Origin of the sequence: Streptomyces sp. NPDC005811 (assembly GCF_040630405.1) — a bacterium.
In the GTDB taxonomy this organism is placed as follows: domain Bacteria; phylum Actinomycetota; class Actinomycetes; order Streptomycetales; family Streptomycetaceae; genus Streptomyces.
Window position 1 is genome coordinate 1 of the sequence record NZ_JBEXXK010000021.1, and the last position, 57,671, is coordinate 57,671.

40 protein-coding genes and 3 pseudogenes (1 of these 43 running past the window's edge) are annotated in these 57,671 nt (G+C 70.9%); 20 read left to right on the plus strand and 23 right to left on the minus strand.

The features are described 5' to 3' along the window. The first annotated feature begins 166 nt into the window (after nt 1-166). On the plus strand, nt 167-1,549 hold the full coding sequence (locus ABZ490_RS22935) for an L-serine ammonia-lyase (protein WP_358992819.1): 1,383 nt from the start codon (nt 167-169) through the stop codon (nt 1,547-1,549). After that, complete coding sequence (gene mshA / locus ABZ490_RS22940; protein WP_358992821.1) at nt 1,543-2,970, plus strand: D-inositol-3-phosphate glycosyltransferase; 1,428 nt, start codon at nt 1,543-1,545, stop codon at nt 2,968-2,970. The genes ABZ490_RS22935 and mshA overlap by 7 nt, the downstream gene beginning before the upstream one ends. Here mshA and ABZ490_RS22945 read toward each other — a convergent pair. The 13 genes from ABZ490_RS22945 to ABZ490_RS23005 all read right to left on the minus strand — a co-directional run bounded on the left by ABZ490_RS22945 (nt 2,939) and on the right by ABZ490_RS23005 (nt 19,901). Beyond that, complete coding sequence (locus ABZ490_RS22945; protein ID WP_358992823.1) at nt 2,939-3,520, minus strand: hypothetical protein; 582 nt, start codon at nt 3,518-3,520, stop codon at nt 2,939-2,941. The two genes, mshA and ABZ490_RS22945, sit on opposite strands and share 32 nt — an antisense overlap. Nucleotides 3,521-3,619: 99 nt before the next feature. Next, entirely contained in the window at nt 3,620-3,820 is a 201-nt protein-coding gene (locus ABZ490_RS22950) for a hypothetical protein (RefSeq protein ID WP_358992824.1), read from the minus strand. Further along, complete coding sequence (gene narI, locus ABZ490_RS22955) at nt 3,817-4,557, minus strand: respiratory nitrate reductase subunit gamma (protein WP_358992826.1); 741 nt, start codon at nt 4,555-4,557, stop codon at nt 3,817-3,819. The genes ABZ490_RS22950 and narI overlap by 4 nt, the downstream gene beginning before the upstream one ends. Beyond that, nucleotides 4,554-5,342: a nitrate reductase molybdenum cofactor assembly chaperone gene (narJ, locus tag ABZ490_RS22960; RefSeq protein WP_358992828.1), complete on the minus strand. Its 789-nt coding sequence runs from the start codon at nt 5,340-5,342 to the stop codon at nt 4,554-4,556. The genes narI and narJ overlap by 4 nt, the downstream gene beginning before the upstream one ends. Continuing rightward, nucleotides 5,339-6,865 carry a nitrate reductase subunit beta gene (gene narH, locus ABZ490_RS22965; protein ID WP_358992830.1) on the minus strand — a complete coding sequence of 509 codons (1,527 nt, stop codon included), beginning with the start codon at nt 6,863-6,865 and terminating at the stop codon, nt 5,339-5,341. Before narH ends, narJ begins: the two co-directional genes overlap by 4 nt. Before the next feature lies 1 nt (nt 6,866). Then, the gene (locus ABZ490_RS22970) at nt 6,867-10,562 is read right to left on the minus strand and encodes a nitrate reductase subunit alpha (RefSeq protein WP_358992832.1); all 3,696 of its coding nucleotides are present in this window, start codon (nt 10,560-10,562) and stop codon (nt 6,867-6,869) included. 421 nt (nt 10,563-10,983) lie between these two features. Beyond that, on the minus strand, nt 10,984-11,958 hold the full coding sequence (locus ABZ490_RS22975) for a carbohydrate kinase (RefSeq protein ID WP_358992833.1): 975 nt from the start codon (nt 11,956-11,958) through the stop codon (nt 10,984-10,986). Between the two features lie 88 nt (nt 11,959-12,046). Further along, nucleotides 12,047-12,883, minus strand: a complete 837-nt coding sequence (locus ABZ490_RS22980; protein WP_358992835.1) for a carbohydrate ABC transporter permease — start codon at nt 12,881-12,883, stop codon at nt 12,047-12,049. Between the two features lie 2 nt (nt 12,884-12,885). Then, a complete protein-coding gene (locus ABZ490_RS22985; RefSeq protein ID WP_358993075.1) occupies nt 12,886-13,866 on the minus strand; it encodes a sugar ABC transporter permease in 981 nt (326 codons plus the stop codon). 86 nt (nt 13,867-13,952) lie between these two features. Then, a complete protein-coding gene (locus tag ABZ490_RS22990; RefSeq protein ID WP_358992836.1) occupies nt 13,953-15,296 on the minus strand; it encodes a sugar ABC transporter substrate-binding protein in 1,344 nt (447 codons plus the stop codon). Between the two features lie 77 nt (nt 15,297-15,373). After that, nucleotides 15,374-16,870 (minus strand): glycoside hydrolase family 32 protein, encoded by a 1,497-nt coding sequence (locus ABZ490_RS22995; protein WP_358992838.1) that lies wholly within the window; start codon nt 16,868-16,870, stop codon nt 15,374-15,376. Between the two features lie 386 nt (nt 16,871-17,256). Further along, nucleotides 17,257-18,315 carry a LacI family DNA-binding transcriptional regulator gene (locus ABZ490_RS23000; RefSeq protein WP_358992840.1) on the minus strand — a complete coding sequence of 353 codons (1,059 nt, stop codon included), beginning with the start codon at nt 18,313-18,315 and terminating at the stop codon, nt 17,257-17,259. Nucleotides 18,316-18,812: 497 nt separating this feature from the next. Continuing rightward, nucleotides 18,813-19,901: an ABC transporter substrate-binding protein gene (locus ABZ490_RS23005; protein WP_358992842.1), complete on the minus strand. Its 1,089-nt coding sequence runs from the start codon at nt 19,899-19,901 to the stop codon at nt 18,813-18,815. Between the two features lie 180 nt (nt 19,902-20,081). Here ABZ490_RS23005 and ABZ490_RS23010 point away from each other — a divergent pair, with 180 nt between their 5' ends. Continuing rightward, on the plus strand, nt 20,082-21,059 hold the full coding sequence (locus ABZ490_RS23010; protein WP_358992844.1) for a hypothetical protein: 978 nt from the start codon (nt 20,082-20,084) through the stop codon (nt 21,057-21,059). A 173-nt stretch (nt 21,060-21,232) separates the two neighbouring features. On the opposite strand, the gene ABZ490_RS23015 is transcribed toward ABZ490_RS23010, so the two are convergent. Next, complete coding sequence (locus tag ABZ490_RS23015; protein WP_358992846.1) at nt 21,233-22,198, minus strand: glycoside hydrolase family 6 protein; 966 nt, start codon at nt 22,196-22,198, stop codon at nt 21,233-21,235. A 96-nt stretch (nt 22,199-22,294) separates the two neighbouring features. Then, the gene (locus ABZ490_RS23020; protein WP_358992848.1) at nt 22,295-24,304 is read right to left on the minus strand and encodes a non-reducing end alpha-L-arabinofuranosidase family hydrolase; all 2,010 of its coding nucleotides are present in this window, start codon (nt 24,302-24,304) and stop codon (nt 22,295-22,297) included. A 463-nt stretch (nt 24,305-24,767) separates the two neighbouring features. Here ABZ490_RS23020 and ABZ490_RS23025 point away from each other — a divergent pair, with 463 nt between their 5' ends. Both ABZ490_RS23025 and ABZ490_RS23030 read left to right on the plus strand, forming a co-directional pair. Beyond that, nucleotides 24,768-26,414 (plus strand): RICIN domain-containing protein, encoded by a 1,647-nt coding sequence (locus ABZ490_RS23025; protein ID WP_358992850.1) that lies wholly within the window; start codon nt 24,768-24,770, stop codon nt 26,412-26,414. A 191-nt stretch (nt 26,415-26,605) separates the two neighbouring features. Further along, nucleotides 26,606-26,764: a hypothetical protein gene (locus ABZ490_RS23030; protein WP_358992852.1), complete on the plus strand. Its 159-nt coding sequence runs from the start codon at nt 26,606-26,608 to the stop codon at nt 26,762-26,764. 18 nt (nt 26,765-26,782) lie between these two features. On the opposite strand, the gene ABZ490_RS23035 is transcribed toward ABZ490_RS23030, so the two are convergent. Further along, nucleotides 26,783-29,839, minus strand: coding sequence for an AAA family ATPase (locus ABZ490_RS23035; protein ID WP_358992854.1), 3,057 nt, complete (start codon nt 29,837-29,839; stop codon nt 26,783-26,785). Nucleotides 29,840-30,698: 859 nt separating this feature from the next. Here ABZ490_RS23035 and ABZ490_RS23040 point away from each other — a divergent pair. The 7 genes from ABZ490_RS23040 to ABZ490_RS23070 all read left to right on the plus strand — a co-directional run bounded on the left by ABZ490_RS23040 (nt 30,699) and on the right by ABZ490_RS23070 (nt 45,848). Next, entirely contained in the window at nt 30,699-34,247 is a 3,549-nt protein-coding gene (locus ABZ490_RS23040; RefSeq protein WP_358992856.1) for a hypothetical protein, read from the plus strand. After that, the gene (locus ABZ490_RS23045; RefSeq protein ID WP_340374428.1) at nt 34,244-34,393 is read left to right on the plus strand and encodes a hypothetical protein; all 150 of its coding nucleotides are present in this window, start codon (nt 34,244-34,246) and stop codon (nt 34,391-34,393) included. The genes ABZ490_RS23040 and ABZ490_RS23045 overlap by 4 nt, the downstream gene beginning before the upstream one ends. After that, complete coding sequence (locus ABZ490_RS23050; protein ID WP_358992859.1) at nt 34,390-36,984, plus strand: LamG domain-containing protein; 2,595 nt, start codon at nt 34,390-34,392, stop codon at nt 36,982-36,984. Before ABZ490_RS23045 ends, ABZ490_RS23050 begins: the two co-directional genes overlap by 4 nt. 8 nt (nt 36,985-36,992) lie before the next feature. Continuing rightward, nucleotides 36,993-38,231, plus strand: a complete 1,239-nt coding sequence (locus tag ABZ490_RS23055; RefSeq protein WP_358992861.1) for a hypothetical protein — start codon at nt 36,993-36,995, stop codon at nt 38,229-38,231. After that, nucleotides 38,228-42,574: a DUF6603 domain-containing protein gene (locus ABZ490_RS23060; protein ID WP_358992863.1), complete on the plus strand. Its 4,347-nt coding sequence runs from the start codon at nt 38,228-38,230 to the stop codon at nt 42,572-42,574. The genes ABZ490_RS23055 and ABZ490_RS23060 overlap by 4 nt, the downstream gene beginning before the upstream one ends. Next, entirely contained in the window at nt 42,567-44,363 is a 1,797-nt protein-coding gene (locus ABZ490_RS23065; RefSeq protein WP_358992865.1) for a hypothetical protein, read from the plus strand. Before ABZ490_RS23060 ends, ABZ490_RS23065 begins: the two co-directional genes overlap by 8 nt. Before the next feature lie 156 nt (nt 44,364-44,519). Continuing rightward, nucleotides 44,520-45,848, plus strand: a complete 1,329-nt coding sequence (locus tag ABZ490_RS23070; protein ID WP_358992867.1) for a peptidoglycan-binding protein — start codon at nt 44,520-44,522, stop codon at nt 45,846-45,848. A 66-nt stretch (nt 45,849-45,914) separates the two neighbouring features. Here the strand turns inward: ABZ490_RS23070 and ABZ490_RS23075 are convergent. The 7 genes and pseudogenes from ABZ490_RS23075 to ABZ490_RS23105 all read right to left on the minus strand — a co-directional run. After that, nucleotides 45,915-46,113 (minus strand): annotated as a pseudogene (locus tag ABZ490_RS23075) (hypothetical protein); the annotation flags it as partial. Between the two features lie 27 nt (nt 46,114-46,140). Beyond that, complete coding sequence (locus tag ABZ490_RS23080; protein ID WP_358992869.1) at nt 46,141-46,824, minus strand: response regulator; 684 nt, start codon at nt 46,822-46,824, stop codon at nt 46,141-46,143. Between the two features lie 113 nt (nt 46,825-46,937). Beyond that, a complete protein-coding gene (locus ABZ490_RS23085) occupies nt 46,938-47,606 on the minus strand; it encodes a potassium-transporting ATPase subunit C (protein ID WP_358992871.1) in 669 nt (222 codons plus the stop codon). 25 nt (nt 47,607-47,631) lie between these two features. Next, on the minus strand, nt 47,632-49,728 hold the full coding sequence (gene kdpB, locus ABZ490_RS23090; RefSeq protein ID WP_358992872.1) for a potassium-transporting ATPase subunit KdpB: 2,097 nt from the start codon (nt 49,726-49,728) through the stop codon (nt 47,632-47,634). 29 nt (nt 49,729-49,757) lie between these two features. Beyond that, on the minus strand, nt 49,758-51,422 hold the full coding sequence (gene kdpA, locus ABZ490_RS23095; protein WP_358992874.1) for a potassium-transporting ATPase subunit KdpA: 1,665 nt from the start codon (nt 51,420-51,422) through the stop codon (nt 49,758-49,760). 1 nt (nt 51,423) lies between these two features. Beyond that, entirely contained in the window at nt 51,424-51,513 is a 90-nt protein-coding gene (gene kdpF / locus ABZ490_RS23100) for a K(+)-transporting ATPase subunit F (protein WP_009326374.1), read from the minus strand. Between the two features lie 288 nt (nt 51,514-51,801). Continuing rightward, nucleotides 51,802-52,570, minus strand: a pseudogene (locus ABZ490_RS23105) (amino acid permease); the annotation flags it as partial. On the opposite strand from ABZ490_RS23105, the pseudogene ABZ490_RS23110 reads away from it, so the two are divergent. The 8 genes and pseudogenes from ABZ490_RS23110 to ABZ490_RS23145 all read left to right on the plus strand — a co-directional run. Continuing rightward, nucleotides 52,566-52,828, plus strand: a pseudogene (locus ABZ490_RS23110) (amino acid transporter); the annotation flags it as partial. The pseudogenes ABZ490_RS23105 and ABZ490_RS23110 overlap by 5 nt on opposite strands. A 126-nt stretch (nt 52,829-52,954) precedes the next feature. After that, nucleotides 52,955-53,473: a hypothetical protein gene (locus tag ABZ490_RS23115; RefSeq protein WP_358993077.1), complete on the plus strand. Its 519-nt coding sequence runs from the start codon at nt 52,955-52,957 to the stop codon at nt 53,471-53,473. Nucleotides 53,474-53,536: 63 nt separating this feature from the next. Further along, on the plus strand, nt 53,537-54,046 hold the full coding sequence (locus ABZ490_RS23120; RefSeq protein ID WP_358992876.1) for a hypothetical protein: 510 nt from the start codon (nt 53,537-53,539) through the stop codon (nt 54,044-54,046). A 17-nt stretch (nt 54,047-54,063) separates the two neighbouring features. After that, a complete protein-coding gene (locus ABZ490_RS23125) occupies nt 54,064-54,357 on the plus strand; it encodes a hypothetical protein (protein ID WP_358992878.1) in 294 nt (97 codons plus the stop codon). Nucleotides 54,358-55,020: 663 nt separating this feature from the next. After that, nucleotides 55,021-55,383 (plus strand): hypothetical protein, encoded by a 363-nt coding sequence (locus tag ABZ490_RS23130; RefSeq protein WP_358992880.1) that lies wholly within the window; start codon nt 55,021-55,023, stop codon nt 55,381-55,383. Next, the gene (locus ABZ490_RS23135) at nt 55,380-56,039 is read left to right on the plus strand and encodes a nucleotidyl transferase AbiEii/AbiGii toxin family protein (RefSeq protein WP_358992882.1); all 660 of its coding nucleotides are present in this window, start codon (nt 55,380-55,382) and stop codon (nt 56,037-56,039) included. The genes ABZ490_RS23130 and ABZ490_RS23135 overlap by 4 nt, the downstream gene beginning before the upstream one ends. A 970-nt stretch (nt 56,040-57,009) precedes the next feature. Next, nucleotides 57,010-57,372 (plus strand): hypothetical protein, encoded by a 363-nt coding sequence (locus tag ABZ490_RS23140; RefSeq protein ID WP_358992884.1) that lies wholly within the window; start codon nt 57,010-57,012, stop codon nt 57,370-57,372. After that, nucleotides 57,372-57,671, plus strand: the beginning of a protein-coding gene (locus ABZ490_RS23145; RefSeq protein ID WP_358992886.1) for a tetratricopeptide repeat protein. 3,960 nt of this gene lie beyond the right edge of the window; the window shows 300 of its 4,260 coding nt (coding positions 1-300); the start codon lies at nt 57,372-57,374; the stop codon falls past the right edge of the window. The genes ABZ490_RS23140 and ABZ490_RS23145 overlap by 1 nt, the downstream gene beginning before the upstream one ends.

Here is a 57,671-nt window from a genome sequence, read left to right on the forward strand (position 1 = left end):
TCATCGCCCAGGCCCTCAAGCCGGCCCACGACGCCCCGGCGCTCAAGGCCCGCGTCGAGGCCCTCGCCGCCAAGCACCCGCTCTACCCCGGTCTGTAACCGACAACCTTGCCCGGGGGCATGCCCGTCTCCGCTCGGCATGCCCCTTCGACCTCACGGAGTATGGCGTGGCAATCAGCGTCTTCGACCTGTTCTCCATCGGCATCGGGCCGTCCAGCTCGCACACCGTCGGCCCCATGCGCGCCGCCGGGATGTTCGTCACCCGGCTGAAGCAGGACGGCCTGCTGGCGCAGACCGCCGGGGTCCGGGCGGAGATGTTCGGCTCCCTCGGCGCCACCGGCCACGGCCACGGCACCCCCAAGGCGGTCCTGCTCGGCCTGGAGGGGTACCACCCGCACACGGTCGACGTCGCACAGGCCGAACTGGACGTGGAGCGGATCCACGGCACCGGGCGCATCCGCCTCCTCGGCGCGGAGATCGGCCCCGCCCACGAGATCGACTTCGACCCGGCGACCCAGCTCGTGCTGCACCGCCGGCGCTCGCTGCCGTACCACGCCAACGGCATGACCCTCTTCGCGTACGACGCCGACGGAGGGACGCTGGCGGAGCGGACGTACTACTCGGTAGGCGGCGGGTTCGTCGTGGACGAGGACGCCGTCGGCGCCGACCGGATCAAGCCCGACGACACCCCGCTCGCCCACCCGTTCCGCACCGGCGACGAACTGCTGCGCCTCACCGAGGAGACCGGTCTGTCGATCTCCGCGCTGATGCTGGAGAACGAGAAGGCCTGGCGCACCGAGGAGGAGATCCGCGCCGGCCTGCTGGAGATCTGGCACGTCATGCAGGCCTGTGTCGCCAAGGGCCTGGGCCGCGAGGGCATCCTCCCGGGCGGACTGAAGGTCCGCCGCCGGGCCGCCGCCGCGGCCCGGGCGCTGCGCAGCGAGGGCGACCCGGCGGTCCGCGCGATGGAATGGGTGACGCTGTACGCGATGGCGGTGAACGAGGAGAACGCGGCCGGCGGCCGGGTCGTGACCGCTCCGACCAACGGCGCGGCGGGCATCATCCCCGCCGTCCTGCACTACTTCCTCGACTTCGTGCCGGGCGCCGACGAGGACGGCGTCGTCCGCTTCCTGCTGGCGGCGGGCGCGATCGGCATGCTCTTCAAGGAGAACGCCTCCATCTCCGGCGCCGAGGTCGGCTGCCAGGGCGAGGTCGGCTCCGCCTGCTCGATGGCGGCCGGGGGACTGGCCGAGGTGCTCGGCGGCAGCCCGGAACAGGTGGAGAACGCCGCCGAGATCGGCATGGAGCACAACCTCGGCCTGACCTGCGACCCCGTGGGCGGCCTGGTGCAGATCCCGTGCATCGAGCGCAACGGCATGGCCGCGGTCAAGGCGGTCACCGCCGCCCGGATGGCCCTGCGCGGCGACGGACGGCACCACGTCTCCCTCGACAAGGTCATCAAGACCATGAAGGAGACCGGCGCCGACATGAAGGTCAAGTACAAGGAGACCGCCCGCGGCGGCCTCGCCGTCAACGTCATCGAGTGCTGAGGCCCAAGGAGGTGGCGGACACCGTGGACCGCGCGGACGCCACCGCCGGCGCCCCGCCGGTCCGACCCGCCCCCGGGCCGTCGTCCCACCGCCCCCGCCGGGTCGCCATGCTCAGCGTGCACACCTCGCCACTGCACCAGCCCGGCACCGGAGACGCCGGCGGCATGAACGTCTACATCGTGGAACTCGCCAAGCGGCTCGCCGCGCTCGGCATCGAGGTGGAGATCTTCACCCGCACCACCTCGGCCGCGCTCCCGCCCCGCGTCGCACTCGCGCCCGGAGTCCTGGTCCGGCACGTGGACGCGGGCCCCTACGAGGGGCTCGCCAAGGACCAACTGCCCGACCGGCTCTGCGCCTTCGCGCACGGGGTGGCACAGGCCTGGGCGGGGGAGCGCCCCGGCCACTACGACCTGGTCCACTCCCACTACTGGCTCTCCGGCCACGTCGGCCGGCTCACCGCGGAGCGCTGGGGTGTCCCGCTGGTGCACGCCATGCACACCATGGCCAAGGTCAAGAACGCCGGCCTCGCCGACGGAGACACCCCCGAACCCGAGGTCCGGGTGACCGGCGAGGCGCAGGTCGTGCGGGCCGCCGACCGGCTGATAGCCAACACCGCCGAGGAAGCCGGGGAGTTGCTGCGTCACTACGGCGCCGACCCCGGCCGGGTCGCCGTCGTGCACCCGGGGGTCGACCTGGAGCGCTTCCGGCCCGACGCCCGCGGTGTCGACGCCGGGCGGGCCGCGGCCCGGGCCCGGCTCGGCCTTTCCCCGGACGCCCTGATCCCGCTGTTCGTGGGCCGCATCCAGCCGTTGAAGGCGCCGGACGTCCTGCTGCGCGCGGTGGCCCGGCTGCTCCAGGAGCGGCCGGGCCTGCGGGAGCGGCTCGTGGTGCCGGTCGTGGGCGGCCCCAGCGGCAGCGGCCTGACCCGGCCGGAAGGCCTCCAGAAACTGGCGGCCCGGCTGGGGGTGTCGGACGTCGTGCTGTTCCGGCCGCCGGTCGGCCAGGACCGGCTGGCGGACTGGTACCGGGCGGCGTCCGTGCTCGTCATGCCGTCCCACAGCGAGTCGTTCGGCCTGGTGGCCGTCGAGGCGCAGGCCTGCGGCACCCCGGTGATCGCCGCCGAGGTCGGCGGTCTGCCCGTGGCCGTGCGGGACGGGGTGAGCGGCGTCCTCGTACGGGGGCACGATCCGGCGCACTACGCGCGGGCGCTGTCCGCCTTCGCCGACGATCCGGCCCGCGCCGCCCGGATGAGCGAGGCCGCGGTCCGTCACGCCCGGTCCTTCGGCTGGGCCACGACCGCGGCGGCCACGGCGCAGGTGTACACGGCGGCCCTGCGCGCGCACCGCTGGCCGACGCGGGCCGAGGAGCGTGTCCCCCGGCCGGTGATTCCTATGCGTGCCGGTGGCCCCGGTCGGCGTTGAACTCGGTCCAGTCCCGCTCCCACTGGCCCCTGCGCCGCACGTCCAGCCGTATCCGGGCGGCCCACCAGCCACCCGCGACCAGCAGACCCACGCCCGCTCCGGCGGTCGCGCCGAGCGCCGCCCCCTGCGATCTCGCCTGGGCCGGAGTGGGCGGGGCGGGCCGGACGCGGCCCGTGTCGTCGAGCCACACCGTGGTGGAGGAGCCCGCCCTGCCGCCCGACGGCACCTGGGCCACACCTGTCACGGACGAGCCGTCGGGCCCGGTCCACCGCACGGCCGTCCGCACCCACGCGTCCGCCGTCCCGCGGAACCGAGCCGGTGTCGTGGGCGCGTCCTCGGCGAGACGTGCGGTGGTGCGGTGCAGGCCCCGCGCCTGGTCGAGAGCCGAGCGCTCGCCGACACCGGCCAGCGCCACGCCCACCACCGGCACCGACAGGAGCAGCGTCGTCACCGCCACGGCGCCGATCCACGCCTCGACGATGTCGGAGCGCCGCCGGAGCGGGTTGCGCCGCCAGCGCCAGAACCACACCTTGCCCCCGCGTTTCGGCATACGTGCATCCTTCCGTGCGCGATGTGCCCGACTCTCACCAAACGTACGATGACGGACCGGCGTTCGAGCGTGGCAGAGGGGGAACGGGACGCCCCAGGGTCATGCGGTGGCGGTGAAGCCCTCGGCGGCCGGCAGCGCTCCCGCGGCCGGCGCGCGCCACAGCCAGCGGTGCAGGCGCGCCCCGCGGAGCACGGCGGCGCCCAGGCCGAACCGCATGTCGGGGAAGCCGAACACGCTGTCCTGCGCCGAGCTGCAAGGGCGGCGGCTTCCGCCCACCGCGAGCGCAGGACCGTGGCTCACGCGGCTCGCCGGGAGGCCGAGGGCGAGGACTTCCGGCCCCGGGCCGCAGGTGCCGCTGCCGGTGCGGGGCGCCGCCGGTAGACCAGGTACGGCCGGACCAGATAGCCGACCGGGACGCTCCAGACGTGCACCAGCCGGGTGAACGGCCAGGCCGCGAAGAGCAGACAGGCGGTGAGCGCGTGCAGCTGGAACAGCAGCGGCGCCCCGGCGATGGCCTCGGGCCGCGGCTGGAGGACGAACAGCCCCCGGAACCAGACCGAGACCGTGGAGCGGTAGTCGTATCCGGGGCCGAACACATTGTGGGCGGCGGTGGCGGTGATGCCGAGCAGGACGGTGGCGGACAGCAGCGGGAAGAGCACCTTGTCGCTGCGGTCGGTGCCGAGGCGGATCCGCCGGGTCAGCAGCCTGCGGGCGCACAGCATCCCGAGCCCGGTGACCATGGCGAGCCCCGCGACGGAACCCGCCCAGACCGCCGTCGTGTGGTAGGCGTGTTCGCTGATCCCGGCGGACTCGGTCCAGGACGCCGGGACCGCCAGCCCCGCCACATGCCCGGCGATCACCATGAAGGCCCCCAGATGGAACAGCGGGCTGCCCCAGCGCAGCCAGCGGTGTTCCAGGAGCTGGCTGGTGTGCGTGGTCCAGCCGAACTGGTCGTGCCGGTAGCGCCACACGTGCCCGGCCACGAACACGGCGAGGCAGATGTAGGGCACGGCGACCCACAGCAGCAGATCGTTCATCGCTGACCGTCCTCATGACGGGTCGGGGCGCCGATCGGGGCGGTGAGCGGCGGGACGAAGGTGTCCGGCGGTGCGAACTCGCCGTTCCCGTAGGCCGGGTACGTCCCGTACGGGTCCAGGCCGACGTCCTCGTTCGGCGGTCCCTCGGCGACGAGCAGGTCCACCGCCGCCCGGTCCGCGTCGGTCGGCGGCGGCAGCAGGGTGAGCAGCGCGGCCAGTACGTGCCGGTACGGCGAGTCGGCGTCGGTCAGTGCCCGCTGGATCAGCTCCAGCCCGCGCCGGTGCTGGCGCAGCGGTGCCTCGCCGCCGCCGGGGCCGGCCAGCGCGGCGAACTCCAGCACGACCGGGAGGTGGTCGGGCAGTTCTCCGCCGGCGGTGTCCCAGCCGGCGGCCCGGTAGCGCTGGTTGAGGGTGAGCAGGGCCATGCCCCGGCGGCGGGTGTCACCGTGCAGGTAGTAGGTGAGGTAGAGGCTGCTCCTGCGGCGCAGGTCGAACATCTCGACGTAGTGCCGCTCCAGCGCCTCGGGTTCCTGGGCGGTGAACCAGTCGGTGAACCGGGTCAGGTGCTCCGCCGCGGGCGTGGCCGGCAGGGCCGCCACCACCGTGGTCAACTCGATCCGGGCCGAGGTCAGTTCGGCGTCCGGGTACTGGAGGAGCAGCGACACGAGCCGCAGGGTCAGCGCCCGGCCCGCCGTCTCCTCGGGGGTGAGCCGGGCCGGGCGGCGTACGGCGGCCCGGACCCGGGTGCGGACCAGGGCGGGAAGGGTCGGGGGCAGCGGACTCATCGGGGGTCTCCGGCGGTGGTGTCGCGGCGCAAAGTGGGGAGGCCGAGCATGGTCTTGCGGGGTGCGGCGTCGCCCGATGTCTCGACCGGGCAGCGGTTCTCCAGGGCGGTCAGCGCCGCCGCGTCCTCCTTGTGGGCGGCGGGGACGACGTACCGGTCGGCGTACTTGGCGACCGCGAGCAGCCGGTGCAGGTCCTCCGCCTCGCGTGCGGTCAGGCCGACGGCCTCGAGCACCGTCTCGTCACCGGCCTCGCCGAGGGTGCGTCCGCGCATGTACGAGCGGAGCGCGGTGAGTTTCATCAGCACGCCGCCGACGACGTCCGTGTCCCCGGCCGTGAACAGCTCCGCCAGGTACTCCAGCGGGATCCGCAGCCGGGTGACGGCGGCGAAGACATGGTCGGGGTCGTCCTGGTTCCCGCCCGCCGCGTCGACGGCGTCGAGCACGGGGGACAGCGGCGGGACGTACCAGACCATCGGCAGGGTGCGGTACTCCGGGTGCAGCGGCAGCGCCACCTTGTAGCGCATGACCAGGTCGTACACGGGGGAGCGGCGGGCGGCGTCCAGCCAGTCCTCGGGGATGCCCGACTCCCGTGCGGCCGCGCGGACCTCGGGGTCGTGCGGGTCGAGGAAGACACCGCGCTGCGCGTCGAGCAGGTCGTGCTCGTCGGGGGTGGCGGCGGCCTCGCCGACACGGTCGGCGTCGTACAGGAGGAGGCCGAGGTAGCGCAGCCGGCCGACGCAGGTCTCGGAGCAGACGGTGGGCTGGCCGGCCTCGATGCGCGGGAAGCAGAAGGTGCACTTCTCGGCCTTGCCGGTGGCGTGGTTGACGTACACCTTCTTGTACGGGCATGCCGTCACGCACATCCGCCAGCCCCGGCAGCGGTCCTGGTCGACGAGGACGATGCCGTCCTCGACCCGCTTGTACATCGCGCCGGACGGACACGCCGACACACAGGCCGGGTTGAGGCAGTGCTCGCACAGCCGGGGCAGATGGAAGAGGAAGGTCTGCTCGAACTCGAACTTCACCTTCTCCGCCCAGGCCCCGCTGAGGTTGGGGTCCGCGCCGGCGTTCTCGGGCGCTCCGCCGAGGCCGTCCTCCCAGTTGGCGCCCCAGGTGATGGCGGTGGGCCGGCCGGTGAGGACCGAGCGGGGGCGGGCGACCGGGATGTCCTTGCCGGCGGGGGCGCCGACGAGGTTGTCGTAGTCGTAGGTGACCGGCTCGTAGTAGTCCTCGATGGACGGCAGGTCGGGGTTGGAGAACAGGGACAGCAGCCGCTTGATCCGCCCGCCGGAGCGCAGGACCAGCCGCCCGCGCCTGTCGAGCATCCAGCCGCCCTTCCAGTGCTCCTGGTCCTCGTAGCGGCGGGGGTAGCCGACGCCGGGCTTGGTCTCGACGTTGTTGAACCAGGCGTACTCGACGCCGGTGCGGTTGGTCCACGTCTGCTTGCAGGTGACCGAGCAGGTGTGGCAGCCGATGCACTTGTCGAGGTTCATCACCATCGCCACTTGGGCCAGCACACGCATCTCAGTACTCCACATCCTGCGAGCGACGGCGGATGACGGTGACCTCGTCGCGCTGGTTCCCGGTCGGGCCGTAGTAGTTGAAGGCGTAGGTGAACTGCGCGTAGCCGCCCGCGAGATGGGTGGGCTTGAGCAGCAGCCGCGTCAGCGAGTTGTGGATGCCGCCGCGCCGGCCGCCGACCTCGGTCTTCGGCACGTTCACGGTGCGGTCCTGGGCGTGGTACATGTACACGGTGCCCTCGGGCATCCGGTGGGTGACGACCGCCCGGGCGGCGACGACACCGTTGCGGTTGTACGCCTCGATCCACTCGTTGTCCTTGACGCCGATCTTCTCGGCGTCGGCGGTGGACATCCAGATCGTCGGGCCGCCGCGGGACAGGTCGAGCATGTACTTGTTGTCCTGGTAGTTCGAGTGGATGGACCACTTCGAGTGCGGGGTCAGATAGCGGACGGTGACCTCCGCGCGGCCCCGGTCGTGCAGCTGCTCGTCGCCGTAGTGCCGGGGGGTGTTCAACGGGGGCCGGTAGACGGGGAGTTGCTCACCCAGTTCGGCCATCCAGTCGTGCTGCACGAAGAAGTGCTGCCGGCCGGTGAGGGTGTGCCAGGGCTTCTTGTGTTCGGTGTTGATGACGAACGGTGAGTAGCGGCGCCCACCGGTCTCCGAGCCCGACCACTCGTACGACGTGATCACCGAGCGCGGCTGGGTGCGGGTGTCGGCGAACGTGATCCGCTCCGCCTCGCGCTCGGCGGAGAGCTCGACCAGACCCTCGCTGCCGGTCTGCCGCTCCAGCTCCCGGAAACCCTCGGTGGCCAGCCGGCCGTTGGTGGTGCCCGACAGCGCGAGGATCGCCTCGCACATGTCGCTCGCGGTGGCGAGCGAGGGCCGCCCGGCGGCGACACCGTCCCGCACGGTGCCGTTGCGGTGCCGGAGGTCCTCGATCTCCCGGTCCGGGTGGACGGTGACGCCCTTGGTGGTCGTGCCCAGGGTGTCGAGCAGCGGCCCCACGGCACGCATCTTCTGCGCGACCGCCGTGTAGTCCCGCTCGATCGTGACCAGCTTCGGCATGGTCCGCCCGGGGACCGGCTCGCACGCCCCGGTCTTCCAGTCCCGCACCACCCCGCCCGGCTGGGCGAGTTCGTCGGGGGTGTCGTGCAGCAGCGGCACCGCGAGGACGTCGGTCCGGGTGCCGAGGTGCCCGGCGGCCAGCTCGCTGAACCGGTCGGCGATCGTCAGGAAGGTGTCGTAGTCGGTGCGGGCCTGCCAGGGCGGCGCGATGGCCGGGGTGAAGGCGTGCACGAAGGGGTGCATGTCCGTGCTGGACAGGTCGTCCTTCTCGTACCAGGTCGCCGCCGGCAGGACCACGTCGGCCAGCAGACCGGTGGACGTCATCCGGAAGTCCATGCAGACCAGCAGGTCGAGCTTGCCCTCGGGGGCCTCCTCCCGCCACACCACGTCCTTCGGACGGCCCTCGGGCGGGGTCTCCGCGGAGCGGACCGCCGCGTCGGTGCCCAGCAGATGCCGCAGGAAGTACTCGTTGCCCTTGCCGGAGGAGCCCAGCAGGTTCGCCCGCCACACCGTCAGCACGCGCGGGAAGTTGGCCGGGTCGTCGGGGTCCTCCACGGCGAACCGCAGCCGCCCCGCCTTCAGTTCGTCGACGATGTGCTCGGCGACCGGACGCCCGGCCCGCGCCGCCTCGTCCGTCAGATCGAGCGGGTTGCGGTTGAATCCGGGGTGTCCGGGCGTCCAGCCCAGCCGGACCGCCTGTGCCAGACAGTCCGCGAAGCCCTTGCCCTTGAACCGCCCCTCCCCCAGCGGGGAGGCCAGCTCCTCAGGCCCGAACGCCTCGTAACGCCACTGGTCGGAGTTCAGGTACCAGTACGACGTGCCCGCCATGTGCCGGGTGGGCCGCTGCCAGTCGAACGCGAACGACAGGTGCTGCTGACCGGTGACCGGGCGGACCTTCTCCTGGCCGACGTAGTGCGCCCAGCCGCCGCCGTTGACGCCCTGGCAGCCCGTCATGGTGAGCAGCGCCAGGAAGGCGCGGTAGATGGTGTCGGAGTGGAACCAGTGGTTGGTGCCGGCACCCAGCGCGATCATGGACCGGCCGTTCGTGCGCTCGGCGTTGCGGGCGAACTCCCGGGCGATCCGGGCCGCCTGCTCGGCCGGCACCGAGGTGATCGTCTCCTGCCAGGCCGGCGTGTAGGGCTCCGCCTCGTCCTCGTAGGACGTGGGCCACCGGCCCGGCAGCCCGGGTCGCCGCACGCCGTACTGGGCGAGCATCAGGTCGAAGACGGTGGTGACCGGCCGTCCGCCGATCCGGCGTACGGGCACGCCGCGCACCAGCACCGAGCCGCCCTCCGTGGCGCCCTCGTCGAAGCGGGGCAGCGCGACCTCGGCCGTCTCCTCGGCCCGCTCCAGCAGGCTCAGTTCGGGCACGACCTCGCCGAGGTCGAGGTTCCAGTTGCCCTTCTCCTGCGCCCAGCGGAAGCCGAGCGAGCCGTTCGGCACGACCGGTTCGCCGGTGGCCGAGTCGACGAGGACGGTCTTGGACTCGGCGTGCTCCCCGTCCTGGCCCAGGTCGGCCGCGGTGAGAAACCCGTCCGGGACCAGCCCGCGCTCGTGCTCGCGCAGCGTCACCAGGAACGGGGCGTCGGTGAACCTGCGCAGGTAGTCCTGGAAGTACGGCACCTCGCGGTCGACGAGGAACTCCCGCAGGATCACCTGCCCCATGGCCATCGCCAGCGCGCCGTCCGTGCCCGGGTGCGGGGCGAGCCATTCGTCGGCGTGCTTGACGTTGTCCGCGTAGTCGGGGCTGACCGCGACGACCTTGGTGCCGTTGTAGCGGGTCTCGGTGAGGAAGTGCGCGTCGGGCGTCCGCGTCACGGGGATGTTGGACCCCCACATGATCAGATAGCCCGCGTTCCACCAGTCCGCGGCCTCCGGTACGTCCGTCTGGTCGCCGAAGACCTGCGGCGAGGCGACCGGCAGATCGGCGTACCAGTCGTAGAAGGAGAGCAGCGTGCCGCCGATCAGCGAGGTGTACCGGGCGCCGGCCGCGAAGGACGCCATCGACATCGCCGGGATCGGGGAGAAGCCGGCGACGCGGTCGGGGCCGTACGTCTTGACGGTGTGCACCTGGGCGGCGGCGACCAGCTCGGACACCTCGTCCCAGTCGGCGCGCACCAGACCGCCCTTGCCCCGGGCCCGCTTGTAGGCGCGGGCCTTCGCCGGGTCGCCGGTGATCTCGGCCCAGGCCGCCACCGGGTCGCCGAGGCGCTTGCGTGCCTCGCGCCACAGCTTCAGCAGCGCCCCGCGCACATACGGGTAGCGGACCCGGCTGGGGGAGTACGTGTACCAGGAGAACGACGCGCCGCGCGGGCAGCCCCGGGGCTCGTACTCGGGGCAGTCGGCGCCGATCGACGGGTAGTCGGTGGCCTGGTGCTCCCAGGTGATGATGCCGTCCTTGACGTACACCATCCACGAGCAGGAACCGGTGCAGTTCACCCCGTGCGTGGAGCGGACCACCTTGTCGTGCGCCCACCGGTCCCGGTAGAAGCCCTCCCAGCGCGGATCGCCCGTGCCGAACACCGCGCGGCCGTCCGCCGACACCTCGCTGCGCGTGAGCAGCCGACGGGCCGCGAGCGGCCAGCCCTCACCGGTGCGCGGCTCCCGGCGCCCTGCGTTCCGATCGTTCTCCATGGCCGGAACGCTAGGCGTCGCGCCCCGTTGCGCACCTGGGGCCGGCGGCCCCTGCCCGACGACCTTCCGGCCCTCTCCGGCCGGTCGTAATAGGGCCCAACGGCCCTGGCGGTGGGACCCGGTCGGCCGGGTGATCGGAGGCGGCCCTCCGTGCGTGCTGGGCACCGATCGGGCCGCGGGCGCCCCCCCGCACGACCGCCGCTCCGTGCCCGCCCGGCCGACCGATTCCCCGTCCCCGGCCGCCCCGGGCAACGCGTATACGGCGCGTGCGGCGCCCGGCCTGATCCCACGTCCGCACCTCCATCGCGTCCGGACACGCCCCGCACCTCTCCGAGGCCTGCCCCCCGGCCCTCCCCCCACCGGGAGCTGCGCGAGCGGGCCGCCGAGCTGGGTCCGGACGCCGGAGCGCGCCGGGTGCCGGTCAGACCCCGGCCGTCCGGGTCGGCAGGGAGTCGGCCCATGGGGGGTTCGCGCCGGGGACGGAACAGGTGAGGGCGGCGACGCGGGCGGCGAAGGCGCAGGCGTCGGCGGTGTCCTCCGGGGTGAGGGCGTCGAGCCGGCCGCCGAGGTGGCCGAGTGCGGTGAGGCGGTGCAGCAGGCCGGCGGTGAAGGCGTCACCGGCGCCGATGGTGTCGACGACGTCGACGGTGGGAGCCGGGACGCTGATGCGGGCGCCGTGGAGGGAGGCGAGGGCGCCGCGCCCGCCGAGGGTGACGATGACGAGGGGGACGCCGGCCGCGTGCCAGGTGTCGCAGGCTTGTTCGGGAGTGGCGTCGGGGAGGAGCAGGGCGAGGTCGTCCTCGCTGAGGCGGAGGATGTCGGCGAGGACGCACCAGTGCGGGAGCCGTTGCCGGTAGGCGGCGGGGGGCACGAGGAGGGGGCGGACGTTGGGGTCGATGGACACGGTGGCGTGCTCGCGTGCCTGGGCGAGGTGCTCCTCGATGTGGCTGCCACCGGGCGGGCGTATCAGCGCGAGGGATCCGGTGTGTACGGCGACGGTGTCGGCCGGCGTGGTGGTAGACAGTTCGTCGGCGGTCCACTGCCAGTCGGCGGCGCCGTCGGCGAAGAAGGAGTAGGTGGCCTGGCCGTCGTCGTCGAGGTCGGCGATGGCGAGGGTGCTGGGCTCGGGGGTGGTCACGGCGTCGGTCAGGTCGACGCCGGAGGCGCTGAGGTGGTCGCGGAAGAGGGCGCCGAAGACGTCGTCGGACAGGCGGCCGAGGAAGCGGGTGGGGGTGCCGAGGCGGGCGAGGGCGACGGCGGTGTTGGCGGGGCCGCCCCCGGGCAGGACGTCCAGGGCGAGCCGGCCGGGGGTGGAGCGGGCGGGGTCGGTGAAGGCGTCGGCGACGCACTCCCCGACGACGGTGATGCTGCCGAGCGCCGTATGCGCCATGCTCATGGGCTGTCTCTCTGTAGAAGCGGGGCAGGCCGCAGGGGGCGCCGGTCGTGGTGTTCGTCCCTGCCTGGCCGGTGTTCGTGTGCTGAGGTCAGCCCTTGACCGCGGAGCTGGCGACGCCCTGGACGAACCACCGCTGGAAGAACGCGAAGACGATCAGGACGGGCAGGACGAGCAGGACGCCGAAGGCGAGGACCTGGCCCCAGTCGACGGGCATCTGGCCCTGGAAGACGCTCATCTCCAGGGGCAGGGGGCGCACGGCGGGGTCGGAGACCATCAGGACGGGCCAGAGGAAGGAGCCCCACTGGGTGAGGAACGTCAGGATCGCGACGGAGGCGAAGACGGGCTTCGACATGGGGACGACGATTGCGAAGAAGGTGCGCCAGGGACCCGCGCCGTCGATGCGGGCGGCTTCCTCGATGCTGGGCGGGATGGCGCGGAAGAAGGTGGCGAACTGGTAGAGGGAGAAGGCGTTGGCGACGAAGGGGATCGCCTGGATGTAGAGGGTGTTGCGCTCGTCGTTGAACAGGTAGAACAGCGGGACGGCGACTGCCTCGAACGGCACCAGCATCAGCAGCAGGACGACGGTGAAGACGGCGCCCTGGCCCCGCCAGCGCAGACGGGTCAGGCCGTAGGCGGCCATGGAGTTGACGATCAGCCCGCCGAGGACCACGACGGTGGACAGGAGCAGCGAGACGCCCATGAAGCGCCAGAAGTAGCCGGTGGCGTCGGAGTCGAAGCTGCTGAGGACGGCGCGGTAGTTGTCGAGGGACAGATGGGTGGGGAGGAAGCCGGTCAGGCCGCTCAGCACCTGGTCGGAGGGCTTGAAGCTGCCCAGGATCAGGTAGAGGACCGGCAGGACGAAGACGAACGCCAGCACGCTGAGGACGGTGTAGTCGAGGATGCGGCGCAGGGGTGTGCGGGTCATGGTCAGTCCTCGGTGCCGGTGCGGACGACGCGGCGCTGGATGAGAGTCAGGGCGACGACGATCAGGAAGAAGACGACGGTGATCGCGGACGCCTGGCCGATGTTGTTCTGGTCGAAGGCGGTGGTGACGGCCTGGTACATCACGGTGCGGGTGGCGTCCTCGTCGAGTCCGCCGCCCTTGACGAGGACGTAGACCTGGTCGAAGACGCGGAAGGAGAGGACGGAGGTGAGCATGGCGACGAAGGTGAGGGTGGGGCGGATGCCGGGCAGGGTGACATGCCGGAACTGCTGCCAGCGGGAGGCCCGGTCGAGTGCGGCGGCCTCGTAGAGCTCGCCGGGGATCTGCTGGAGGCCGGCGAGCAGGATGACCATCTGGAAGCCGACGCCCTGCCACACGGACAGCACGATGATCGATGCCATCGCGGTGAGACCGTCGCCGAGCCAGTCGAAGGCACCCCAGTTGCCGAAACTCACCGTGTGCAGGGCGGAGTTGAGCAGGCCGTCCCCGCTGCGGGCGAGGATGAGCCGCCAGATGACGGCGACCAGGGCCATGGGGAAGACGACCGGCAGGAAGAACAGGGACCGGAAGACGCCGATCGCCTTGAGTTTGCGGTTGAGCAGGATCGCCAGCCCGAGGGCGAGGCCGGTCTGCAGGGGGACGACGACCACGGCGAAGGTCAGGTTGTTCAGCAGGGCCCGCAGGAAGGGGCCGGACATGTCGGGGTCGGTGAAGATCCGCCGGTACTGCTCGATGCCGAAGAAGCGGGGCGGGAGCGGGGAGCCGAGCCGGACGTTGTAGAAGGACAGCACGACGGCGTAGACGAACGGCACGGCGACGAAGGCGATCAGTCCGGCGAGGGCGGGGGCGGACATCAGCAGTCCGTGCACCCATGCGCGGTCGGGGCGCCGGGACCGCGGGGGTGTGCCGGAGGGCGCCGACGGGCTGGGCTTGCGTCCGTCCGCTGGGGCGGGGGCGGGGTTCACGGTGGTCACGGTGGAGGTCCTCTTCCGGGCCGGGAGGGACGGGCGCTGTCAGAGTGGGTCCGTCCCTCCCGGCTGCTGGATGCCGGCTACTGCAGCTTGTAGCCGTCGTTGTCCGAGAAGTCCTGGTCGATGGCGCGGGCGGCCTTGGCCAGGGCGGTCTTCGGGTCGGCGCCGCCGTAGACGTCGCTCAGCGCCTGGCTGAACTTGGCGGTGACCGTGGGGTATCCGGCGGTGATCGGCCGGGTCACGGCGACGCAGGACGTGTCGATGGTGGTGTCACCGCAGGGCTTGGCGAGCTGGTCGGCGAAGAGCTGGAGCGGGCCGCCCTTCTTGTACAGGCTGCTCCGGGCGAGCGCGGACCTGGTGCCGGGAGGGGCACCGTTGGCCGTGGTCATCGCGGTGACGTTGGTGTCGTCGAGGAGGGAGTCGAGGAAGGCGCCGGCGGCCTTGCCGTTCTTGGTGTTGGCGCCGATGCCCCATTCCCAGGAGCCCTGGCCGGTCTTGGGTCCGTTGCCGAAGTCCGGCAGGGGCAGGACGACGAGGTCGTCACCGAGGGCCTTGCTGTAGGTGGGGTACATCCAGTGGCCGACCCAGCTGAGGGCGGCGCGGCCCTCGGCGAAGGCGTTGCCGTCGGTGTTGGGGTCGGTGTACTGCTTCCAGGACTGGAACGTCTTCAGGGCCGAGGCGACGGCCGGAGTGTCCAGGACGCCCTCGGCCTTGCCGTTCTTCAGCAGGGAGCCGCCGGCGGACCAGACGACGGGGGCGAAGCCGTAGGTGCCCCACTCGCCCGTGAAGCCGTTGTTCTCCTGGAGGTCCAGGCTCTTGCCGTCGGAGTCCTTGGCGGCGAGCTTCTTCACGGCGTCGGTGAACTCCGCGGCGGTCCAGGCGTCGGACAGTCCGGTCGGGTACGTGATGCCGGCGGCGTCCAGCAGCTTCTTGTTGCCGTAGATGCCCAGCCCCGAGTCGTACATGCCCAGGCCGTACTGCTTGCCGTCGATCTCGCCCTCGGCCTTGATGGCGTCGGTGGCGTTGGCCAGCGTCTTGACGGAGACGTAGTCGTCGATCGCCGCGAGCTTCTTGTTGTAGACGAAGTTCGCCATGGTCGGGCCGTCGAACTCCATCACGTCCGGCAGCTTGGAGGCATCGGTGGCGGTGATGGTCTTGGTGTAGTCGGTGTCCGGGATCAGAGTCAGCTTGACCTTGACCTTCTGCTGCGAGGAGTTGAAGGTCTTCACCGCGGTCTGTACGGCGGCGGCCTCGCTGGCCTGGCCCTGGTGGGCCCAGACGGTGATGGTGCCCGTGCCGCTGCCCTGCTCGGCGGAGGTGTCGGTGCCGCCGCTGGAGCCGCAGGCGGCCAGGGCGGCCAGGGGCAGGACCAGGGCCAGGGCCGTGGCCGCCGTACGGCGGGATCTTGTGGTGCCGGGGTTCATGCCGGGTGCCTCCGGTGTGTGGTGCGGGTCAGGGTGGGTGGTGCGGAGGTGTGGGGGATTCGGGATCGGCACGCGCCTTACGGCGACGCGGGCGACGACTCCGTCGTGGGGACCTGGCCGTGCGGCAGGTCGGTTGCGGCGCTCGGCTCCTTGACCGTGAGAGGCAGCAGCTGCCAGGCGTCGACGGTGTAGCTCAGGTGCGCGTCCGGCGCGGTGCGGGCGTCAAGGCGCCAGGGGCCGTCGCCCGTCGGGTAGAAGCGCAGGGTGAGCACCTGGCCGGTGGTGGTCAGGAAGACTTCGGCGATGGAGTGGTCGACGACCACCCGCAGCTCGACCGGCTGCCCCGTGGGGCAGGGCATCCGGTAGGAACCCCCGTGGGCACGGCCGTCCAGCGAGGCGTGGTCGCGGTCGACGACCAGTTCGCCCACGGCGGCGTCGATGACGATGCCGAGGTATTCGTCGGGGCCGGTGAGCAGCCGCAGGCTCGCCGTCCCGGTCGTCTCCAGCCGGGCGGTCAGGTCGAAGGCGCGGCCCACGCTGCCCAGTTCCACGGGCTGCGGACCGTGCGCCTCGCCTTCCGCGTGGAGGGCCGACTCGCCTCGCAGGGCAAGGAGTTCGGCGGCCGGGCACTGATGCAGCGTGCCGTCGGCGCTGACGGAGATCTCGCGCGGCAGGGTCAGCGCACCGGCCCATCCGTCGGCGACCGCCCAGCTCTCCTCGCGGGCTTCCGCGGACCAGCCCCACAGCAGCCATCGGCCGCCCGGTGCGCGCAGGAGAGCGGGCGCGTAGCAGTCCGGGCCGTGGTCGACGAGGACGGGCGGGCCGGCCTCGAGGACGTCGCCGTGTTCCTCACCGATCAGTGCGGTGACGCAGCGGTCGCCGTCGTGGTCGTTCCAGGCGCTGAAGACGAGGGCCCCGGGACGTCCGGGCTGCGGCGGCAGGTACTGCGGGCACTCCCAGCCCTCGCCGGTGTGCAGAGCGGTGCCGCCGACCGGCTCCTGCTCGCGGGCGTCGAAGGGGCCCAGGTAGGTCCAGGTCTCCAGGTCCGCCGACGCGTAGAGCAGGGCCGCGCCGCGGCCGTCCGCGAGGGCGGCACCGACGAGCATCCGCCACCGCTCGCCGTCGCGCCACACGTACGGGTCGCGGTACATGGTGCAGTCCTCGGGCCAGGTCGGGACGGCCAGGTCGCCTCGCGCGGTGAAGGTGCGGCCGCCGTCGCGGGACGTGGCGGTGGTGACGGGCTGGTGCTGGGGTGAGCGGTCCCAGCGGTTCGCGGAGTAGAAGGCGACCAGCCGGTCGCCGTCGGAGACGGCGTTGCCGGAGAAGCAGCCGTCGGCGTCCACGCCCCCCGGGGCCGGGGTCAGGGCGATCGGCAGCGGCTCCCAGCTCAGCAGGTCGGGGCTGCGGAAGTGGCCCCAGTGCATGTTCGCGTGCGTCGCGCCAGAGGGGTTGTACTGGTAGAAGACGTGGTAGTGGCCGTCATGGAAGACCAGGCCGTTGGGGTCGTTGATCCAGTTCCGGGGCGGGCGCAGATGCGCGACGGGCCGGTACGGATCGCGGGGCGCGGTGGACACACGCGTGCCTTTCGGTATGTGCGGCAGAGCATGCGAGGACGACGGTGACCGGACGCGGCCGGGCGCGATCTCCTCATGGAGCTCGGTGAAGGCGCCTTCCCTCGGAGCCCGCTGCCCGCCAGGAGGCCGGGGCCGGCGTGAGGCCGACGGGTGGGGAGGGGAAAGCTGTTTCGAGCGCCGACCGGCGGTCGGCGGGAATGCCCGGCTCAGTGCTCCGAGGCGCTGTCGAAAGTCAGGCGGGAATGCCGCCTCGACCGCTCATTGAAAATCCGCTCATTGAAAATCTGGGGGGACATCTGTGTACCCTCACTGTGTTCCCTGTACGGACAGGACCGACGACCGGTTGCGACGGTCGCCTGTCACGGTGTTGCTTCGTCGTCCCGGGGTCAGAGTCGGGACGGCGAAGCGACCGATGCCCGCGCCACCAGCGGGCAAGGCAGCAATTCCTGCAGGTCCGGGCCCGGTGGCCGGCCCGGAGACTTGGTGAGTGCGAGCAACTGGGCCACGGCCCGTGCCCCCATCTCGTAGTGCGGGAGCTGAACCGTGCTCAGCTGCGGGTGAACCGACTCGCAGACCAGTTCCTGGTTGTCGAACCCGATGACCGACAGGTCTCCGGGGATGGACAGCCCGAGCTCCGCGGCGGCCCGGTAGGCACCGGCGGCCATCCGGTCGTTGAAGCAGAACAGGGCCGTGGGGCGCTGGTCCGCCGTCAGCAGACGCCGCGCGGCCCGGTAGCCCGTCTCCACATCACCGCCGACCGTGTTGAACGGCACCGCCGTCTCGGCCGCGACCAGCGACGGGTCGTAGGCGATACCGACCTCGGCCAGTGCCCTGCGGTAGCCCTCCAGGCGTCCCTTGCGGGCGGGAAGGTCCACCGTCTGCACGGTCACGCCGATCCGGCGGTGGCCGTGATCGGTCAGTTCGCGCACCGCCGTGTAACCGCCCTGGACCTCGTCGGGCACCACGGAGGGAACGGCGGAGTCGGCCGTGCCCGCGTCGAGCAGCACCGTGGGCGTGGTACGCAGGGCCTCCGGCAGTTCCACGATGCGGTGGTACATGGCCGCGTACACCACGCCGTCCACCTGCCGCTGGAGCAGCATCTCGATGCTCGTGCGCTCCAGTTCGGCATCGCCGCTGGTGTTGACCAGCAGCAGCACCAGGCCCTCGGCCGCGGCGGCCTCCTGGGCTCCCAGGATCATCCGGCCCGCGTGCGGGGTGGTGGCGATCTGGTCGCTGACGAAGCCGATGGTCTGCGACCGCTGCATCCTCAGCCCGCGGGCCAGTCCGTTCGGCGCGTACCCGAGCTCGTCGGCGGCCTTCCAGACCCGCCGACGCGTCTCTTCGCTGATCCGCTTGCCCTCGACCCGGTTCAGGACATGCGACACGGTCGCGGTCGACACACCTGCCGCCGCGGCCACGTCCTTGATCCCGATCCGGCGCGCCATGACCCCTGCCCAAAGTGGTTGATTCCGGGTTGGCTAATCGTTTAGCCAGCCGTGTGGAGATGAGGGTGCCCTCTGGTCGAAGTCAGTGTCAATGGCTTGTTACGAACTCGTGGCCGCCGTATGCCGTACGACCGAGCCGTGAAGGTCCCTCGGTTGGGCACACGGCCCGGATCGCCCTGCCGGATCGCCCTGCCCGTCACCAGGCCCGCGCCTCTCTGCCCAGCGCCTGGACCGGCCCCCCGCCATCAGAGCCGCGCCTTGCAATCAGAGCCGGCGCCCGCCGCTTTGCCGGCACCCGGACCGGCCCCCCGCCACCGGAGCCCCCCGCCACCGGAGCCCCCCGCCACCAGAGCGCCCCCCGCCATCAGAGCCGCGCCTTGCAATCAGAGCCGACGCCCGCCGCTTTGCCGGCACCCGGACCGGCCCCCGCCGCCACCAGAGCCGCCCCCCGCCGCCAGAGCCGCCCCCCGCCACCGGAGAAGGCGCCCCCCGCCGCCTCAGCCGGTGTACAGGATCCGGAAGCGGTCGGGTTGCGCCGGGTTGCGGTCGACGACCTGGACCGGTGGCCATGCCCATTGCCACACGCCGATCCCGGGAGTGCGGGAGAACCGGATCCGCCCCCGGGTGCCCTCGATCGCGACCCGCGGCCAGGATCCGGCGAGGTGCGTGCGGTCCACCCCGTGCGTGCGCAGCACCTCGGCGAGGACGAGGATCGTGTCGTAGCCCTCGAAGGCGACGAAGGAGGGCGCTTCGCCCTGCCGCTCGCGCAGGGCCGCCCCGACGCGCGCACCGAGGGGGCCGAGGTGCTCCGGCAGATAGCGCAGGAACGGGACCCCGGTGCCGTCCTCGCCCAGCGACCCCGCCCACCCCGCGAACTCCGGCTGCCCGGCCGGAGCGCCGATCAGGATCCCCCCGAGCCGCTCGTCGCGGCGGACGGCCCGGACGAGCGACTCCGTCGGCTCCGGGTGGCCGACGAGCAGGAGGAGGGCGGTCGCGTCACGGTCCACGAGCAGGTCGCACACCGCCGTGGGGGAGAGCGCGCTCGTGTCGAGTTCGACGACCGTTCCGCCCCGCGCGGCGAGGCGCTCCCGCAGGATGCCGGTCCCGGCCGCCCAGTAGACACTCGGCTGGGTGGCCACGGCGATACGGCGGTGGCCCGTGCCGAGGAGGAAGTCCGCGTAGATCCGCCAGCCGTGGGACTGGGCCGGGGCGAGGCGCGCGACCAGGTCCGTCGGCCGTTCGGTGAGCCCGTCGAGCACCGCCGACGAGCACAGGAACGGCAGGCCGAGGGCGTCGGCCCGGCCCGCGACGGCGCGCGCCACGACGCTGTGGTACTCACCCGCCAGGGCGACCACCCCCAGCCCGGCCAGCTCCTCCACCGCCGCGACGGCCTTCCGCGGATCGGCCGCGGTGTCCCGGACCACCAGCTCGACAGGGCGTCCGAGGATCCCTCCCGCGTCGTTGACCTCGCGCACGGCCAGGTCGAGTCCGGCGAGCAGCTGCCGCCCGGCCTCGGCCCAGCCGGGCCGGGTCAGCGGAACGAGGGCGCCGATCCGGACGGCGGCAGGCAAGGGTGGCGTGATCATGCCGCACATTGCATCCACAGGCCGCGGCGGCGGGCAACCGAAAAAGGCGGCCCTCTTCCGGTCGGTCCGGTGCGCGATCGAGGCCGCATGGCCCCGGGAAGGGGCCGGTCAACCCTCCTCCCGGACCGGACGGCGGCGCAGAGTGGACGGCACGGAAGGCAACCTGGTGAAGGAGTCGTGGTGCACACCCGGGAAGTCGACGCCCCGGCCGTCCAGGCCCTGCTGGCCGCGGCGGTGGCCGCGCCGTCGATCCACAACACGCAGCCCTGGCGGTTCGGCCTGGACCCGGACAGCAGGTCGGTCGTGGTCCGCCTCGACCGGGAGCGACAGCTGCCGGAGGCCGATCCCCGGCGGCGCGCCCAGTACCTCTCCGTGGGCGCGGCCGTCCTCAACCTCCGGGTGGCCGCGCAACACCTGGGCTGGGACCCCGCCGTCCGGCTGCGTACCCCCGAGGACGACCGCGACCTGGTGGCCGCGGTGCACCTGACCGGCACCCTCCCGGGCGGGCAGGCGTCCTTGCGTGATCTGTACGGCGAGATCGAGCGGCGCCACACCAGCCGGATGCCCTTCACCGGCCGCAGCGTGCCCGACGCGATCGTGCACGAGATGACCGCCGCCGCCCGGGCCGAGGGCGCGCACCTGGACGTTCCCGACATCGTGGCGACGCGGCGCCTGCTGCGCCTGACGGCGGCGGCCGAGTCCCGCAACGCCGTGCACCCGGCCCGTGCGTCCGAGGCGCGTACCTGGCTCACCGTCCCGGGAACCCCTGCGGCGTACGGCATCCCCGTGACGGCCCTGGGGCCGCGGGACGCCTCCGGTCGGGTGCCCGTCCGGGACTTCGTCGGCGCGCTGCCCGCGCCGCGGCTGCCCACCCTGCCCTTCGAACGGCACGTCCAGGTGGCCCTGTTGTGGACGTCCCACGACCGGCCCGAGGACTGGCTGCGCGCGGGGCAGGCGCTCCAGCGCGTGCTGCTCACGGCGACCGCTCACGGGGTGCGGACCTCGATGCTGCACCAGGCGATGGAGTGGCCGGACCTGCGGGCGGCGACGGCCGGGCCGAGGCCGCGGTGCTGCCCCCAGGTCATGATCCGGTTCGGCTACGGCCCGGACGGCGCTCCCACACCGCGTGCACCGGCGGACTGTACGGCCGCCCGTTGACAGGCGGGGGCCGGTGAGCGGTCACGGTACGCGCGACTGACGGACGGGCTGAGCCGCGTTCGTCGGTGCCGATGGAGACGCGGCCGAAGGTGTCGGGGGCGCCGGTGATGGCGGAGCCGGTCCCGTTGCGAGGGGACCGGCCCGACCGGGGGACGACGGGTGGCGGCTGCGGATCAGTAGCCGTAGATCATCTTGTAGGCGGCCTCCGGCAGGAACTGGCCGGCCGAGGAGCCGCTTCCCACGCCGCAGTTGCCGTCGGACTCACCCGGGACCTTGATCCACAAGAGCATCTCGGCGCCTCCGCCCAGCTGGGTGGGGGTGCCGATCCGGCGGCCGGAGGGATTGCACCACTGGCCGTTGGAGCCGTTGCCGTTGCGGCTGGTGTCGACGACGAACGGTTTGGTGTAGCCGTACCGGGCGGCGAGTTCCCTGTTGACGGCGTTTCCGTAGGCGGTGTTCTCGGCCGTGGTCAGGTAGTTGGAGACGTTGAGCGAGAATCCGTGGGCCTGTCGGAGGCCGGCTTCGTGAAGGCGCTGGGCCATGGTCGCCGCGCTCGCCCAGGCCGGGTTGCCGGAATCGAGGTAGACCCAGGTGTTGGGGGCCTGGCGGTTGAACGCGGCGATCGCTCCGCTCAGCATGCCCCGGCGTTCGTCGATCTGGGCCTGGGACATGCAGCCGTAGTCCCCGAGGGAGTCCGGTTCGAGGACGACGACGGCCGGGCGGCCGGCGATCCCACCCGCGAACTGCGTGATCCAGTTCGCGTAGGCGGACGGCGAGGAGGCTCCGCCCGCGGAGTGCCCGCCGCAGTAGTCGCGGTTGTAGATGTTGTAGGCGACGAGGACGGGCAGCTTGTCCCAGGCGTCCGCGGCGCCCGCGTACGCGCCGGTGGCGGTGCCGATGGTGCCGCTCCAGGAGCCGAACCAACGGGCCGTCGGCGTGTTGGCGATGGAGGCGTTGATCGCGGACGCCCGGCCGTCACCGGGGTTGGCGGCGACCCACCGCTTGGCGCTGGAGTCGGGGTCCACGTAGAACCCGTTGGTCATGGTCGTCGGGTCGGCCGCGTGGGCGGACGGGGCGGCGGCGAGCGCCAAGGGCAGCGAGCAGAGCGCTGCCGCCAGGGCGAGGAGTCTACGGCGCATGACGGGTACCTCGGCTTTCTGACAGGGGTGCGTCCGAAGGTCGGCGGCGAGCGAGGGAAGCGCTCCCGTCGGAAGCGCTTCCCACAGCGCGGTCGGTCAGCAGGTCGAGTTGGTCTGGGTCAGGAGGCCGAGCCGCCACGGCAGGAGGTTGTACTCGCCGCCCGCGTTGGGGTTCAGGCCCTGGTAGAGGTACTGGAACCGGCAGGCGGGGATGGTGAGCGTCTGGTCGTAGCCGGCACGGATCATCTCGCCGTGACTGATGTCCCGGCTCCAGGCGCCCGAGGGGAAGGAGACGTTGTTCGCCCGGGCGAAGGGGTTGCCCTCGGACGCGGCCAGGGGGGTCCAGGAACCGGCGATGCTGCCCGAGGTCCAGGAGCGGAAGTAGCGTCGGCCGTCCGTTCCGATGGCCTCGACGAGCAGCAGGTACTGGTTGCCGCCCTGCACCTTGTACACGTTGCTGGCCTCGAACAGGGCGTTCCTGTTGGCGTCCTGGGCGGCGATGACGGTGTTGGTGAAGCCGTTCGGGAACTGGTTGACGCCGGTCCGGGAGCGGTACAGGTGTCCGTTGTCGTCGGAGGAGAACAGGTAGCAGTCGGCGCTGTCGCAGATCACCCACATGTCGACCCAGTTGCCGTTGCCGATGTTCTGCCGGATGACGTCGGGCATCGAGGGGTAGAAGTTGCGCGGCGCGCTCCACCCGTTGGGATTGCTGATGTCGGGGTTGGTGGAGTACGAGGCGTTGCCGGTCTGGTAGACGAGGTACCACAGGCGCTGCGGCGCGAAGTAGAACACCTGCGGTGCGGCCCGGTAACCGATTCCGACGGCGGTGCGGTCCAGGTAGTGGTGCGTGGCCGAGCCGGCCTGGGACCAGTCACTGAAGTTCAGGTACACCAGGCTGTAGCCGGAGCGACTGGCGACGCTCGCGAACACGTGGTACTTGCCGTTGTACTGCACGACCGTCGGGTCCTTGATCCCGGCGATGTCGTGCGTCGAGTCCGGCTTCGGCGCGATCAGTGTGCCGCTGGAGCTCCACGAGTAACGACCGGGCAGCGCGGCGGCGTCGGCGGCGCCCCGCGAGGCGGCGGGCGTGCCGCCCAGCGCCGTCAGGATGGCGTTGTACGCGGCCTTCTTGCCGCCGTTGCGGTCGAACGGCAGCGGGTTCTCCGAGGCCCGCCAGGAGTCGCTGTCGCGGATGCCCCAGACCGTGATGCCGTTGCAGCGCGCGACGTTCATACAGGCCCTGACCGTGTTCGCGTACGCGGTCGGCGAGGCCTGCGCGATGTCCAGTTCGGTGATCTGGACGTCCACGCCGAGGGCGGCGAAGTTCGCCAGCGTGGTCTGGAAACCGGCGGGCGGGCCGCCGGTGCCGAAGTGTGCCTGGAAGCCGACGCAGTCGATGGGCACGCCGCGCGCCTTGAAGTCGCGCACCATGCGGTAGACGCCCTGGGTCTTCGCGTCGCTCCAGTTCTCGATGCTGTAGTCGTTGTAGCAGAGCTTGGCCGCCGGGTCGGCGGAGCGCGCGGTGCGGAAGGCCTGCTCGATGAAGCCGTCGCCCAGCAGGTTCTGGAACACCGAGGGGCGGTGCTGGCCGCTGCCGCCGTCGGCGAAGGCCTCGTTGACCACGTCCCAGGAGTGGATCCGGCCCTTGTAGTGGTTCATCAGGGTGGTGATGTGGTTGTTCATCACGCTGCGCAGCGTGTTGGCGTCCCTGATGGAGCCGACCCAGCCCGGCAGCTGGGAGTGCCAGACCAGGGTGTGGCCGCGTACGCGCTGCCCGCGGGACGCGGCCCGGTTGGCGATCTGGTCGCCGGGGCCGAAGTTGAACGAGCCACGGGACGGCTCGGTCGTCTGCCACTTCATCTCGTTCTCGGGTGTGACCGAGTTGAACTCCCGGTCCAGGATGCCGGTGTACGTGCCGTCGCCGAGCCTTCCGGCGGCCACGGCCGCTCCGAAGTACCGTCCGGACTGGGCCGCTTGGGCCCCCAGGGTGGAGGCTCTGACGGCGTCGGGTGCGCCGGTCGCGACCGTGGGCGTCACCAGGACGGTCGCGGCCAGCAGGCCTAAGACCGAGGCTCGGCGACGGCCGAGCCGCTTCAGTGGGTTCATGCTTCTCCTCGTACGGGGCGGGTGCGGGTGGGTGGTGCGGGGGGATCGGACCCGGATCACTGCACGGCAGGTCGCACCGCGGGACGCGCACCGCGTACCGGGTGCGCCGTGCGTGAATGATCAGTACATGACATACCGATCGCCGAGGCTCTGTTCGTGATGCCGAACAATGCTCGGCTTGCCGGGCATTTGGATGATTGGGGAGTCCTGAAGTGCCGTCAATACCTCACGCATGATTCGAATTGCATCTCGAAACATTCGAACCGATGAGGGCGGCGAAGCTCTGCGGTTCGGTGCAGGGTGAGGCGGATATGGCGCGTTGTCGGTCTGCCGGGAGGGTTTGACGGGTCACTTCCCCGGAGGGTGTTGACACGCTCGGGCGCCTCTCTGATTATCCGTGGCACCCTCAATTTCCGGATGGGGACCGAAACTTCCAACGCGCCCTTCGGCCAAAGGAGACCTGGTGCCCACACGACCCGGCGGACGACTGCTCCGCTTTCTCGCGGCCGCCGCACTCTCGGTCACCGCGTCGGTGACGGCCTCCGCTCACTCCACCGCCACGGCCGCGCCCGGCAGTCCGGCGCTCACTCCACCGTTGGGCTGGAACAGCTGGAACAGCTTCGGGTGCGGGATCACCGAGGCCCAGGTGCGCCAGGCCGCCGACGCGATGGTGTCCTCGGGCATGCGCGACGCCGGCTACCGGTACGTGGTGGTCGACGACTGCTGGTTCGCCCCGCAGCGCGACGCGGCCGGCAACCTTCGGGGCGATCCGGCCAAGTTCCCGAGCGGCATGAAGGCGCTCGGCGACTACATCCACGGCAAGGGCCTGAAGTTCGGGATCTACCAGGTGCCGGGCGAACGCACCTGCGCGCAGACCAGCGGCGCTCATCCCGGGTCGACGGGCAGCAAGGGGCACGAGGCCCAGGACGCCGCCACGTTCGCCTCGTGGGGCGTCGACTACCTCAAGTACGACTGGTGTTCCTCCAGCGGCACCCGTGACGAGCAGGTGGCCAGGTTCACGCTGATGCGCGACGCCCTGCGCGCCACCGGGCGGCCGATCGTCTACAGCATCAACCCCAACAGCTTCCACGCCATCACCGGGGCCACCTACGACTGGGGCGAGGTCGCCGACCTGTGGCGGACGACCGAGGACCTGCTCGACATCTGGCAGAACGGCAACACGAACAGCTACCCGATGGGCGTCGGCAACGTCCTGGACATCACCGCGCCGCTGGCGGCGCAGTCGGGCCCGGGACACTGGAACGACCCGGACATGCTGGTCGTCGGCCGTCCCGGTCTGTCACTGACCGAGTCCCGCTCCCACTTCGCCCTGTGGGCGCTGATGGGCGCCCCGCTCATGGCCGGCAACGACATCCGCACCATGTCCGCCGACGTGAGCGCGATCCTGCGCACCCCGCGTCTGCTGGCGGTGAACCAGGACACGCTGGGCGCGGGCGGGCGCAGGGTGCGCGACGACGGCAGCGCCGAGGTGTTCGCCAAGCCCCTGGCGGACGGCTCCGTCGCGGTGGGCCTGTTCAACCGTGGAGGGGGCAGCGCGACCGTCACCACGACGGCCGCGCAGGTCGGTCTGTCCGGCGGCTCGTTCACCCTCACCGACCTGTGGACCGGGGGCACGTCGAGCACGTCCGGGCAGATCTCGGCGAGCGTCCCCGCGCACGGGGTCGCCGTGTTCCGGGTGAGCGGGGGCAGCCCGCTGGCCGCCACCACCTCGCGTCTGCGCGGCACCGCGTCAGGCCGCTGCCTGGACGTCGACAACGCCTCCACGGCGGCCGGGGTCACGGCCCTGATCCGGGACTGCCACACGGCCGCCGACCAGCTGTGGACCACGTGGGCCGGCGGCGAGATCCGCGTCTTCGGCGACAAGTGCCTGGACGCCTACGACCAGGGCACCACCAACGGCACCCGGGTCATCACCTGGCCCTGCAACGGCCAGGACAACCAGAAGTGGACCGTCGGCTCCGACGGGACGATCCGCAACGTCCACGCCGGGCTGTGCCTCGACGTCAACGGTGCCGGCACCGCGAACGGGACCCCGCTGGTCCTGTGGACGTGCAGCGGCCAGGCGGGCCAGAAGTGGAATCGTGCGTGACGAAGCCACCGCACCGGGGCGCGGCGCAGGCGACGACAGCAGCGCCGTCGCAGGCGCCCCCGGGGTCAGGCCAGGACGGCGGAGACGTGGCATGCGCAGGGCGAACAGGGACAGCTCGGTGAGGAGCTGGTACGGGTGCTTCCGGCGGCCACGCCCTCCCTGCCGCGGATCGGTACGCGCGCGTCTTCCCGGTGGCCTGCCTGGCGCCGGGCGTACCGTTGCTATCGGTCTTCACGGCGAGCGACCCGCTTTCGATCATCCTGGCCTTCGGCGTCGGCGGAGCCCTGTGGGCCGTGCTGACCGTGGTCGCGGCGTCCTCCTTCGTCGACCTGCTCCCCGTCGACGCCTGAGGTCTCCGGCGCGTCACCCTAGGCCGGGGATGTCAGCTCCGCCCTGCTGGTCACGCCCAGTCTGCGGGCTGCCTGCTCGGTCAGTCCGGTCACGTCGTGCGGGGTCAGGAGCAGGGCCTGGGCGATCTGGCGGTCACTGTGACCTGCGCGGACCAGCTCGACCAGCCGGTGTTCGGTCGGGGAGAGGCTCGGGGCCGCCGGTGGGGCTGGTTTCGGGCGTACCCCTGCCGTGGCGAGCGCTCCGCGTACCTGGCCGGCCAGCAGGACGCTGCCGCAGGTGTCCGCGAGGTGGAGCGCCTGGGTGAGGGCCTGGCGGGCCTCGTCGATCTCGCGGCCGCGCATGAGGGCGGTTCCCAGCCCGTAGTGGGCGCGGGCCAGTTCCAGTCGGGCGGGGGACCGTTTGAGGACGGCCACGGCCTCGCGCAGGAGGGCCCGTCCTCTGTGTCCGCCGTGGATGACGCCCAGACAGCGTGAGGCCACCCCGATCGCCCGCTCGGTGCCCCACTGGTGGGCCAGCTCCAGCTCCTCGGTGGCCAGTTGGAGCGCGTCCGTCCGCTGTCCGAGCGAGAGGTGCAGCAAGGCCGCCCGCGACCGCCACGGCACCCCGGCCAGGTTCATGACCCGTGCCCGGTTCTCCTCCGCGCCGTACTCATGCAGGACGGCGAGGGCGGCGGCCGGGTTGCCCCGCGCCGCGTGCAGGCGACTGCGTGCGAGGACCGCCGGGCCCTGCCAGGTCCAGCCCACCCGGTCGAAGTCGGCGTCCGCGGTGAGCACTTCGGTCGCCGACGTCAGGTCGCACCGCTCGATCAGCGACTCGCCCACCAGGGTTGCCATCGCCAGCCTGACCCGAGGCTCCAAGCCCTGGTCGGCTGTGGTGGCGGGGTGTCCGAAGTCAGCGGTGAGCGGGAGCTGTCGGCCACGGCGGGCCTGGACGAGCAGCTGCCAGGTCATCGCGGACGAGACCATCAGGAACGAGCCCCATCGCCCGCCCATGTCGCCGATGCGGTCGAATCGCGCGACCGCGTCGTCGAGCCGGTCGGTGGCCACGAAGGCCAGCCCGGCGAGGGTCACGAGCATGTGGGACGTGTCCGCCGCGACCAGGCCGCCCCGCAGGGCACGGTCCAGGAGGTCGTTGGCCACCTGGGCATTGGCCTCTCCGGTGGTGGCCGAGGCGGACAGCGCGGCCAGGACCATGCACTCACCAGGGGTGTCACCGGCCAGCTTGTGGTCCCACAGCCGTCGCGCGTGCCGGCGTGCGGCGGGGAGCGTGGACAGCTGGTCGTAACCGATCAACAGCATCTGCGCCTGAAGGAACCACGACACCTCGCGAGCGAGGCCGATGCCGTCGTCGGTCTGCCCCAGATCGTCCACCGCACGGGCGAGGACGTCGACGGCGCGCTCGTGCTCATGGCTGAGGAACAGCGCACTGGCCAGGAGAGAGGCCGCCTCGGCCAGCGCATACGGGTCGGCCAACGCCGTCGAGGCCTGCGTCAGGTGGTGCCTGGCCGCGCCGACATCGATCTGTATCTCGTCCTTGCCCAGCTCCAGCAGCAACGGACCACGCTCTTCGACGGACACCGGCTCGCGCAGAGCCCGGCGCAGATAGGCGGCGGTGACCTCCGGAGCCCCTCGGCCACGAGTCGCCCGCGCCGCCTCCCGCAGGGCGTCCACCCACCAGCTCGCACCGCCCGGTTCGGCCAGCAGCAGATGGGCCGCCACCAGATCGTCGGCCGCGCCGTCGCTCCGCAGCAGTTCGGCTGCCCGCGCGTGACCGGCGGCCAGTTCCACCGGCCCCAGGACGGCTTCGGCGACATCGGTACGGATCAGCGCATGCCCGAACCGCACCGGCTCACCCGGCGCGAGCACACCGATCTGCCGCAGCCTGCCGCCGAGCTCCCGTGCCGTCGACTCGCCCAGCCCCGCCAGCTCGGCCACGACCTTCCAGGGAGCCTCGTCCCCCAGCACCACCAGGGCCCGCGCCAGGCGGAGGACCGGCTCCGGCTCGTCGGCCAGCCGCTTGACCACGGTTCCGGCCAGGATCCGGCCCCGGAACTCCTCCACCAGATGGGCCTGGTCGTCGGTGGGCCGGACCTGGTTGTCGGCCAGGGTCCGCAGCAGCTCGTGCAGCAGCAGCGGGTTGCTTTCGGTGGCCGACGCACACGCGGCGACGAACCGTGGTTCGCCGGGCCCCAGGCTCGCCCGCACCAGGTGGGTCACACTGTCGAGGTCCAACCCGGGCAGGCCGACCGGACGGCAGTACGGCTGTCCGGCGATCCGCTCCAGCATCGGCTCGACCCCGGCCCCGTTGTCCGGCCGTCCCGCCAGCACCAGCAGCAGGGGCAGACCCCGCAGACGTCGCGCCAGGTACTCGAGCCACCGCACCGACGGGACATCCGCCCAGTGCACGTCATCGACCACCAGGGCGACCGGCCCCTCGTCGGCGACATGCACCATCAGCCAGTACAGACTGTGCAGAAGGCCGAGAGACGCCTCGGGCGACAACTCGCCGGTCCCCTCCACACGCAGTGCGTGCGACGCCGACTGCGCCGGACCCGACAACAACCGCGCCCGCCTCTCGTCACCGGCTCGGGCCAGCAAAGGCTCGACCAGCTGCCGCAGCACCGCGAAGGCGAAGCCCTGCTCCAGCTCCGCCCCGCTCGCGGACAGCACGAGGATCTCCCGCGACTGCTGGACGTCCGCCCACGTATCCAGCAGCGCGGTCTTCCCCATCCCCGCGTCCGCCCGTACCAGCACCACGCCGCCCCGGCCCGCCCGTGCCTCGCCGGCCGCACGCTCCAGGACCGCCAGCTGGTCCTGACGGCCGAGCAGGCCGGACGGCGCCGTGCCGTCGTCGGCAGGAGGATGCGTCTGCGGGCGGGGGCGGCCCGCCGCGAGCAACGCGGCGGCGTCGGCGTCACCCAGCCCCAGCGCCGACACCAGCACCTGCGCCGTGCGGCGCTGCGGCCGCGCCCGCCGACCGCGCTCCAGATCCCGGATGGACCGGGCCGCCATCCCGGCGGCCTCGGCCAGCTCCTCCTGTGTCAACCCCGCGGCCCGGCGAAAGACCAACAACATCTCACCGAACGTCGCCAACTCGCCCGCCCCCCCGCACCGCCCCGCCTCACGGGCCGATCCCCTTCGAGTCTGCCCGGAACATCCGGACCAGGACTCCAGCCCCTCACCCTTCAGCGGATGGTACTCACCGGCGATCGCTGCTCGCCGACCGCCCTCCCTTTCTTCCAGGAGGGTCGGTGAGACGCCGGTAGACCTGGCCGGAAGAACACCCCGGCCCGGCCCGGCCCGGCGCGGACGCGCGCGGCGGACCTGAAGATCACGGAGGCGGACAGGGCACCAGGAAGAACAACGGGACGGACCACCGGAAGTACCGCGCGGGAACCTTCCGGTCCCGGAGCCGGTCCCACCGCCCACGCCGGCCGGACCGGAGGCGGCGGCCCGCCCGAGGGACAGGGATCGGGCCGCCCTCATTGTGCGAAGGGGGAACTTCACCGCGCCAGGAACGACGGCCCTGCCCGTGGTCCCGCCCGAGGTCCTGTCCCACGCTCTCGTCGCGCTCGATCGCGTCGGCGTTCACAGGGAACTCACATGGTGAGCCCGCTGCCGGAGCAGCCGCGGCGAGCTGCCGGCGCTCGTCCCGGCAGCAGCCTCCGGCGGGCCGGACACCCCGTTTCCCATGGCCGTTGCGGTCGCACAGTCGTGAAGGTACGCGTTGGCCCGAGTTCCCGTGGAGAGGCCCGGAGCCCGCCGTCTCCAGTACTGCTGCTCTCCATCAACTGCACGCTTCACAGGGCTCCTTGGCCACTACGGTGACGCTCGCTGAACTGGGAGAGACACCGTTCGACCAGCAGCTGGACCTTGGGAGAACCGTGTTGCAAGGGATAGCCGTCGCATATCCGACCTCAACGGCGGAGGACCGGTGAGCATCGGCGGACCGTTGGTCGTACCGGTCCACCTCGACGCGCTGTGCCTGGCCGACGATCTTGACGTGAGGGGACCGGCCGACGACTTCACCCGGCTCCCCCACCGCGATACGGCCACCGGTCTGGACCGGAACGAGGATCTCCCGTACCTCAGCGAGATCATGGTGCGGACTCCCTTCGAGGACGAGGACCTCCGGCTCAGGGCCGGTGTCCATCTCCACTGGGCGCTGCCCGACGGCCTGACCCGGATGGTCCAGCGCGCGGACGGCACCACCGCCGTCCCGGCGGTGCCCAACCGCTGGCTGGTGACCCGGAGCAGGGACGGGCGGGTGGAGGAGGAGTGGATCGTCGAGAGCGACTACCTCGCCGACGACAACCCCGCCGGGATCTGCTATCCGGTACCCGGAGCGGGCCGGCCGTACAAGCGGCTCGGCCGGAGGACGCCGCTCGACGTCTGGAGCCGCTCCACCGACCGCTCGCGGTATCTCCCCGAGCTGACCGCGGTCGGATACGGGGAGCCCACCTTCGCGGCGCAGTACGCCAACTGCCACAGCGTCTTCGGCTTCCATGACCCGGACTACCCGGGCGTCCCGCCGAAGGGCCTGCGGTACGAGGTGCTCGGCTGGTTCGACGACCCCGGCCAGGATCCCGCCGCCGCGCTGGGGGACGGCTCCGCGGCGCCGGGCGGGCCAGGCTGGCAGGAGGCGGCCCGGCTGCGGTTCGGCTGGACCGCGTCCCCGGCCGGCCCCGACGCCCCGCCTCCGGGCCGGGTGGTCTGCTACGCACAGCTGACCTTCGCGGCCACCGGCATGCCGGGTCCGGCGCTGTCCGACACGGACGACGAGACCGGCGTCTGCGTGGGGAACACCGCCACCGAGGCGCTCGCCGCACACCTCGGAACCGTCCTGCCCACGGTGCCCGCCGACAAGACCGGCCCGGCTGCCCCGAGGAGTCAGGAGGAGCGGGCCGACCAGGTGGAGGAACTCCTGGAGGCGCTGGCCTTCGCCGACGAGCTGGAGTCGAAGCCGCTGGACCTCGGCTTCGGCCTGAGCGAGTCCCGGCACTCCGCCACCTTCCACGACGTCCCCTCCGGCATCCTGTGGACACTCCGGCGGCAGGACGACACCGACGGCGTCACCGCCGAGGACAAGCAGGCACGCGAACGGCTCGCCGTGCCCCACGCGTTGAGCGACCTGCTGAATCTCCTGAACGTCGCCCAGGCCGACCTGGACCGGGTGCGCCACCAACTGGACTCGGTGCGCCAGCAGTTGTTCGCGGACTGGTACAAGTACCAGCTCTGCGCCTATCCGTACGACGCCCTGGTGGACTCGTATCCGAACCAGGACCAGGTGGCGTTCTTTCTCCGGCGCACGATGGGCCTGCTCGACCAGGACTCCGGCAGGGCCGAACTCCTGGCCCAGCGCCTGCGCGACGCGCGCGAGGCCGTCGACCTCTCGCTGAAGGACTTCAACGCCGCCGCCCTGCGCGCCCGCAGCACCTTCGTCCTGCACGAGGTTCCCGCACCGTCGTACCAACTCCCCAATGATCCCGTGGTGCTGCTCACCGGGCAGGCGGCCACTCCCAGTGACCGCCACGGCCAGGACGGGGCGCTGCATCCGCAGGGGCTGCTGGAGTGCGCCCTGTCCGCCGAGGGCCACCCGGACCTGAGCACGCCGAAAGCCGTGCGGGCCCTGCGGGCGACTGCCGTCGCCGCCGTGGCGAAGCTGCCGGTGCCGAACTTCGCGATCACCGAGTGGACCGGCCCGTCCTGGCACCCCACGGTGCTGGAATGGGAGGTGGAGTTCTTCCCCGCGACGATCGGCAACAACAACGATCCGCGTGACCGCAGTTACAGCGAGGACTTCGTCACCGGCAACTATGTCCTGCCGCCCCGTGACGTGGAGCTCCAGCCGATCCGCCAGATACCGGACAAGGGTGCCAACGTCTACACCGGTACGACGATCCTGTCGCCGAGCGCCCGGCCGCTGCTGTCCTCCCGGGTGCTGCGCTACCTGCAGGGCGCTGTGCTGCCGCTCTACAACGGGTCGGGGCAGCCCGAGGTGACCCGCGAGGCGTTCCTGGCGGACCCCGCCCGCGTGCTCGACTGGTTCGACTCCCACGGGGCGGACCAGCGGCTGGCTCTGCTGGTCCGTATCTACCGGCATCTCGTGGTGCACGAGGACAGCAATCTGTCCGCCGTCCTGGGCGGGTTCAACGACGCCCTGCTCATGCGCAAGCTCACCCGTCAGCTCCCGATCGCCGATCCGCTGGGCTTCCCCGACCACCAGCGGTTCGCCGCCGACGTGGCACAGGCGGTGGGCGCGGAGACGCGGCACGCGCCGCAGCCCCTCAGTGACTTCAACCCGATCCGGGCCGGTGCGCTGCGGGTGCTGCGGCTGCGGATCCTGGACAACTTCGGCACCGCCCAGAATGTGGACGTCAGCCGGATCCGGACCACCACACAGTTGCGGATGCCCGAGCACCCGGACTGGGTGGCGATGCCGCCCCGGCTGGCCCAGCCCGCACGGCTGTCGTTCGAATGGCTCGACGCGGAGGACGACATCCGGCAGACCAACGGTCTGCCGGACACCTCCCCGATCTGCGGCTGGCTGATACCCGACCACCTCGACGCCGGTCTCGCCGTGTACGCCGCCGACGGCTCCGCCATCGGCAAACTGCACGCTCTCGCGGACCCCACCCAGCCGCAGTTCGCCCAGTGGCGGAACCTGCCCGGAAGCATCCCCGCCCCGATCGAGGCGATCGCCAACTCCCCGCTGCGGGCGGTGGTGCGACGTCTGCGTGACACCGGGCCGAAGGCTCTGGGCACGTTCCTGGAGGACCTGGACGCCACCCTTCAGTACATCGAGCCGGAGGACTACGCCCAGCACCGGGGCCGGGCCGTGCTGATGGGCCGGCCGCTGGCGGTGGTCCGCGCGCGGGTGTCGCTGGAGCTGATGGGCCGTCCGGCCACCCACCAGGACTGGAACGTCTTCCGGCAGGACATGGGCCGCACCCACCGGGAGACCAACGACTTCCCGTCGGTCCGTTTCCCGGTCAGGATCGGCGAACACCAGCTCCTCGACGACGGGGTCCTCGGGTTCTGGCTGGAGGACTCGGCGCAGCGCCTCGGCCCCCTCTGGCACGACGTCCGCTCTCCCGAGGACCCACTGGTCCAGGCGCTCGACGCGCCTCCGCAGTACCTGACCATGCTCATCGACCCGCGGGGCACGGTGCACGCGACGGCGGGCATCCTGCCGACCCACTCGCTGCGGATCCCGTCCGGGATGTTCCGGGACGCGCTGGAGGGCATGGCCGTCAGTTTCCGTGCCGCGCCGGTCCTCACCGACGCGGACCGCGTCGCCGTACCGCTGCCGGACGAGCCCGGCTACGCCTGGTCCTGGCAGGAACAGCGCAAGACCGACCTGGTGGAACAGGCCGATCCGCCACGGCCCGACGCGAGGTTCCCGGCCCGGGCGACCCTGCGCGAAGGCTGGCTGACCCTGCGTCCGGTGTCCGACCCGCAGCCCGAACAAGGAGCACGATGATCAACCTGGAGCTGACGCTCGCCGAGACGAACGTCCTGCTGGAGGCGCTCGGCACCCGGCCGTACGCGCAGGTGTACGAACTGATAGCCAAGATTCACCAGCAGGCGGAGCAGTCCGCCGAGGCCCAGGACGGAATCGCGGAATGACGGCCAACCTGGTGCTGCACTGGCACCTGGACGCCCTGACCTCGAACAACCAGGTCACGGACAGCTCCGACAACCATCTGGCCGGTACCGTCTCCGGGCAACCGGGGACGCGCCCCGACGACCGGTTCGGCAGCGTGCTGGCGTTCAACGGCACCACCGTCCAGGTCACCGGCGCCGACACACCACTGCTGCGACTCGGCTCGTACACGGTCGAGGCATGGGTCAACCCGTCGGCCAAGAGGGCCACACGGGTGGGCATCGTGGCGAAGGCGAAGGGCGACTTCGCCGTCGTACTCGACGCGGACGGCACACTCAGGCACCGGTTCGACACCACGGCGAAGCCCGGAGACGGGCACGCCACCGCGCCCGGGGCCGTGCCGACGGACACCTGGCACCACGTGGCATGCGTCAACGACGGGCACACCGCCCGTATCTACGTCGACGGGGTCAAGGTGAGCGAGTACGCGTTCGCCGGCGACCGGGCCGCCGCCCAGAGCCCGCTGCTGGTCGGCACGGACGGGACGGGCCGGTACACAGGGCTGCTGGCCCACGTCCGGATCTATGACAACGCGCTCAGCCAGGCCGAGATCCAGCGGGACATGGCCGACGACGAGGCGTCGCTGGCCGCGTTCGTCCGGGCGCATCCGCTGGACTTCGCGCTGCTCGACGTGGACCAGCAGCCCGTGCTGTTCATCGACGACGCCCCCTCGGGGCAGCCGATGACCCTGCGGCTCACCAACACCTCCCGCCAGGACATCGAGCTCCGGACCCTGACGGGCCCCGTGTCGGCCACCGAGTACCACGTCGCGCTGCGGCTGCGCCCCGGCACCATCACGGTCCCGCCCGAACCGGCCGTCGCCACCTCCGGGTGGACGCTGCTGCGGGCCCCGGACCCGGCGACCGGCGGTACGGTGCTGTACCTGGGGGCGCCCAAGTCCATGGTCATCGGACGGGGCACGTCCTTCGACCTGTCGCTGCGAGGGCTGACAGCGGACGGGAGCCGCGGAACCCGCGGCACCCGGGTGGAGCTGACGCACCAGCGGATGCGGTACGCGGGCGAGCAGAGCGAACTGACCGGGCAGCGCACCGCGTTCCTCGACATCGTCAACCGGCGCGGCCGCCGTGACATCCCGCTCGCGATCGGGTTCGTCGGCGGGAACCGGGTGCTCAGCGACGGTGTCACACCGAACTCCCTGAGTTTCCGGATCGCCAACCGGTCGAGGGACACGGCGCTCTCCCTGGCCGGCGCCTCGTTCACCCTCTCGTACGACCTCCAGGAGGCCGGCGAGACCCACGAGTGGGCGCTGATGAACGCGGGCTCGGTGGCGGGCGTGACGCTGGGCGGTCTGCGGGCGAACGGGGTCGGTTCCGACTGGGCGATCACCTCGGAAAAACTCGGGCAGCGTGTCGAATGGACGCTGACCCCGCGTTCGGCCACCGCGTTCGCGCCCGACGGGACGCTGGTCGTCACCCTGTCCCAGGTGATCGCGACCGCGTCACTCGGCCAGGCTCCGATCGTCATCGGCTACCGCAACGTACCGGGATACCAGGACGGCTCGGTGACCCTGTTCGCCGAGAAGTCGCCGCTGCTGTACGGCCCGCAGAACACCGGCGTCGGCACCGTCGCCCCCGAGGCGAAGCTGCACATCGTCAACACCAACCAGAACGCGAACGGCAACACCCTGATCCTCGGCCCCACCGGCCAGTCCAACCTGCGGCTCGGTTACCACCAGGACTACAGCTGGGTGCAGTCGCACGGCTCGAAGCCGCTGGCCCTCAACCCGCTCGGCAACAACGTCGTCATCGGCACCACCGCCCCCAGCGCCCGGCTCACCGTCAGTGCCGACTCCTCCCACCTGCAACTGCGCCGGGAGTCGAACGCGAGCGGCGGCAAGCAGCTCTACCTCGAACTGTTCCAGGACAGCAGCTCCAGCACGGTCTACCCCTCGCTGCGCTTCCACCACGGCAACCGCTTCTGGCAGCGCGTCGAGGCCAGACCCGAGGGGCTCATGTTCAAGAACGGCGACCTCAACAGCGACGACCTCTGCGACGTGTACGCGAACACCGCGGTCGTGAACGGCCTGCGCAGCGGGCTGCCCGCGAACACTCCGCTGGTCGCCGACACCGGCAGCGGGCACCTCCAGGTGCGCCGGCAGAACGCGACGGCCGACACCGTCGACGGGAAGACGCTGTACCTCGAACTCTTCCAGGACAGCACGAGTCCCATGACCTTCCCGGTACTGCGCTTCCACCAGCACCAACGCTTCTGGCACCGCATCGAGGCCAGACAGGAAGGGTTCACGTTCAAGACCGGCGACCTCAGCAGCGACGCCTTCTCCGACGTGTACGCGGGCACCGTGGTCGTGAACAGCCTGCGGATCGGAGACGTCACCATCGGCGCCGGCGAACTCCAGATCCTGAAGAAACTGGCGGACGGGCACCTGGAGTTCGACCTGCGGAACGTGGTGCACGACGAATACGCCTTCGCCGGCTTCAACTTCATCGGCGACAACCGGCGCGCCATGGCCACCTGGGCCACCAAGGGCGAGCGCGTGACCCAAGGGCGCTGGCAGATCGCCTACCCGAGTTGAGGTGACCGATGCCCGGCAAAAAGCGGCAACGCACGGAGGACACGCCCGTCCTGTACGAGAAGCGTGTCACGAGGTCGCAGTTGGAGGGTGAGCGGAAGGCGAAGAAAGCGAAGGAGGAGGAAGATGCCGTGAAGGAACGCCAGAGGCTCTGGGAAGAGCGACAGGCGGAGATACGCGGGCGCCACCCCGATCCGGTGGGCGACTGCGGCGACGGCAACCTGTATGTCGCCTTCGTCGAAGTCGGCCAAGGTGACTTCGCTGTGATGTCCACACCGGGTGGAAAGGTCATCGTCTTCGACGGCGGCTCACTGAGCACGGACGACGAGGACGCGGGGGGCAAAATGAACCCCGAAAGCAAAACCGCTTTCACCAAGAGGCTGCACTCGGTCCTGACCGACGAGAAGTTCCTCGGCAACAGGAACGTGATCGACATTCTGATCCTCACCCACCCGGATTCCGACCACTACAACAAGCTCGCAGCGGTGCTGGGCGATAGATACACGATCGACAAGTGCTATCACAGCGGTAATTTCGACAAATACAGTGTGGCCAAGACGAGCGCCTTCCTGGACCCCATCACCAGGATCGTCCAAAAGGTCGTCAAGAGCCATGACCCGATCGAGAAAAAGGCGGTGGGAGAGGTCACCCTTCAAGGCAAGCCCGTCCAGGCCAAGGACGAGGAGAACACCGTCGACCGGCTGGACGACGAGGGCGGCATCCTGATCCTGGACGAAGGGAAGAGCTGCCAGATATCGATCATCGCCGCCGGTATCACGTATGAATACAAGAACGACGGCAGCAACGACACCAACCGGGGAAGCATCGTCACACTCGTCGAGGCCAATGACGCGAAAGTGCTGATGATGGGCGACGCGACCAAGAACACCGAGCAGTTCCTGATGAACACGGCCGCGAAACGGCTCACAAAGCTGAACCTCGTGCAGGCCGCCCACCACGGCAGCGTCCTGACCTCGTCCTCCCAGGAATTCGTCGACCTGGTGGACCCGGCCGAGGCCGTCGCGAGCGCCGGACGGAAGATCCCGAAGCACCGTCACCCGAGTGACGATGTGATCAAGCGTTACGTGGAGCGGCTCGAAACGAGCGAACGCCCCGAGATCTCCTCACACACCACCTACGTCTGGCCAGGTCTCGGAGAGGGAAAGCCTTATTCCTACAAGAGCACCCAGAACGTGTTCTCCACCGGCTCCCGGGGCACCTTCATCCGTAAGTTCGGGGCGAGCACATGACCCCCGACGAGATCCGGACCGTGGTGCGGCAGACCGGCACCAGGATCGATGTGGCGATCGGCGCGCTGACCGGCGTGGGCGATCTCTTCGCCTCGTTCTTCCCCGACGGCAGCTTCGTCATCGAACCGGTGACGGCCCGTACGGAGACCGCCGACGGCGTCAGGGTGACAGGCACCGGTGCGTCAGGACCGTTCACCGGAATGGCTCTGGATGTCACCTTCAGTGCCGCACCCGGCTCCGTGCACGTCGTGGTGCGGGCCGCCGGCGCCGCGGACTGGACGTTCTCCCAGGCGTTCCCGCCCCTTCGCCGCTCGATCTTCGACACCCTGCGATTCCGGTCGCCGGTGCTGATCCTGGACTCGACGGCCACCGCCATGACCTTCGACGGCGTCCTGGTCATCACCACGCCGATGGCGCCGCTGGACCTGCTGATGCCGGGAGTCACCCACACACTCACCGGGAAGATCACCATGGTGAGCGGCCCGGAGGCGCTGGGCTTCCCCACGACTCCCGTGCCGGACATCCTGCTGTACGGGCCTGAGAAGCTGACCCTCGGCCTGGGCCTGTTCACTCTCACCGATCTGCGGTACGAGATCACCTCGGATCCCGTCTTCAACTATCACCGCATCGATTGGTCGGCGCGGGGCTCGGTCACGGTGACCGCGGCCGTCCCGATCACCGTGGGCGGAACGCGGCACGACGTGCTCGTCGACACGAAGATCTTCGGCTGGGGCGAGAGCCTGCTGTTCTCCGGGGACTTCAGCGCGCTCGGCGCCATCAGCCTCGCGGACGTGGCCGGATTCGCCGGTCAGTCCGCCCTGCCGGTCCCGTTCGACCTCTCCGTCACCAGCCCGGTGGCGCTCACCAAGGTCTCGATGCAGGTGACCCCGGCCACCTTGTCGGTCGACTTCGTCAGCCTGACCCTGGAGACCCAGGAGGAGTGGACGGTCGTCCCGGACCTGCTGGACGTGCAGGCGATCGACCTGACCTTCCGCATCGACAGCCCCCTGTCCTCGCCACGTCCGTCCGCCCTCCTCACGGGGCTGTTCGGCATCGGCAAGGAAGGCACCCTGGAGATCACCGCCGACACCCGCACCGGCACGCTGGGCGGCGGGCTGCGCGAGGGCGACGGCCCGCTGAGCATGCGCGAGGTCTACACCGAGCTGACCGGCGCCGATCCCTCGCCGGTGCCGGATCTGTCGGTGCTCAAGTTCGACTTCGGCCTGACCATTCCCCAGCAGAACGAAGCGGCCGTCTACGACGCCTTCCTAGAGCTGGACGGCGAGTGGCGGCTGACGGACTCGGTCTCGCTGAACAGCGTGATGTTCTCCGTCAAGCACGCCCAGAACACCACCTTCAAGGCGCTGGCGGTATTCGTGATCGCCGGAGTCTTCCTCAGGATCTCCGCGGCACACGACCCCGGGGCCCGCGACTGGCAGTTCACCGGCGAGACCGGACCCGATCAGCAAGTCCCGATCGGCAGGCTGTTCCAGGAGATCGCCGACCGGTTCGGCGCGATCGCCCTGCCCGCGCCGATCGCCGGGCTCGTCGTCGAGAACCTCGGCATGGAGATGTCCACCGGTACCGGACGCCTCTTCTTCACCGGCGAGGCCCTGTTCCCCCTCGACACCGCCCAGGTCGACCTGACCCTGGCGATCGACACCGGGCAGCGGACCCTCACCGCCGCGCTCGCCGCGACGGTACCGACGGCGCACGGGCCCTTCAGGCCCCGGTTCGACCTGAGGTTCGCGGGGCAGCCGACGGCGAGCTTGTTCACCGCCGCCTACAGCCACGCGGCCGGTGACCCCGTGCCCGCGCTGAAGGACCTGGTCGCCGCCCTGCTGCCGTCCGCCGCCGCCTTCGTCCCGGACGGGCTGACCGTGGACCTGAAGGACGCCTTCCTCGCCGTGGACGGGCCGGCGTACCTGTTCGGCGCCGACCTGGCGCTCACGGTCGACCTGTCGCACCTGCCCGTCGTCGGCGATCATCTCGGCGCGGGCGAGATGGGCTTCGATCCGCTCCGGCTGGTCGCGGCCTCCGCCGCCCTGACCGCAGCCGAGGTCGCCGCCGTCAACGGAATGCTGCCGGACCAGGTGGCCAAGCTCCCCGACGGGGATCTGTCCGCCGGTTTCCTGATCAGCGGCCTGCTGAAGCTCGGCACCCTGGAAAAGCCCCTGGTCCTGCCGGTGGCGGGCAGCCAACCCACGACACCCGTACCCGACAAGTCGACGCAGAGCGCCGACGACGCCCTCTGGTACAAGGTGCAGCGGTCCTTCGGGCCGATCCACATCCAGCGGGTGGGCGTGCGGTACGAGCACCCGCCCGGTCAGGGCGCCGAACTCGCCGTACTGCTGGACGCCTCGATCTCGGCGGCCGGACTGACCCTCACCCTGACCGGCCTGGAGGCGGGGGTCGAGCTGTCCGACCCGGCCGCGACACCGACCTTCGGACTGGCGGGACTCGATCTGGCGTACGCGGCGGGGCCGGTGGAGATCGGCGGCTCGTTCCTGAAGAGCACCGTCGAGTTCGAGGGCGTGACCTATCCGGCGTACGGCGGAGCGGCCACCATCCGCACCGCCGACTTCTCCATCGGCGCCATCGGCTCCTACCTTCAACTCCCTCAGGGCCCGTCCCTGTTCGTGTACGCGTTCCTCGACAAGCCGATCGGCGGGCCGGCGTTCTTCTTCGTTCGCGGGCTGGCCGCCGGCTTCGGCTACAACCGCAGGCTTATCCCGCCCGCGCTGGACCGGCTCGCCGACTTCCCGCTGATCGCCGACGTGGTCGGGGGTGGTTCGCCCACCGCCGACGTGGGCGGTCAGCTGCAGCGGCTGAGTGCCGCGCTGCCACCGTCGCCCGGTGACCTCTTCCTGATGTTCGGGATCCGGTTCACCTCGTTCGAGATGGTCGACTCCTTCCTGCTGCTGTCGGCAGGCTTCGGTCACCGGTTCGAGCTGAACATGATGGGGCTGTCGACGCTGATCCTGCCCGCGGCGGACGCGGGCGCGGCGGACATCACACCGGTCGCCGAGGTGCAACTGGCGCTGCGCGCCACCTTCGTCCCCGACGACGGGTTCTTCTCGATCGCCGCCCAGCTCACCCCGAACTCCTATCTGCTGTCCCGCGACTGCCGGCTGACCGGCGGCTTCGCGTTCAGTACCTGGTTCGCCGGGCCGAACAGCGGTGACTTCGTCCTGAGCGTCGGCGGCTACCACCCGCACTTCACCGTGCCCGCGCACTACCCGGTGGTGCCGCGGCTCGGCTTCAACTGGCAGGTCAACTCACATCTGCAGCTCACCGGCAGCGCCTACTACGCGCTGACCCCCTCGGCACTGATGGCGGGCGGCAGCCTCAGCGCGACCTGGCACGACGGCTCGCTGCAGGCCTGGTTCGACGCGTCGATGGACTTCCTCATCGCGTGGCAGCCGTATCACTACGAGGCCTCCGCGCACGTCTCGATCGGCGCCTCGTACACGTTCTCGTTCTTCGGCAGCCACACCATCAGCGCCCATGTGGGCGCGGACGTCGAGTTCTGGGGCCCGGACTTCGGCGGTCGTGCCCACATCGACCTGAGCATCATCTCCTTCACCATCTCTTTCGGTGCTTCGGGCTCCGGCGCGCCCGCGCCGATGCCGTGGGACAGGTTCCGGGCGACTCTGCTCCCGCCCCGGGAGGAGATCACCACCGTCTCGCTGGCCGGCGGAGCGCTGGCCCCGGGCGGCGGCACGGACCTCGGTGTGGTCGACCCGCACGGCCTGGTGCTGGTCACCGACTCGGTCATCCCCAGCACCGGCGCGGTACGTGGTCCGGCCGGGCGGGACAAGACGCTCCCGACGGGCACCGCCGGTACGACCTTCGGGGTGAGCCCGATGGACGTGGCGTCCGCGACCTCGACGCACCGGATCGAGATCACCAAGGACGGCAAAGAGGTCGACCATCTGTTCGACTTCATGCCGGTCGGCAAGCAACTCCCGTCGGCGCTCTGGGGAAGTGAGTTCGGCGCCTCGCTCAACCGGCCGCAGCTGGTGGGAGAGCTGCTCACCGGTTATACGGTGCGGCCGTTGCCGCCGAAGGAACCGGCCGTCTCGGCGACCCTGCCGAGCGCCGCGCTGCAGAGCGCGACCCCGCTGTTCACCGAACCGGACGCGATCCGCTGGGCGACCGCCGAACCGGCCCGCCACACCGCGCAGGACGCCGGCACGATCACCGCCGCGCTGCGGGACCCCGCCGTCGCCGCGGCCCGCACGGCCCTGGTCGACGCGGTGCTCGGCGACGTTCCGATCGACCTGGCCGGATTCGGCGTCGACCAGTTCCTGGAGGTACCACAGGTGGTCACCCATGGCTGACACCATCACGTTCGTCGATCACGCCCAGCCGGTCCTGCCGCCCGGGGAGTACGTGATCACCACCACCCAGACGATCACCGAAAGCCCGGAACCGTTTCCGGCGACCCGTCGGTTCACCGTCAGCGCGGACCGGTTCTCCCTCGCGGCGGGCCGGGTGACGGCGGTGTTCCCGCCGGACGGCAGCCTCGGCGACCATCGCAACGTACTGCCGCACGTCATGCTGGACCGGCCGACGCTGCCCTGGGAACGCTCGTCCGGCGACGACGAGCAACCCCCTTCCGGAGATGTCCGCCCCTGGCTGGTGCTGCTGCTGTTCACCCAGTCGCAGCGGCCCGATCCGAAGGTGGTCCGGCTCGCCGACCTCGGCGCCGGGCCGGCGTACTTTCCCGCCACCCCACTCGAGGCACACCAGTCGCCCGAGGACCAGGCCACCGTCATCGACGTACCCAGAGGCGTGCTGGAGGAGATCCTGCCGTCGGCGGCGGAACTGCCCTACCTGGCACACCTGCGGCGGACCGAGGGCGCCCCGGACGTCGCGGTGGTCCTGGGGAACAGGCTGCCGTCGGCGGACGAGCCGAGCACCGCGCACCTGGTGTCGGTGGAAGGGCGGTACCGGGCCGACGGGTTCGACCTGGGCCCCGGTGGGCCCGACTCACTCGTACGTCTGGTGAGCCTGGCCTCCTGGCGGTTCGCCTGCGTGGCCGAGAACCAGAACTTCGCCGCCCTCGTCCGGGACCTGGCTCAGCACGGCAGCCCACTGCGGCTGGCCGACAGCGGCAACGCCGCCGCCGACGGCCTGCTGCGCCAGGGGCAGGTTCCGGTGCGGCACACCCTGCGGCAGGGCGGGAGCACCGTGTCGTGGTACCGGGGCCCCTTGACGACCGGCCCGGTGGCGCTGTCTCCGCTCCCGGCGACCCGCAGCTCCGACGGGCTGCTGCGCTTCCACCCGGACATCGGCATGTTCGAGGCCGGTTACGCCGCCGCCTGGGAACTGGGCAGGCTGCTGGCGTTGCAGAGCACCGACTACGCCACCGCGTTGTACGACTGGAAGCGCCGCCGCAGCCAGAAGCGGCTGCGGGCGGCCCTGGAACCCGCCACCGGCTACCCGCTCGACGTCCCGGACATCGACGACACGCTGCCGGACACGGTACGGACCTGGCTGACGGGCCTGGCCGGTCTGGCGGGGGTCCCGTTGATGTACCTCGTGCCCGACGAGCGGCTGCTGCCGGTGGAGAGCATCCGGTTCGTCAGCCTCGACCAGCAGTGGATACGCCATCTGCTGGACGGCGCCTTCAGCATCGGCAGACTGACCGCGGCGGACGCCGAACTCGACCGGGCAGGACCGCCGGTGGACAGGGCGACCGTGGTGACCGGAGCGTTGATCAGATCCGGCGTCGTGTCCGGCTATCCCGGGCTGGTCGTCGAGGCGTTCGCCGAGGGGCACGACGGTCCCCTGGAGGAGGTGGGGACGATCCGTCTCACCCCGGACATCATGCTCTGCCTCTTCGCCGGCACACTGAACCGGCTGGACGTCCGGCAGCGGCCCGAGGCGGTGCACTTCGCGGTGGAACTCCCGGCCGCCGGACGGTTCGGCAAGTCACTGCGCAACCCCGACGGGGAGAGCGGCCCGGTTCTGGCGCCGCTGCCCCTGGGACCGGGCGGCCGGCTGCCCATCGGTGATCTCATCAGCGGCATCGCCGCGACGCTGGGCGTCGAGACGCTCGGCTCCGGCGATTTCGCCCGGCAGATGATCGAGACGGCCGAGCGGGTGACCTTCCTGAGCTCCTGACCGATTCCGCGGTCGCCCCCTTCACTTTCCCCGGCCTCTTCCGTGGCCCCGCCGCCCGAACCGTCCCGACCCGCGCCGGGAGCGGGCAAGGCGTGTGCCTCACGTCCCCCGTCCGAGCGGGAAGACCTCCGCCGGCCCCGAGAACGGAACTCCGACATGACCACCTTCCACGTCGCGGTCGACCACCCGGACCCCGACACCCACGACATCACCACCACCTATCTGGGCACCGTCGACCAGGCCCACGTCGACCGGGTACGCGCCATCGCCGCCCTTCCGGGCTCCGCGCGCCAGGTAAAGGAACACCCCCGGCACGAGGGCGCCTTCGTGGTCCTGCGCGACGACGGCGACCTGGACGTCTACGAGCCCACCGGCCCGCACGACGGAACCGGCGGCCGGCGCGCGGGGGTCCTGGGCAGCGACATCCGCACCCTGGGCGGTGTGCCGCACGACGCCTCGGGCCCGGCGTACATCGAGGGCGCGACCCGGCTCGGCGCGCAGCGCATCGGAGGAGCGATGGACACCCCGCTCGAGCCGCCGCGGGCCGTGTGGCACACCACCGAGTCCCCGGCCGGCTCCGGCTACTTCACCTCCGTGGCCGCCTTCCTGATCCGTGCCGGGGTGGAACCGCAGGTGATCTACTGCCCGGTCACCGACCGGCTGGGCCAGTTCGGGCCCCTGAACCTGTCGTCGAGGGCGCTGAAGAACGACGGCACGCGCCGCACGAACCGCACCGGCAAGGTCTGCATCCAGGTCGAGGTACTGGGACGTGCCGGCACCCCGTGGACGAAGGGGTTCGACCCGAAGGCCAAGCCGAACTTCCAGAGGCTGCTCGCCGCGATGCGCGCGCACGGCATCCCGGACGTGTGGCCCGTCGGGGCCCCGCCGGCCACCGCGGCCGCGGCGACGGAGCGTCCCCGTATCACCTGGGAGAACAAGGGCGGCCACTACGGGCACTCCCAGATCCCCGGCCAGGACCACTGGGACCCGGGGGCCCTGGACATCGAGATCGTGCCGGGCAGGCCCCGCTCCGACGGCAGGGGAACCATTCCGGACGCCGGGTCCGGCACCTACACCGTGAAGGCGGGCGACACCCTGACGGCCATCGCGGCCGCGCACCGGACCACCGTGGATGCCCTGCTGGCCCTCAACGGAATCAAGGACGCCGACGACATCTCGGTGGGACGGGAACTGCGACTGCCGACGGCGGGCCCGGCGAAGCCGCCGGCGCCGCGGTACGAGCCGTTTCCCGGGACGGCGTCCTTCCATGCCGGCCGCCGCAGCCCTCTCGTCGCCGCTCTGGGCAGACGCCTGGTGGCGCTCGGCTTCGGCAAGCACTACACCTCGGGTCCCGGACCTGAGTGGACGGAGGCGGACAGGCTCAACGTCGCCGACTTCCAGCGCTCCCGGCCCGAACTGGCGGGCGACGCGGACGGGATCCCGGGCCCCAGGACCTGGGCCGCGCTGAAGATCCCGAAGCTCTGAGGAGTGCTCGGCCCGAGGCCGCCCGTCTTCCAGGAGTCCAAGATCTCCGTGGTGGACGCCGGCCGGACCGAGGGACTCCACGTGCTGGATGTTCACCGTGGAGATGACGTCGATGCCGGCGCTTCTCGTTGCGGGAGCCGGGGATGTTGGTGTGGGGGAGTTCGTCGACGAGCGCCACCCGGCGGTGCGCCTCGGAGAGCATGGCGTAGGTCTTGCCGACGCCGGGTGCCGCGCCGAGGTGGATCCGGAGCTTGCCGCGTGCCATGTACGCCCTTCGTTCACGCTTCGGCGTTCACGCTTCGAAGCGATAGCCCATGCCGGGCTCGGTGATGAGATGGCGGGGGTGGGAGGGGTCCGCTTCCAGCTTGCGCCGGAGCTGGGCCATGTAGACGCGCAGGTAGTTGGTCTTGTTGCACTGGGAGACGCCCCAGACGTCCTGGAGCAGCTGCTTCCGGGTGATCAGCCGGCCCGGGTCGGTGACCAGGATCTCCAGCAGGTGCCACTCGGTCGGCGTGAGGCGGATGTCGTGGCCCCGGCGTACGGCCTTCTTGGCCAGCAGGTCGATGGTGAAGTCGGCCGTCTCCACGAGCGTGGCCCCGGACGCGAGCGAGGTTTCCTCGGTACGGCGGACCGCGGCCCGCAGCCGGGCCAGCAGCTCGTCCATGCCGAACGGCTTGGTGACGTAGTCGTCGGCGCCCGCGTCGAGCGCCGCCACCTTCTCGTCGGACGCCTGCCGGGCGGACAGCACCAGGATCGGGACGCGGGTCCAGCCGCGCAGCCCCTTGACGACCTCGACCCCGTCCATGTCGGGCAGCCCGAGGTCGAGCATGACGACGTCGGGCCGGCGGGCGGCCGCGAGGCGGAGCGCGGTGGCGCCGTCGGGGGCCGCGTCCACCCCGTACCGGCGTGCCTGGAGATTGATGACGAGGGCCCGTACGAGCTGCGGGTCGTCCTCCACCACCAGCACCCTTGTCATGGGCGTGCGCCTTTCGTGTCGTACGTCGGGCCGTACCGGCTTCATGACGGCGGGAGTCGGCGGTCCCGGATCTCCTCCGGGCCGCCAACTCCCCTGTCGGTCGGGTAACTCCATCAGCTCTTCGCCACGAGGTCCTTGAGCGCGATGTTGAGCTCGAGGACGTTCACGCGGGGCTCGCCGATGAAGCCGAGGGTGCGGCCCTCGGTGTGTTCGTCGACCAGCCTCTCCACCTCGGCGACGGGCAGGCCGTTCTTCTCGGCGACCCGGTGGACCTGGAGGTCCGCGTACTGCGGGGAGATGTCCGGGTCCAGTCCGGAGCCGGAGGAGGTGACCGCGTCGGCGGGCACCTCGGACGGCTTGACCTTGTGGTCGGCCGTCGCGTTGTCCTTGATCACGGCGGCCTTGGCGGCGGTCACCCAGTCGACCAGGTCCTTGTTGTCGGCGGACCGGTTGGTGGCGCCCGACAGGATCAGCTTGTACCGGGTGTTGACGCTGTTGGTGCCGAGGCCGTTCTGCGGGCGGCCCTGGAACCACTTCAGATCGGGCTCCGGGGTCTCCTGGCCTTTCTTCAGCGGCAGGTTGTACGCCTGCCCGATCAGCGACGACCCGACGACCTTGCCGTCCGCCTTGATCTCCGAGCCGTTCGCCTTGCTGCTGAAAAGGCCCTGGGCGATGCCGGTGACGACCAGTGGGTAGAGGACACCGGTCACCAGGGTCAGCACCAGGAGGGCCCTCAGGCCCGCCCCGAGCAACCGGACCGTGTTCGATACGGAGTTGTTCATGGCGACTCAACACGCTTTCAAGAAATTACAGCCCGGGGATGAGGGAGACGAGCAGGTCGATGATCTTGATGCCGATGAACGGGGCGATCAGTCCGCCGATGCCGTAGATCGTGAGGTTGCGCCGCAGCATCCTGTCGGCGCTCACCGGCCGGTACTGCACGCCCTTCAGGGAGAGCGGCACGAGCGCGATGATGACCAGCGCGTTGAAGACGACGGCGGAGAGGATGGCGGAGTCCGGTGAGGACAGGCCCATGACGTTGAGCTTGTCGAGGCCCGGGTAGACGGCCGCGAACAGCGCCGGGATGATCGCGAAGTACTTGGCGACGTCGTTGGCGATCGAGAAGGTCGTCAGGGCGCCCCGGGTGATGAGGAGTTGCTTGCCGATCTCGACGATCTCGATGAGCTTCGTCGGGTTGGAGTCGAGATCGACCATGTTGCCGGCCTCCTTGGCGGCCGACGTACCGGTGTTCATCGCGACGCCGACGTCCGCCTGGGCCAGCGCGGGCGCGTCGTTCGTACCGTCACCGGTCATCGCGACGAGCTTGCCGCCGGCCTGCTCCCGCTTGATCAGGGCCATCTTGTCCTCGGGGGTGGCCTCGGCGAGGAAGTCGTCGACGCCCGCCTCCTCGGCGATCGCCTTCGCCGTCAGCGGGTTGTCACCCGTGATCATGACCGTCCTGATGCCCATGCGGCGCAGTTCGTCGAACCGCTCCCGCATGCCGTCCTTGACGACGTCCTTCAGGTGGATGACACCGAGGACGCGGGCCCCGTCGGTGTCCTCGATCGCGACGAGCAGCGGGGTGCCGCCCGCCGCGGAGATGCGGTCCGTCACCTCCGAGGCGTCCCGGGCGACTTCACCGCCCTGTTCCTTCACCCATGCGACGACGGATCCCGCGGCGCCCTTGCGGATCTTCCTGCCGTCGACGTCCACGCCCGACATCCGGGTCTGGGCGGTGAAGGCGATCCACTCGGCTCCGGCGAGTTCTCCCTGGTGGCGCTCGCGCAGGCCGTACCTCTCCTTCGCGAGGACGACGATGGAGCGGCCCTCGGGGGTCTCGTCGGCCAGCGACGAGAGCTGGGCGGCGTCGGCCACCTCGGCCTCGGTCACCCCGGACACCGGTACGAACTCGGAGGCCTGGCGGTTGCCGAGGGTGATGGTGCCGGTCTTGTCCAGCAGCAGGGTCGAGACATCACCGGCGGCCTCGACCGCCCGGCCCGACATCGCCAGCACATTGCGCTGCACGAGCCGGTCCATGCCCGCGATGCCGATGGCGGACAGGAGCGCGCCGATGGTGGTCGGGATGAGGCAGACCAGCAGGGCCACCAGGACGACCATCGTCAGGTGGGTGCCCGCGTAGTCCGCGAACGGCGGCAGGGTGGCGCAGGCCAGCAGGAACACGATCGTCAGGGACGCCAGCAGGATGTTCAGCGCGATCTCGTTGGGCGTCTTCTGCCGGGCCGCGCCCTCGACCAGGTTGATCATCCGGTCGATGAAGGTCTCGCCCGGCTTCGTCGTGATCCTGATGACGATCCGGTCGGAGAGCACCTTCGTCCCGCCGGTGACGGCCGACCGGTCACCGCCGGACTCGCGGATCACCGGCGCCGATTCACCCGTGATCGCCGACTCGTCGACCGAGGCGACGCCCTCCACGACATCGCCGTCGCCGGGGATGACGTCACCCGCCTCGCAGACGACCAGATCACCGATCGTCAGCTCGGTGCCCGGGACGCGCTCTTCGGTGTTCCCGGCCAGCCGCCGGGCGACCGTGTCGGTCTTGGCCTTGCGCAGGGTGTCGGCCTGGGCCTTGCCGCGGCCCTCGGCGACCGCCTCCGCCAGGTTGGCGAAGACGACGGTCAGCCAGAGCCAGGCGCTGATGGTCCAGCCGAACCAGTCGCCGGGGTCCTTGAAGGAGAACACCGTGGTCAGGACCGACCCGATCCACACCACGAACATCACGGGCGACTTGACCATCACCCGGGGGTCGAGTTTGCGGAAGGCGTCCGGCAGCGACGTGACCAGTTGCCTGGGATCGAAGAGGCCCGCGCCGACACGTCCCTCGGCGGGCTTGTGCCCGGTCGGTGCGTCGCTGTGCGGCGCCCGGGTCGGGGTGGCTGTGGACATGGAACCCTCTTGGTTCTCGATACGGGTGGTCATGCCGCCAGCCCCTCGGCCAGCGGACCCAGCGCGAGCGCCGGGAAGTAGGTGAGACCGGTGACGATCAGGACCGTGCCGACGAGCAGACCGGTGTACAGGGGCTTGTCGGTCCGCAGGGTGCCCGCGGTGACCGGCACCGGCTTCTGCTCGGCGAGGGAGCCCGCGAGCGCCAGCACGAAGATCATCGGCACGAATCGGCCGAGTGCCATCGCCAGGCCCAGCGTGGTGTTGAACCACTGGGTGTCCGCGTTCAGACCGGCGAAGGCCGAGCCGTTGTTGTTCGCGGCCGACGTGTAGGCGTAGAGGATCTCGGAGAAGCCGTGCGCCCCGCTGTTGGTCATCGAGTGCACCGGGGTCGGCAGCGCCATCGCGAAGGCCGTGAGGACGAGCACCAGGGCCGGGGTGACGAGGATGTAGCAGGCCGCGAGCTTGATCTCGCGGGAGCCGATCTTCTTGCCCAGGTACTCGGGGGTGCGGCCGACCATCAGACCGGCGATGAACACCGCGATGATCGCCATGATCAGGATGCCGTAGAGGCCGGAGCCGGTCCCGCCGGGCGTGATCTCGCCCAGCATCATGCCGAGCATGGTGATGCCGCCGCCGAGACCGGTGAAGGAGGAGTGGAAGGAGTCCACCGCACCCGTCGAGGTGAGCGTGGTCGCCACCGCGAAGATCGACGAGCCGCCGACGCCGAAACGGACCTCCTTGCCCTCCATCGCCCCGCCCGCGATCTGGAGCGCCGGACCGTGGTGGGCGAACTCGGTCCACATCATCAGGGCGGTGAAGCCGACCCAGATGGTGGCCATGGTGGCGAGGATCGCGTAGCCCTGCTTCACGCTGCCGACCATCACACCGAAGGTGCGGGTCAGCGCGAACGGGATCACCAGGATCAGGAAGATCTCGAAGAGGTTGGTGAACGGGGTCGGGTTCTCGAAGGGGTGGGCGGAGTTGGCGTTGAAGTAGCCGCCGCCGTTGGTCCCCAGCTCCTTGATGGCCTCCTGCGAGGCCACCGCCCCGCCGTTCCACTGCTGCGAGCCCCCCATGAACTGCCCGACCTCGTGGATGCCGGAGAAGTTCTGGATCGCGCCGCAGGCGACCAGCACGAGCGCCGCGAGGAACGCGAGCGGCAACAGGATGCGGACGACACCGCGCACCAGGTCGGCCCAGAAATTGCCCAGCTCACCGGTGCGGGACCGGGCGAACCCGCGCACCAGCGCGACGGCCACCGCGATGCCGACGGCCGCCGAGACGAAGTTCTGGACGGCGAGACCGGCGGTCTGCACGACGTGGCCCATGGCCTGTTCGCCGTAGTACGACTGCCAGTTGGTGTTGGTGACGAAGGAGACGGCGGTGTTGAACGCCTGGTCCGGGTCGATCGAGGAGAAGCCGAGGGAGCCGGGCAGTACGCCCTGCAGCCGCTGGAGCAGGTACAGGAACAGCACGCCGACCGCCGAGAAGGCCAGCACCCCGCGCAGATACGCCGGCCAGCGCATCTCGGTGTCCGGGTCGGCACCGATGCCCTTGTAGATCCACTTCTCGACCCGCAGATGACGTTCGGAGGAGTAGACCTTGGCCATGTAAGTGCCGAGCGGGACGTAGGCGAGCGCCAGCGCCGCCATGAGGGCCAGCAGCTGAAGCGCGCCGGCGAGGACGGGACCCATCTCAGAACCTCTCCGGGAAGATCAGGGCGAGGACGAGATAGCCCAGGAGGGCGACGGCCACGACCAGGCCGACGACGTTCTCGGCGGTCACAGCTTCGTCACCCCCTTGGCGACAAGAGCCACCAGCGCGAACACCGCGATCGTGGTGACGACGAAGGCCACATCGGCCATCGCTGACTCCCTGGAGTGAGGTTCGAAAGAAGAACGGACGGTTAGAGGAAAGCGCCTGTATGGCCGGATCCGAGCGGCCTTGACGGCTCTCTGACGGCGACGGCCGCACCTTTGACGGGCCCCTTACGGCACCTCGTCGGCGCCGGTGGGAGAGCCGCCCGTGACGGTGCGGGACGTCACTCACAGCAGCCGGAAGCGGAGCCGGCAGCTGCCACAGCCGCTCCGGCTCGGTCTCGGGTATCAGGACGGTGACCCGGGTGGCCCGCTCCGACGCCATGACCTCGCGGACGTAGGCGCCGATGGGGCGGCCCAGGGTGCGGCGCTCGGAGGCCGGCAGGACCAGGAGCACACGCGCCCTCCGGGGCGTGCATCTGCGCACGGTCCTCGGGGTCCGGGTAGCAGACGGTGACCGCGCGGACCTCGTCACCGAGGGAGGCGGGGCTCAGCGCCTCGGACGTCGGCCGGGAGAGGGAGGAGACCGGCACGATCACCACGGACCGGTCGCGGTGCGGGAGCTCGGGCACCCGGCCGAGGTCCAGCCGTCCGCCGATCCGGGCGTAGGCGCGGTGCACGGCGACGAAGGCCGCCACCAGCAGCGGCGGGGTGGCCACGACCAGCCAGGAGCCCTCCTCGAACTTGCTCGCCGTGACGACGACCGTCGCGACGCCGGTCAGCACCGCGCCGAAGCCGTTGAGCAGTGCCTTGCCGAGCGGCACGAGCGTGTTGGTGTCGCCGCCGGAGAAGACCAGCAGGGCCGCCGAGACGGCCGCCAGGGCGAGCACGCCGTGCCGGTGGACCTGACGGTCGGCCTTCAGCGCGAACACGTGCGGCAGGTGGAACTGGATGACGTGGAACGCCCAGTTGTGGCCGAGGAAGGCGTCGGCGAGCCGGGCGAGGACGGTGACGCCCTCGACCGGCTGGAGGTGGAAGCGGGAGATCAGCACCGACAGGCCGACGAGCATCACACCGGGGACGGCGTTCGAGGTGGGCCTCACGGTCCACGGCGAGGTCCCGCACGGCCGCTACCGCGTCCTGACCCTGGAGTCCTCCTCCTCCACGCCCGCGACACCACCGGCTGCACCCCGCACATCCACTTCGAGTGGACCGAAGGCGGCCCGTTCGCCAGCTTCCTGCGCTTCTTCCTCTTCGGCCAGGGCGAGGTCGCCCCGGTCACCCGCGAGGTCCTGCGCGAGGCCGAACCGGACCGCACGCGCCGCCCTCGCGTCCACACGGGCCGAGACGTCCGCCCCGCGTGCGCACGGGCCCGAGGCGTCAGAGCCCCGTCAAAATCCGCCCGTACGGCGTCAGGAACCCGTAAGCCGCAGCCGCCGCTCCGCGCCCGGCGGCCTAGCGTCGGCGTCATGCGACGGAGCGGACCACGCGACCCGGCCGACGACCGCCACTGGAGTGGCAGCGCCCGGTTCGCGATGGGCTGCGCCCTGGTCTTCTGCGCGATGACCATGGTCGTCGACTGGGACGCCGGGAGCCTGACACCCGTGCGCGCCCTGCTCTGGGCCGCCCTGTCGACCGCGATGTGCGCCGTCCTGCTCCCACCTCGGGTGTCCGCGGGCCCCGGCTGGCTCGCGGTACGCACCCCGTGGCGCCGGCGCATGGTGCGTACGGACGCCCTGGTGGCCGTACGGCAGTACGACGGCGCCTCCGCCCACCTCGTCCTGCGGGACACCCAGGGCAACCGCCTGGAGCTCGACCCCCGCGTCCTCGCCGCGAACCCGCTGATCTGGCACGAACTCGACACGGGCGTACGGCACTCCGTCGAGCGGGGCACCTTGCGCCAGGGGGCTGAGGTCCTGGAGCGACTCGGCCACCGCATAGACGACGAGACGGCGGAGGCGGTCCTGAGGCTGTCCGGCCTCTCCTGACGAAGGTTCCGTTGGGATGACACAAATAAATGTCATCTCAGCTAAAGCTGCTATCTTGGCCGTGTGTCCCGCGACTCCGAACTGCTCTTCGCCGACCACGTCGGCCGCTTCTACGCCCGCCAGTACGGCTTTCCGCCCATGGCCGGGCGCCTGCTGGGTCACCTCTTCGTCTGCGACCCTCCACAGCAGACGATCGACGAACTGGGCGAAGCGCTACTGGCGAGCCGCAGCGCCATCACCGGCGCCGTCAAGCTGCTGGAGGGCTACGGGATGGCGCGACGCACACGCACCGCGGGCGAGCGCATGGACCGCGTGAGCCTGAACCCGGCCACCCAACAGCCACAGAACTTCGACGCGGCCCTCCACAGAGAACACGCCTCCCTCTTCCGCGAAGGCCTGGCCCTCCTCGCCGACGCCCCGCCGGAGCGACGCGCGCCGCTGGAGGAAATGGTCGCGCTCGCCGAGTTCCTGGCCGAACGCCTGCCCGGACTGGTCGACGAGTGGCACACCCACCGAGACGTCCTGCGCGCCTCGGGAAAATTGCCGAACCCGAACCCGAACCCGGCCGCCTAGCCACGAGAGGTTCCCTCATGCCCAGCTCTGACGAACAGATCAACACCGCCGTCGAACTCGGCGACCTCGACGAACTCCGCCGCCTCGCGGAGACGGGCAACCCCACGGCAACCGACGAACTCATCCAACTCGCCGCGGAACAAGGCAACATCGAAGAACTACGCCGCCTGTCGGACACCGGCAACGCCACGGCCACCGACCAGCTGATCGAACTGGCCACCGAACAGGACGACATCGACGAGCTGCGACGCCTCGCCGACGGGGGGAACACCACCGCTGCCGAACAGCTCATGGACCTCACGGCCGAGTGACCGGGCAGGCGCCTGGTCGGCGATGGCGCAACAGACGGTGCGCGCGATGTTCCTCACTTCGAGTCCGACACGTGCCCATGTAGAGTGACGACCGCCCTTGACCTGCACAAAGCAGGCAGGGAGCCGTCTTCCAGGAGTCCCCATGCTGCGTACTCTGTTCACGTCCAAGATCTAGCATCCGGGTATTTGCGCAGGTCAGAGACGTGATCGCGTCGTTCGAGTCAGGAAACGGTCAGCATCGGGCAAGGGAGCGTCCTGGCTTGTTGACCCGGTGACCGTCATTCACGGAACCTGGGCAGATGTGCCTGGCTCTCGCTCGGAAGGTTCGCTACCTGACCCGAGAGCTCGTCCGCGCAGGGGTCCTGAGCGAGTGGGCTGCATTCCGGGACCGAGCGGCGTGTCCGACACCGAGACCCACGCCCACCGCGGCCGCTCTCCACATGACCTGCCACGTCATGATCACCCGCGCCCGTGAGCGGGTGGTCCTGGGCTAACAGGGAAGTCGGCTGCCCCGCCACCTGGAGGAGTTGCACGGGTGGGCCGTGATGCGCTGAGGGCCTGCCCGGTGTGACACCCGAGGGAAAGGCAGCGCCCGACCTGCACATACGACAGGTGATCCCTATATCCGCCATGCCACCGCCTCCCGACAGCGATACTGGATGTATGGACAGGACGATCACCGCCCCCCGTGCCGAGGTGCTGCGGGACCGCTACCGCAGCCGACTGCCCGAGCGCTTGCAGGAGCTGGCCGGCCCTGTCGAGGGCGACGTGGACCTGCCGCTCCACATCGTCTGGTCCGGGCGGACGAGCTACAGCCTGGACCGCCCGAAGTCCCGCATGACGCTCTACCGCACCGTCCTCGCCGAAGGACTGCGCGAGGACCTGGTGGCCCTCCTGCACCACCGGCTGCTCATCGAGCAGTGGCCCGTGCTGCGGAGCTTGATCAGTCCCTACATCCGAGAGGTCTGGGAGTACGCCTTCCCCGAGCTGCTCCGCACCGCTCCGGCCGACACGACCGCCGCGTGAAGCTCACTCCGCTCCACGAGCGTCTCCTCGCCGACATCCTCGACCTCGGCTCCCCCTACCCTCTGGTCCTCACCGGCGGATACGCCGTGCAGGCGCACGGCCTGGTCGAACGCTTCAGCCGCGACCTCGACGTCGCCACCGAGAACCCCGCTCCGATGCAGGAGATCGTCGCCTCACTCACAGCAGGTCTCAGCGCGCGCGGATGGCGGACCACGCACATCCAGACCGATCCGCTCAGCGGCCGGTTCCTCGTCACCGATCCGCACTCCGGCGAGGAGTGCGAGGTCGACGTCCTCAAGGAGGCGTTCTGGGCCCCTCCCGCTCAGACCCCCTACGGCCCCGTTCTTTCCCTCGATGACGTGATCGGTACCAAGGTCCGTGCCCTCGCTGACCGCGGCACCGTCCGCGACCTCATCGACGTCCAAGCTGCCTCCCGCCACCGCTCCACCGCCGACCTCGAATCCCTGGGCCGCCGTCGCGCCCACGACGAGTTCAGCCTCGAAGACCTCCGGGACCGGCTCGTCGGAGCGGACTGGTACGAGGATGAGGACTACACCGCGTACGGGTTCACCTCCCGGCAGATCGAAGAACTCAAGGCGTGGGCGCTGGAGTGGGCAGAGGATCTGGGTGCGCGGATCCATGACGAGAACGCCTGAGAGAGCGTCTGAAGTAGGCAGTCGCCCGTGAAGTCCTAAGCTTGACGTTCAACATCGCGGCTCACTCGTCCTACTGACTGCGGTTCTTCACGGGACAGCGGTGGCGGCTGTTCTCCACGCTTCGAGATGTCGAGTAACGAAGTCGAGAGAACGGTCGCTGCCCATGAGTCCGCACGTTGATGTGCCTGGAAGCGAGGCGTTGGGCCTGCGGTTCCGCTTTTTCGGGTCGAGTTCCACGAGTCTCTTTCGGCGGGCGGATGCGCTCATCGAGCTCACCGATGCGTGGACTGGTGAAGACACTGGTCGCGCTGTCCCTGGCGGCCGAGGAGCGGTGCGGGCACGGCGCACTGTATGCCGCTCTGGACTGGCGGGCTGGAGCTCGTGCGGTTGTGCCTCGCGCTGGTCGGCCTCCCGCTGCCAACGGCGACCGACGGGCGGATCGTGCTCGCGGTGTATGTGGTGCCCTGGCTGAGGCCCGATGCACCGACCAGCGGCTGTCCTGCCACGTCAACGGACGCGGAGAGTGCAGCAGCGACCAGATTGTTCTCGGTTGGCTGAGGAGCTCATGGACCGTGAAGGGCTCGCGGGCGGGGCGGACATAGCGGAACCCGCCGAGCCCGAAGCGACGTGCGCGGCCGTCCAGCGGCCCGGGCGTCTGTTCTTGAAGCTGCCCGGACAGATGCGGTACCCGACGAGCGCCAGGCCCGCCATCGCCTTCTGGCGATGGGCGAACACTTTCTTCAGGGCGTACACCCATGTCCGCCCGCTCCAGCTGGCCGTCAGTTTTCCGCTGCCCGAACCGGCATGCTGCACAGTGAGCCACGGGTGAGCCGTTCCGACCCCCTGTTCACCGTCACGCGGATCGTTTGAGGTAGACCACGGACGACCCGCACCGCCGGAACCATTGGCAACAGCCTGAACGTCCTTGCTATACCTGCGGAATGGCTGGCCAGGGGGAAGGTGGGACGGCGTGACACGGCCGTGGAAGATCGTGCTGATCGTGGTCGGGGTGGCCTGCATCGCGGCGACGCCGATGGTGTGGATGCTGAACGGCCCGGGAACCGGGGAGCTGGTCGGGGCGTCGTTGCAGGTCGCCACCGGGGTCGCAGCGCTGGCGTGGGCGTGGTTGGACCGCCGCCAGGGGGACTCGGCCACGGATACCGGCCAGGCGAAGGCGTCCGGTGGCGGGTCGGCGCACACCGGGATCCGCGGGCCCGGCGGGTTGGGCACGGGATCGGCGCGGGTGGATCGGACCGGTGACGCGACGGCTGACGGGTCCGGCAGCAGTGCCGGTACCGGGATCGACTACAGCCAGTCTCGGGAAGCGGGTTGATGGAGGACGAGAACGGGTCCGGCGATGCACCGCCGGGCGCTGAGGTGCGTGACAGCGGCGACGCCCGCGCGACGGACGGCGGCACCGCGATCACCGGAGTCAGTGCGGCGACGGCGGACGGCGCGCCCGCCTCCGTCTCGGTCAGGGCGACGGGTGCGGCGTACGCCTCACACGGTGGAGTGGCAATCACCGGGTACGTGGCGGGCGACGTCCGTGTGACGCTGCCGTCCCTGCAGTCCCGCTCGGTGCAGGACTCCATCCTGCCCGGCGAACGGCGCCCGCGCCTGTTCGGGCGCGAG

What these genes read in the sequence shown, in the direction of transcription:
- ABZ490_RS22945 (WP_358992823.1), bottom strand. Translation starts at nt 3,520, where the DNA reads ATGCCGAAACGCGGGGGCAAGGTGTGGTTCTGGCGCTGGCGGCGCAAC.
- narI (WP_358992826.1), bottom strand. Translation starts at nt 4,557, where the DNA reads ATGAACGATCTGCTGCTGTGGGTCGCCGTGCCCTACATCTGCCTCGCC.
- narJ (WP_358992828.1), bottom strand. Translation starts at nt 5,342, where the DNA reads ATGAGTCCGCTGCCCCCGACCCTTCCCGCCCTGGTCCGCACCCGGGTC.
- narH (WP_358992830.1), bottom strand. Translation starts at nt 6,865, where the DNA reads ATGCGTGTGCTGGCCCAAGTGGCGATGGTGATGAACCTCGACAAGTGC.
- ABZ490_RS22970 (WP_358992832.1), bottom strand. Translation starts at nt 10,562, where the DNA reads ATGGAGAACGATCGGAACGCAGGGCGCCGGGAGCCGCGCACCGGTGAG.
- ABZ490_RS22975 (WP_358992833.1), bottom strand. Translation starts at nt 11,958, where the DNA reads ATGAGCATGGCGCATACGGCGCTCGGCAGCATCACCGTCGTCGGGGAG.
- ABZ490_RS22980 (WP_358992835.1), bottom strand. Translation starts at nt 12,883, where the DNA reads ATGACCCGCACACCCCTGCGCCGCATCCTCGACTACACCGTCCTCAGC.
- ABZ490_RS22990 (WP_358992836.1), bottom strand. Translation starts at nt 15,296, where the DNA reads ATGAACCCCGGCACCACAAGATCCCGCCGTACGGCGGCCACGGCCCTG.
- ABZ490_RS23000 (WP_358992840.1), bottom strand. Translation starts at nt 18,315, where the DNA reads ATGGCGCGCCGGATCGGGATCAAGGACGTGGCCGCGGCGGCAGGTGTG.
- ABZ490_RS23005 (WP_358992842.1), bottom strand. Translation starts at nt 19,901, where the DNA reads ATGATCACGCCACCCTTGCCTGCCGCCGTCCGGATCGGCGCCCTCGTT.
- ABZ490_RS23015 (WP_358992846.1), bottom strand. Translation starts at nt 22,198, where the DNA reads ATGCGCCGTAGACTCCTCGCCCTGGCGGCAGCGCTCTGCTCGCTGCCC.
- ABZ490_RS23020 (WP_358992848.1), bottom strand. Translation starts at nt 24,304, where the DNA reads ATGAACCCACTGAAGCGGCTCGGCCGTCGCCGAGCCTCGGTCTTAGGC.
- ABZ490_RS23035 (WP_358992854.1), bottom strand. Translation starts at nt 29,839, where the DNA reads ATGTTGTTGGTCTTTCGCCGGGCCGCGGGGTTGACACAGGAGGAGCTG.
- ABZ490_RS23045 (WP_340374428.1), top strand. Translation starts at nt 34,244, where the DNA reads ATGATCAACCTGGAGCTGACGCTCGCCGAGACGAACGTCCTGCTGGAG.
- ABZ490_RS23050 (WP_358992859.1), top strand. Translation starts at nt 34,390, where the DNA reads ATGACGGCCAACCTGGTGCTGCACTGGCACCTGGACGCCCTGACCTCG.
- ABZ490_RS23055 (WP_358992861.1), top strand. Translation starts at nt 36,993, where the DNA reads ATGCCCGGCAAAAAGCGGCAACGCACGGAGGACACGCCCGTCCTGTAC.
- ABZ490_RS23060 (WP_358992863.1), top strand. Translation starts at nt 38,228, where the DNA reads ATGACCCCCGACGAGATCCGGACCGTGGTGCGGCAGACCGGCACCAGG.
- ABZ490_RS23065 (WP_358992865.1), top strand. Translation starts at nt 42,567, where the DNA reads ATGGCTGACACCATCACGTTCGTCGATCACGCCCAGCCGGTCCTGCCG.
- ABZ490_RS23070 (WP_358992867.1), top strand. Translation starts at nt 44,520, where the DNA reads ATGACCACCTTCCACGTCGCGGTCGACCACCCGGACCCCGACACCCAC.
- ABZ490_RS23080 (WP_358992869.1), bottom strand. Translation starts at nt 46,824, where the DNA reads ATGACAAGGGTGCTGGTGGTGGAGGACGACCCGCAGCTCGTACGGGCC.
- ABZ490_RS23085 (WP_358992871.1), bottom strand. Translation starts at nt 47,606, where the DNA reads ATGAACAACTCCGTATCGAACACGGTCCGGTTGCTCGGGGCGGGCCTG.
- kdpB (WP_358992872.1), bottom strand. Translation starts at nt 49,728, where the DNA reads ATGTCCACAGCCACCCCGACCCGGGCGCCGCACAGCGACGCACCGACC.
- kdpA (WP_358992874.1), bottom strand. Translation starts at nt 51,422, where the DNA reads ATGGGTCCCGTCCTCGCCGGCGCGCTTCAGCTGCTGGCCCTCATGGCG.
- ABZ490_RS23115 (WP_358993077.1), top strand. Translation starts at nt 52,955, where the DNA reads ATGCGACGGAGCGGACCACGCGACCCGGCCGACGACCGCCACTGGAGT.
- ABZ490_RS23125 (WP_358992878.1), top strand. Translation starts at nt 54,064, where the DNA reads ATGCCCAGCTCTGACGAACAGATCAACACCGCCGTCGAACTCGGCGAC.
- ABZ490_RS23130 (WP_358992880.1), top strand. Translation starts at nt 55,021, where the DNA reads ATGGACAGGACGATCACCGCCCCCCGTGCCGAGGTGCTGCGGGACCGC.